We start from the raw sequence: 57,671 nt of genomic DNA, 5'->3' as shown, positions 1-57,671 counted from the left end.
GATGGAGCTTGCCGCGAGCATCCGTAATTTGCAGCTGCCGGGCATCGTTGTCGCTGAGGATAACAAACGGTATTATCCCTATGGTGATCTGGCTGCCCATATTCTGGGCTTCACTGGAATTGACAATCAGGGGATTACCGGGATAGAGAGCATCTACGATAAGCTGCTGCAGGGCAGCGCGGGCAATATCTCGTATCTGTCCGATGCCGGAGGCCGGCTGATGCCCGGGTCCTCAGAGAAGTACACCGAGCCGCAGGACGGACTTAGTCTGGAGCTGACCATCGACAAGCAGATCCAGTCTATTATGGAACGCGAGCTGGATCAGGCCATGGTGAAATATCAGGCACAGGGCGCCTGGTCGATTGCCATGGACCCCCGGAATGGCGAGATTCTGGCGATGGCGAGCCGGCCGGGCTATGAGCCGGGTGCCTACCAGGAATATGATGCCGAAGTTTATAACCGTAATCTTCCGATCTGGATGACTTATGAACCGGGCTCCACGTTCAAGATCATTACCCTGGCTGCGGCATTGCAGGAGGGCAAGGTGGATCTGCAGAATGAGCATTTTTTCGATCCGGGCCATATTGAGGTCGGCGGAGCGAAGCTGCGCTGCTGGAAAAAAGGCGGACACGGAAGCCAAACCTTCCTTGAAGTAGTAGAGAACTCCTGCAACCCCGGATTTGTGGCCTTGGGCCAGCGTCTCGGCAAGGATACACTGTTCAAGTACATCCGTGATTTCGGCTTCGGCAGCAAGACGGGAATTGACCTTAACGGTGAAGCGAACGGGATTCTCTTCAAGCCGGCCCAGGTAGGCCCGGTTGAGCTGGCGACCACCGCCTTTGGTCAAGGGGTATCCGTCACGCCCATCCAGCAGATCGCTGCGGTATCGGCAGCCATCAACGGCGGCAGGCTGTACACTCCGCATGTCGCCAAAGCCTGGATTAATCCGGATACCGGCAATGTTGTCTCCGAGACCGAGCCGGAGGAAGTGCGGCAGGTGATCTCGGAGGAGACCTCGAAGAAAGTGCGGGCTGCCCTTGAGAGCGTGGTTGCCAAAGGCACAGGCCGGCCGGCATTTATTGACGGCTACCGTGTGGGCGGCAAGACAGGGACGGCACAGAAGGTAATCAACGGCCGGTATTCGCCTACGGAGCATATCGTATCCTTCATCGGATTTGCCCCGGCGGATGATCCGCAGCTCGTGGTCTACACCGCAGTTGACAACCCGAAGGGAATCCAGTTCGGGGGTGTGGTAGCTGCTCCAATTGTCCAGAATATTCTTGAGGACTCTCTTCTGTATCTGAAGGTTCCACAGCGCAAGGATCAGCTGCCAAGGACCTATAAATACGGGGAGACTCCAATAGTGACAGTCCCGGATCTTACGGGAGCGACCGTTCAGGATATTTATGAGGATCTGAATATGAATTTCATGCTGGTCCGTTCCGGCTCAGGCAATACGGTGATCAATCAGGCGCCGAAGGCGGGAGCACGAGTGGAGCAGGGGTCAACGATCCGGATTTATATGGGAACCTCAAGTGAAGATTAAGGATTTTATACAGAGTGAGGGATGGGTATGAAAATTAATGAACTTTCTTCTTGTCTGGCGGCTTCCCGTCTATATGGGGAAGGCGACATAGAGATTTCGGATTTGCAGGCAGATTCCCGCAAGGTGGGTCCGGGCGATCTGTTCATCTGTCTGCCCGGGCATACCGTGGACGGACATGATTATGCGGCACAGGCTGCTGCCAAGGGCGCCGTCGCGCTGGTCTGCGAGCGGAAGCTGGAGATTGATCTGCCCCAGATCGTAGTGGATGACTGCCGGTATGCGATGTCTGTACTGTCCAATGCCTTCTTCGGCTCACCCAGCAGCCGGATGAGGATGATCGGGATCACCGGTACCAACGGCAAGACAACCACCACGTATCTGATAGAACGGATTATGCAGGATCATGGAGTGAAGACCGGGCTGATCGGTACGATCCAGATGCGCTATGACGGGCAGAGTTATCCGATGTCCGGGACTACACAGGAATCGCTTGAGCTTCAGCGCAGCTTGAATCAGATGGCGCTTAAGGGTGTGCAGTGCTGTGTAATGGAGGTATCCTCCCATGCGCTTCAGCAGGGGCGGGTGAAAGGGACGGACTACCGTACCGCGATATTCACCAACCTGACCCAGGACCACCTGGATTATCATCATACGATGGAGGAATACCGTGCAGTGAAGGGGCTGTTCTTCTCACGGCTCGGCAACGTGATCTCCCCGTGGAACGAAGAACGCAAATATGCTGTGCTGAACGCAGATGATGAGGCCAGCAGCTATTTTGCCGCCCAGACCGCAGCGGAAGTCATTACATATGGTATAGACCATTCTGCCAATGTACGGGCATCCCAAATCTCGATTACCGCCAAAGGAACCTTTTTCCATGTGGAGACGTTTAAGGGAGAGAGTGACATTTCGCTCCGGATGGTCGGTAAGTTCAATGTCTATAATGCGCTTGCAGCGATTACGGCTGCCCTGCTGGAGGGTGTGCCGCTGGAAGAGATCAAGACCAGCCTGGAGTCGGTAGCCGGCGTGGACGGCCGTGTCGAATCCGTGGATGCCGGGCAGGATTTCGCGGTGATTGTGGATTACGCGCATACACCTGACGGTCTGGAGAATGTTCTGCGGGCTGTATGTGAATTCGCAGCAGGCAAGGTGATCACTGTCTTCGGCTGCGGCGGGGACCGGGATACAACCAAGCGCCCGCTCATGGGCAAGATCGCAGCCAAGTACAGCGGCCATGTTATGGTTACCTCCGATAATCCCCGGACAGAGGACCCTCTGCAGATTCTGAGTGATATTGAGGCAGGTCTGCGCGAGGACGGGGTGCCGCAGGAACAGTACGAGATGATTCCGGACCGGCGTGAAGCCATCACAAAAGCTATTGAAATGGCAAGCCCCGGCGATGTAGTATTGATTGCGGGGAAAGGTCATGAGACCTATCAGCTGATAGGCGGAGTCGTTCACGATTTCGATGACCGCATCGTTGCCAAAGAAGTGATAAGGGGCCGAAGCTATTGATTATAAGAACGCTGTATGATATCGCGGAAATGTGCGGAGGAGAGCTGTCCTCGGCAGAAGATAAGGATATAGAAATTAAGGGCGTCGTCACCGATTCGCGCAAAATTTCGCCCGCCTGCCTGTTTGTCCCGCTGGTTGGAGACCACTTCGACGGCCATCATTATGCAGCCGCTTCTCTGGCAGCGGGGGCAGCCGCTGCCCTCTGGCAGCGGGATAAGGGACCGGCTCCGGCAGGCGGCGGGGTTATTCTGGTAGAGGACACTTTGGCAGCACTGCAGAAGCTGTCCTCCGCCTATTTGGGCGATATCGCTCCCCGGGTGGTTGCCGTAACGGGGAGCAACGGCAAGACGACAACCAAGGATATGATTACCGCTCTCCTTGAAGTGCAGTACAAGGTACACAAAACACAAGGGAATTTCAATAATCACATCGGGCTGCCGCTTACGATTCTCTCTATGGACAGTGATGTTGAGATTGCTGTGCTGGAGATGGGCATGAGCTCACGCGGAGAGATTTCCCTCCTGTCCAGGATTGCCCCGCCTGATGTGGCTGTGATAACCAATGTGGGTGAATCCCATCTGCTGCAGTTAGGCTCCCGCAAGGAGATTGCCCGGGCCAAGCTGGAGATTGTGGACGGACTTAAGCCGGGCGGGCTGCTGATCTATAACGGGGATGAGCCGCTGCTTGCCGAAGTGTTGGCAGAGCCTGATTTCCGTACGCCGGAAGGCCTGCTGACCTTCCGCTTCGGGCAGGCGGCGGACAACGATGATTATCCTACCGGTCTGATGACGCACAGCGCAGGCATGATCTTCACCTCGCAGCTTCATGGGCAGCGCGCCTTTACCCTTCCCCTGCCGGGACAACATAATGTCATTAATGCACTCGCTGCGCTTGCGGTAGCGCGTCATTATGATGTAACTGAGGAGAATATAGCAGCCGGATTAAGCGGCCTCAAGCTAACCGGCATGCGGATTGAAGTCATCGAGACGGAGAGCGGGCTCGTTCTGCTGAATGATGCCTACAATGCCAGTCCCACTTCAATGAGGGCCGCCATAGATGTGCTGCAGTCCATGAAATGCAGCGGCAGCAGAATCGCGGTGCTGGGGGACATGCTGGAACTTGGGCCGGAGGAAATTATGTTCCACCGGCAGATCGGCAGTTACCTTGATCCTAAGCTGACGGATGATGTGTTTACCTTTGGTCCGCTGGCGGCGCATATTGCTGCGGCGGCTTCGGAGCGATTCGAGGCCGGACATCTCTTTGCTTTTACAGATAAAGAAGCCTTGATCACTGCCTTGAATGCGAAGTGCAGCGAGAAGGATGTAGTATTGTTCAAAGCATCCAGAGGGATGCGCCTGGAGGAAGTGCTTCACCGCTTGAAGGATCATTCTGAAGCTAATTTTAACTAAAAGGAGGGGTGTACCCATGGATTATCAATTGCTTCTGCTGACTATTGCTGTGTCCTTTATCCTTGCGGTCATTGCCGCTCCGCTGATCATACCGCTGCTGCGCCGGCTCAAGCTGGGGCAGCAGGTTCGTGACGACGGGCCACAGACTCATTTGAAAAAGGCGGGAACCCCTACGATGGGCGGAGTGATCATCATGGTCGCGTTCACGCTGTCTTTTCTGAAATTCTCGGTCATCAATTCTGATTTCTATGTACTGCTGGTTGCTACGCTGGGTTATGGACTCATCGGATTTCTGGATGATTATATCAAAATTGTCTTCAAACGCTCCCTCGGGCTTACCGCACGCCAAAAGCTGCTGGGTCAGCTGCTGGTAGGAGTTATCCTCTGCGTCCTGCTGATTTCGGCGGGTCATAACACCAATATCAGCGTTCCGGGAACATCCTTCAGCTTGGACTGGGGCCCCTGGTTCTACTATCCGTTCATTGTTCTGATGATGATGGCGGTTACGAATGCCGTTAACTTCACGGACGGAGTGGATGGGCTGCTGTCAGGCGTAAGCGCGATTGCGCTCGCCGCCTTTGCTGTGGTTGCCATGCAGGCCACCTCTATTGCGGCCGGTGTCTGCGCCGCTGCGATGATTGGCGCGGTCCTTGGCTTCCTCGTCTTCAATGCCCATCCCGCCAAGGTGTTCATGGGGGATTTCGGCTCCTTCGGGATTGGGGGCGCGATTGGCGCGATTGCCATTGTTACCAAGACCGAGCTGCTCTTTGTGGTCATCGGGGGGGTATTCGTAGTTGAAATGCTGTCCGTGATTATTCAGGTCGCTTCGTTTAAGACCCGGGGCAAACGGGTATTCAGAATGAGCCCGATTCATCATCACTTTGAACTCGGCGGCTGGTCGGAGTGGCGTGTGGTCGTCTCCTTCTGGGCGGTAAGCCTCGTGCTGGCCGTTGCTGGACTATATCTCATCAAGGGGTTGTAACGAATGAAACATCCGGATCTGTACCGTGATCAAGAAGTGGTCGTCCTGGGGCTCGCCAAAAGCGGCGTCCAGGTGGCCAAGGTGCTGCATGAACACGGCGCTGTTGTGACGGTCAACGATAAAAAGGAAAGAGATCAAAGTCCCGAAGCTTCCGAACTGGAAACTTTGGGAATTTCTGTTATATGTGGCGGACATCCGGAGAGTCTGATCCATGAGGGGGTGGCCCTGGTCGTCAAAAACCCGGGAATTCCCTATTCGGTAGCTCCTGTGCAGCAGGCGCTTGAGCTTGGCATCGAGATTGTAACCGAGGTGGAGGTGGCTTATCATCTCTGTGCCGCCCCTATCATCGGCATTACCGGCTCCAACGGCAAGACCACTACAACGACCTGGGTAGGCCGTATGCTGGAGGCGGCAGCCTTAAGACCCATCATAGCCGGAAATATAGGCACGCCGCTCTGTCAGGCCGCACAGGAGGCTGACGCAGACAACTGGATGGTGGTCGAGCTCAGCAGCTTCCAGCTGAAGGGTACGGAAGCCTTCCGGCCCAAGGTCGCTGCCCTGCTGAATGTTGCCGAGACCCACCTGGACTATCACGGGGGGATGGAGGATTATGTCGCTTCCAAATCCAAGCTGTTCGCCAATCAGGGCCCGGGTGACACCGCTGTGCTGAACTGGGATGATCCGGTCTGCCGCGAGCTGGTTCCTTATCTCAAGGCGGGAATCCTGCCCTTCTCCATGACCGAGGAGCTGGTGCAGGGCATATTTGTCCGCCCTTCCTTCGTGCCGGATACTGAAGATGAGCAGAAGCGTGTCATCATCTACCGGGATAACACGGAGAAGGAGACCGAAATAGCCTCTGTCGACTCTATCGGGCTTCCCGGCCGCTTCAACGTGGAGAATGCGCTGGCTGCCTGCGGCATTGCCATTGCCGCAGGGGCAGACCCGGCGGGACTCGGCGCGGTGCTGGCTTCCTTCCGCGGGGTGGAACACAGACTGGAATATGTAACAGACAAGGCAGGGGCGGCCTATTATAACAATTCCAAGGCGACCAATTCCAAAGCTACCTCTATGGCGCTGGCCTCTTTCCGGAAGCCGGTTATTCTTATTGCAGGCGGCCTGGACCGCGGCTCCGATTACATGGAGCTGCTGCCTGTCCTCGGCGGGAATGTCAAGGCGCTGGTCGCGCTTGGACAGACCCGGGACAAGCTGGCCTCTGTTGCGCAGCTGGCAGGAGTAAAGACAGTGATCTCCGTCGATAATGGGGAGAGCGCCGCCGCCGTGCTGCAGGAGGCTGTGCGGGAGGCTTCCGCGCTTGCGGAAGCCGGAGACATCGTTCTGCTCTCCCCCGCATGTGCCAGCTGGGATATGTTTGCTTCCTATGAGGAGCGCGGGCGTATTTTTAAAGAGGCGGTGCATAACCTTTAAGTAGGGGGGTGGATAAGCCCCTACTACGGATGCAAGAGGTGTGCTCCTGATGAACAAATCCCGTCATGCGCCCGATATCTGGCTGCTGCTTCCGATACTGGCTTTACTGGCTATCGGTATGGTAATGGTATACAGTGCCGGGTCCGTTCTGGGCTTCCGCAATTATGGCGATTCGTTTTATTTTGTCAAAAGACAGATGTTGTTCGCAGGCCTCGGCCTGATCGCGATGTTCATTACTGCGAATACGGCTTATCCGGTGCTGAAGAGGTTTGCCCGGCCTGCGCTGATCGTCTGCTTCATTCTGCTGCTGCTGGTGCTGGTTCCCGGCATCGGGGTCGTTCGCGGGGGCGCGCGCAGCTGGATTGGCATCAGCTCCTTCGGTATTCAGCCCTCTGAATTCATGAAGATGGGGATGATTCTCTTCCTGGCCAAATGGCTAGGAACGGATGAGTATGACATCTCCAGCTTCACGCGCGGGCTGCTTCCGCCGCTGGCGCTGATTGGTTCTGCCTTTGCGCTGATTATGCTGCAGCCGGATCTCGGCACAGGCACGGTCATGTTCGGAGCGGCCCTGATGATGGTCTTTACAGCCGGAGCGCGGATGAAGCATCTGCTTGCCCTTGGTGCGCTGGGGCTGGCCGGCTTCGCCGGGCTCATCGCGGCTGCGCCTTACCGTCTGCAGCGGATCACCGCCTTCCTGGACCCCTGGTCCGACCCGCTCGGGGCCGGCTATCAGATTATCCAGTCGCTGTATGCGGTGGGTCCCGGCGGGCTGGGCGGACTGGGGTTCGGGATGAGCCGGCAAAAGTACAGCTATGTACCGGAGCCGCAGACTGATTTTATTTTCTCTATATTGGCCGAGGAGCTGGGGTTTATCGGGGGGCTGGCCGTCCTGCTGCTGTTCCTGCTGCTGATCTGGCGCGGAATGAAGGTGGCCATGAGTCTGCCGGACCGCTTCGGCAGCTATCTTGCCGTAGGCATCGTATGTATGGTGGCGGTTCAGGTGGTCATCAACATCGGCGTGGTTATCGGCCTCATTCCGGTAACCGGCATTACGCTTCCACTGATCAGCTACGGGGGCTCATCGCTGACCCTGATGCTCACAGCTCTAGGTATTCTGCTTAATTTATCCCGTTATGCGAGGTGAAAGACATGCGTATTGTACTTAGCGGCGGCGGCACGGGAGGACATATCTATCCTGCCGTAGCCGTTGCCAGACAACTGGAATCCGAAGATGCGGATTCCGTCTTCCTGTATATCGGAGGCAAACGAGGTCTGGAGAGCAAGCTGGTTCCCCAGGAGAATCTGCCTTTCCAGGCGATTGATATTACAGGCTTCCGCCGCAAGCTGTCGATGGACAATGTGAAGACGGTGATGCGGTTCCTGAAGGGGGTCAAGGCCTCCAAAGCCATGCTGCGCGAGTTCAAGCCTGATGTTGTTGTCGGTACCGGAGGGTATGTCTGCGGACCTGTGGTGTATGCTGCATCCCGGCTCGGTATCCCGACGCTCATTCATGAACAGAACGCGATCCCGGGACTGACCAACCGTTTTCTCAGCCGGTATGCCGATACGGTCGCCGTCAGCTTTGAAGGCACAGAGCCGGCTTTTCCCGGCGCCAAAAATGTAATCTATACGGGCAATCCACGGGCCACCACGGTCATGACGGCTAACCCGCAGCGCGGTTTCGCTTCGCTGGGCATACCTGAAGGAAGCACGGTTGTGCTGGTAGTCGGAGGAAGCGGGGGAGCCAAGGCGATTAACCGTGCCATGATTGAGATGGCTCCGTTTGTGGGTAAGGGTAATGGTGTTCATTATGTATATGTTACCGGAGAAGCTTATTTCGAGGATACACGCAAGGCGGTGCGCGAGACGCTTGGCAGTTTGCCGAACTGGCTGCATGTCCTCCCGTATGTCCACAATATGCCTGAGGTACTGGCTTGCACCTCGCTTATTGTGAACCGGGCAGGCGCTTCTTTTCTTGCAGAGATTACCGCGCTTGGCATACCCTCTGTACTCATTCCGTCTCCCAATGTTACGAACAACCATCAGGAAGCGAACGCCAGAGCGCTGGAACGTGAAGGTGCAGCAGTCGTGCTGCTTGAGAAGGATCTGAGCGGCGAGGCGATGTTCACAGCGGTGCAGAAGATCGTCCAGGCGGATACCGTACGCAGCAGTATGTCTGAAGCCTCAAGGCGCCTGGGCAAAAGAGATTCCGCCTCACTGGTGGTCGCCGAGCTACGCAGGCTGGCTGCAGGACGGAAGCGTTAGAATCCGGGCTTTCATTGTCACACACACGGGGCTCCTGACATAGGATGATCTTATAATCGTGACAATCACCCAGAGCACCTCTTGGAGTCAGGGATAGGGAGCAGAGTTCTTCGGAGGCCCATCCTGAAAGACAGAAGTGCAGGAAGTGCTTATGGTGGGTGAGCGGTAATCTCGGAGGTGATACATTGGACAAATTGGTGATTGAGGGTGGAAATCCCCTGTCAGGCACCATTCGTATCCATGGAGCAAAAAATGCAGCTCTGCCGATTCTGGCAGCTAGCCTGCTGGCCGAAGGAGTTCACTCACTGCATAATGTGCCTAAGCTGCTTGACATCGAAACGATGCTGGATATTCTGCAGCGGCTGGGCTGCAGGACGGTGCATGAAGAGGAAACGGTAACAATTGATACGTCATTTCTCCTGACCTCTCATGTTCCGGAGGATTTGATGCGGCAGATGAGATCCTCCATTTTTCTGATGGGACCGCTTCTGTCCAGATTCGGTGAGGTGACCATCTATCAGCCGGGAGGCTGCGCCATCGGGGAACGCAAGATTGACCTCCACCTCCAGGGGCTGAAGCAACTTGGGGCAGAGATTGAAGAGACGGGCGGCAGAATATGCTGCCGGGCTGCCAGGCTGAAGGGCTGCGATATTCATCTGGATTACCCCAGCGTAGGGGCTACGGAGAATATCATGATGGCTGCTGCCACGGCTGAGGGAACCACCACCATCTCTGGAGCAGCCAGAGAGCCGGAAATCCAGGATCTGCAGAACTTCCTCAATGCGATGGGTGCGCAGATCATCGGCGCGGGAACGGATACGATCACCATCCAGGGTGTCCGGAAGCTCTATGCGTGCAGCTATGAGGTAATCCCTGACCGAATTGTTGCCGGAACCGTGATGATCGCAGCAGCGGCCACTCGGGGCAATGTGACGCTGACCCATACCAATGCAGGACATTTGACCTCCCTGATCCATATCCTGAGGCGTGCCGGTGTTCAAATTACAGTCTGCAATGATATAATTAATATCAGCTGTATGGGACGACCCCGTGCGGTAGATAGAATTGTAACTTCCCCTTATCCGTCATTTCCTACGGATCTGCAATCTCAGGTAATGGTTCTATTGTCCCTGGCAGACGGATTCAGTGTGATCAAGGAAACTGTATTTGAAGGGCGCTTCAAGCACGTGGAGGAGATGGCCCGCATGGGAGCCGATATTTCCATAGATCTGAACCGGGCGTTCATTCGCGGGGTGCAGAGATTGTATGGAGCAACGGTTGAAGCCACTGACCTGCGCGCAGGAGCAGCCTTAGTGATTGCCGGGCTTGCCGCTCAGGGAACGACCATTGTTGAGCAGGCGCATCATATTGACCGGGGATATGACGGCATTGAGATATTGTTTCAAAAGCTGGGAGCACGCATCAGCCGCAAAGTGCCTGTGCCGGGTCCGATGGATTTGGCCAATTAAAGCTCCCTGTCTCCTTCGGCCCAGCCGCGAAGGAAGGAGACAGGGCCTTATTACGGAGATATGAGAATGCCAAAAACCCGAATACCTCTTCTGAAAGAGGACAAGCCTAGCAAGAGAAAAAACCGTAAAATCATTATTATCCTGGTGCTGCTGTTTACCGCACTGCTGGCTGTAATCTTCTTTCGCTCGTCGATCAGCAAGATTACGGCAATCCATACACAGGGGGATAAATATACATCCCGTGAGAAGCTCCTTGCTGCAAGCGGACTGAAGATCGGCGGACAGTTCTTCGCAGTCTCCGGGGATTCTGTGGGGAAAGCGCTGGAAGCACTGAATACGGTGCAGGAAGCGGAAGTAAGCAAGAAATTCCCTGGTGTAGTTACTATCAGTATCAAAGAGTACCCTGCGGTTGCCTATGAACTGGACCAGGCTGGTGTGCTTGAAGCCATTCTGTCGAGCGGGGCCGCAGTCTCCGTGACCGATACCGGGATTGCGGTAGAGAAGCCCATATTGACCAACTGGAAGGCTGACGATCCCTTTAAGGCCAAGCTGTGCCAGGCGCTCGCCGGAATCCCGAATGAGCTGACCAGCGATATCTCCGAGATTGTCCCTTCCCCGACGCTGTCTTTTCCGGACCGGATCAAGCTGTACACACGTTCACGGTTTGAGGTGATCACGGCAATTTCACTGCTGAAGGATAAAGTAGGCTATCTGAACCAGGTGATCGAGACGGAAGAGCCGGGACTCATTAAGATGCTGGAGGCAGATTCCTATGTGCCGTTTCACAATGAAACGGCGGACACCGGAGAGGATGCAGACGCTGGGGAGTAAATAGTCCCTACTAATAGAGCGGAAAAAATGCTACAATCTGTGTTACGGGCAATAAGCAATATCCCTCTTTTTTCTGCGGATTTTTTGAGATGCAATCATGGATATAGCTGTTATTCTCTTGTAACCCTTCTTTGAGTGTCAGACGTTGATTTCTGGAAGCTGAGGGGCGTCTGCTTGCATGTGAAAACCTTGTCATATTATTCCACTCAAAAAATTTGTTGAAAAAAGAGGGAAAGGATTAGGGATGTTGAATATGTACAGAGATGTTTCCCGCGACCGGGATCAAAGAGTGCTTAATATCTATTTATCTTCACAACTTATTATGATTATAACAGGAGGTGCCATAGGGCTTGAGCAACAATGACATCATTGTTAGTTTGGACATCGGTACATCCAAAGTTCGGGCAATCATCGGGGAAGTTACCAATGGAACCTTTAATATTATTGGCGTTGGATCTGCTGATTCGGAAGGAATACGCAAGGGTGCGATTGTAGACATCGATCAGACTGTGCAATCGATCAAGAGTGCCGTAGAACATGCGGAGCAAATGGTCGGTATTCAAATATCCGAGGTGTATGTCGGGATATCCGGCAATCATATCGGCCTGCAATCCAGCCACGGCGTAGTTGCTGTTCAGAATGAGGACCGTGAGATCGGCGAAGATGATATCGACCGCGTAATCAAGGCTGCAGAGGTTATTGCACTGCCGCCGGAACGCGAGGTTATTGATGTTGTCGCCAAGCAATATATCGTCGATGGACTTGAAGGAATTCAGGATCCGCGCGGAATGATCGGGGTTCGTCTTGAAGTGGAGGCGACGATCATTACCGGGGCCAAGACACCTATACATAATCTGCTACGCTGCGTGGAGAAATCAGGTCTTAAGGTTAAAGATCTTGTCCTCATGTCTCTCGGGGCCGGCGGATTAGCGCTTTCCAAAGATGAGAAATCAATGGGGGCTGTACTGGTTGATATTGGGGCCGGCCAAGCAACGATAGCCGTATATGAAGAAGGTTCTCTTAGTGCAACCTCCACGATTCCGATCGGAGGAGAATTTATAACCAATGACATTGCGTACGGACTGCGCACTCTTACCGATCAGGCTGAGAAGGTGAAGCTGAAATACGGCTGTGCCTGGATAGACGATGCCGCTTCGGATGTTGTGTTCAAGGTTCTGCGTATCGGCAGCAATGTCGAGAAGGAATTCAACCAGGAGGATCTGGCAGCGATTATTGAGCCGAGAGTCCAGGAAATCTTCCATCTGATCCGCCAGGAAGTGAAACGGCTTGGTTATACTGAGCTTCCGGGAGGTTATATACTTACGGGTGGCACCGTTTCGATGCCTGGGGTACTGAAGGTAGCCCAGACTGAACTGGCAGCCTCTGTACGTATTGCCGTACCGGATTATATTGGAGTACGCGACCCCGGCTTCACCGGCGGTGTAGGTATCCTTCATAACGTTGTGCGCAACTTCCGCGGACGAAGCAGCGGCGGGAGCGCCAACAAGAAGACAGTGAACCGCAGCAAACAAAGCGCGGCGCCTGTTCAGGATTCTTCCAAGAAACCTGGTCTGGTGGAACGTCTAAAGAATATGTTTAGCGAGTTCATATAAGTGTAAGTCCAGATACACTTGGACTGGCCATCCAAGCACTACTCGAGGGGGAGATGGAAACAATATGTTGGAATTTGATTTTGAAATGGAGAGCTTGGCTCAAATAAAAGTCATCGGCGTAGGCGGCGGCGGAAGCAACGCCGTGAACCGGATGATTGAAAATGGCGTTCAGGGTGTTGAGTTCATCACAGTTAATACAGATGCCCAAGCGCTGCATATGGCCAAATCGGAGCATAAATTGCAAATCGGGGATAAATTAACGCGCGGACTTGGCGCAGGAGCGAATCCTGAGGTCGGCAAGAAGGCGGCAGAGGAATCCCGCGATCTGATTTCCAATACGCTTAAGGGTGCGGATATGGTCTTCGTAACCGCAGGCATGGGCGGCGGCACCGGAACAGGCGCAGCGCCTGTGATTGCCGAAATCGCCAGAGAATGCGGAGCATTGACGGTAGGCGTCGTGACCCGCCCGTTCACCTTCGAAGGAAGAAAACGTGCCAATCAGGCAGAGCTTGGCATCGAGGCGCTGAAGGAAAAGGTCGATACGCTGATCGTGATTCCCAATGACCGCCTGCTTGAAATTGTGGATAAGAAAACTCCGATGCTGGAGGCATTCCGTGAAGCGGATAATGTACTCCGCCAGGCGGTGCAAGGGATCTCCGACCTTATTCAGGTTCCCGGCCTGATCAACCTTGACTTTGCCGATGTGAAGACCATTATGACGGAGCGCGGTTCAGCGCTGATGGGTATCGGTATCGCCACCGGCGAGAACCGTGCGTCTGAGGCGGCCCGCAAAGCCATTATGAGCCCGCTGCTCGAAACCTCCATTGAAGGGGCGCGCGGCGTAATTATGAACATTACAGGGGGCGCTAACCTCTCCCTGTACGAGGTGAATGAAGCTGCTGAGATCGTGACCTCTGCTTCGGACCCCGAAGTGAATATGATCTTCGGTGCCATTATCGAAGAGAGCATGAAGGACGAGATCAAGGTCACCGTTATTGCGACCGGCTTTGAACACAAGCCATTTCCTGCAGCGCCTGTACGCCGTCCGGCCGCCGGCAGTGAGCCGGCAGTGGAGAAGGACAAGGACAAGAACGCGAATCTTCGTCCGTTCGGCAATCAGACAACCTCTGATCAGCTGGATATTCCAACCTTCCTGCGCAACCGGACACGCGGCAACAATGATTAATAGCAATTCATAGTATAGATCGTTACGGAAGCACCGTATCACGCAGCTTAAGAACTGCGGGGTACGGTGTTTTTTTGTTTTTCAGGCTGTTATAATACTAATAATGGGAGACGATGGAATGGAACTGCTGGACCCCAGGGTGGATTTCGTATTTAAGCGGATATTTGCAAGTGAGAATAACAAGGATGTGCTGCTGGCTTTTTTGAACCGGATATTCATGGATGCGGGTGATCTCCCGCTGGAAGAAGTGGTGCTGCTCAACCCCTATACGGATAAGGATGATCCGCTGGATAAGCAGGCGATATTTGATATCTGGGCGAAATCTGTAGACGGCAAGCTGATTAATATTGAGATGCAGCTGTTCAATAAATATGATATTGAGAAACGGACCTTGTATTACTGGAGCAAAAGGTATGCGGGTCAGCTTCAGGTGAGCGGTAAATATATGGACCTCAAGAAATGTGTGACCATCAATATTCTGAACTATAAGGTGCTGCCTAATGAACATCCCCATAGTGTATTTCACTTGCGGGAGGATGTAAGCGGAGCGCCGCTGTCAGACGATATTGAAATTCACTTCCTGGAGCTGCCCAAGCTGAATCAGCCTGCGATTCCCGGTGAGAGGGGCCTTGTGAACTGGCTGTTATTTCTGAATGGAACCCATTACTCTGATTGGGAGGTGCTGCAGATGAACGAGCCTGATTTGAAGAAAGCGATGGAGACCCTGGAGTTTCTGAGCCAGGATTCGGAAGCACGCCGTAAATACGAAGACCGCCAGAAGTTTCTGCTGGACGAGGCCTCGCAGAGAGACGGTGCGCAAAGAGAAGGGTTCGCTAAAGGCCTGGAGGAAGGCAGAGCTGCAGGTATGGAGGAAGGTAAAGCAAAAGGCATGGAAGCAGGCATATCGGCAGGAAGAGCTGCGGGTGAGCTTGAGGCCAAGCTGGAAATAGCGAAGAATCTTCTGGCTATGGGAATGGACTCTGTATCTGTACAGCAGGCAACCGGACTGACCGAAGAAGAATTGAAATCTATCAATAACTAACTGCTGCGGAAGATCACCTATCCTTATATTTCCCACAGAAACGGTACTGTCCTTACACGGATGGTGCCGTTTCTGCTTGTTTCTCCGCTGTACCCTCTTAGACCCATGACTCGACAAAAAAACCGTAAGAACGCCCCCCATGTTTAGACAGACTTTGAATGCCGGAGTTTCTATACTAATCTTATCGTCTAAAAAGAGAGCCTGCACCCTGGCCTCCGGATAGATATCCGTTTGCAGGCAGGTGAGAGCACTGGTTGTGTATATTGACTTGATTTTTGCCGCCAATCTGCTGATCGACGGAGTCCTGTTATGGCTGACAAGCTGGCTGGTCAAGCAAAAGGTATCCTGGTGGCGGCTGATTCTCTCAGCGCTGGTGGGTGCGCTGTATGTTGTAATGATGTTCGTACCGGAGCTGTCCTTTCTGTACACCTTTCTTATCAAATTCGGATTATCGGTTTTGATGTTATGGATAGCCTTTGGATTCAGAAGTCTGCAAAGCTATCTGCGTGCATTAGGGGCGTTTTATATCATTAATTTTGCGGCGGCGGGAGGGATCATAGGGTTTCATTATTTGCTGCAAAGCTCAGGCGACATCTGGAACGGGATGATCTTTACCTCCTCAGGAGGCCAAGCTTACCGGCTGAAGATCGGGTTCTGGTTCGTGCTTGCCCTGCTTCCGCTGGTCCTGCTCCTCTTCAAGCTGATTCAGTCCTCCCGCAGGTACAGAGAGCAGCTGGATACCTATATCGGCGAAGTGACCGTGGAGATTGACGGAGTGTCGGTCACTTGCCCTGGGCTGCTGGACACCGGGAACCGCCTCAGTGATCCGCTGACGAGGATTCCGGTAATGGTCATGGAAGCCTCGCTGTGGGAGACCCATCTGCCGGCTGCCTGGAAGGGGAGGCTGACCCAGACGGGAGCAGATACACTTGTACTGGAAACGGACGGGCAGTCGTTTGCCTGGCAGGATAGAATACGGCTGGTGCCGTACAGAGGCGTTAACCGCGGGGCATCCTTCATGCTCGCACTGAAGCCGGATAACGTGACGATACAGCTGGGCGGGGATACCTTTTGCAGCAAAAGGGTACTCATCGGGCTGGATGGCGGGACACTGTCGGGAGACGGCGCATACCGGGCGGTCATTCACCCTGACCTGACCCACAAAGAGAGCGCTCCAGAAGCGCCGGCTGACAAGGCGATGGGCCTAAGTAACCTATAGGAGGAACAATAATGGTCAAATTCAAGCTTGTGCTGCAATTGCAGTATTACCGCATGCTGTTTCTGCTCGGACTAAAAAGTCAGGAGATTTATTATATCGGCGGAAGTGAAGCGCTGCCGCCGCCACTCACGCGGGAAGAAGAGGAGTTCCTGCTCCAGCGGCTCTCCAGTGGCGATGCCGCTGTCCGGGCCATGCTGATCGAGCGCAACCTGCGGCTGGTGGTCTATATCGCCCGGAAATTTGAGAACACCGGCATTAACATTGAGGATCTGGTGTCCATTGGGGCGATCGGACTCATCAAGGCAGTCAACACCTTTGATCCGGAGAAAAAAATCAAACTCGCCACCTACGCCTCCCGCTGCATTGAGAATGAAATTCTGATGTACCTGCGGCGCAACAGCAAGACAAGAAGCGAGGTTTCCTTTGACGAACCGCTCAATATTGACTGGGATGGCAACGAGCTGCTGCTCTCGGATGTGCTGGGCACAGAGAACGATACCATTTACCGGAATATCGAGGAGCAGGTGGACCGCAAGCTGCTGCAGAAGGCGCTGGAGAAGCTCAGCGAGCGGGAAAGGCTGATTATGGAGCTGCGCTTCGGACTCCGGGGCGGGGAAGAAAAAACACAAAAGGATGTTGCCGATCTGCTGGGCATCTCCCAATCCTATATTTCACGCCTGGAGAAAAGAATTATCAAGCGGCTGCGCAAGGAGTTCAACAAGATGGTGTAAGTGATGAAAAGCTGAGGAATAAAATGCCGGACCGGGGAGATAATGTACAGTAATGTTTCTCCTTGGGAGGTTAATCATCATGACCCGAAATAAAGTCGAGATTTGCGGTGTGGACACCGCCAAGCTGCCTGTTCTGACGAACGTGGAAATGCGGGCATTGTTCACTTCGCTGCAGCAGCAGGGCGAGCGATCCGCCAGAGAGAAATTGGTAAATGGCAACCTTAGACTTGTGCTAAGCGTAATTCAAAGGTTCAATAATCGTGGAGAGTTCGTGGATGATCTGTTTCAGGTAGGCTGCATCGGACTCATGAAAGCCATCGATAATTTCGATTTATCGCAAAATGTTAAGTTCTCCACCTATGCGGTGCCGATGATCATCGGAGAGATCCGCCGCTACCTGCGTGACAACAACCCGATCCGGGTATCACGCTCCCTGCGGGACATCGCCTATAAGGCGCTGCAGGTCCGTGACAGCCTGACGAATCAGAATTCACGGGAACCGACGATCTTTGAAATTTCCGAAGCGCTTGGTGTCCCGAAAGAGGATGTTGTCTTTGCCCTCGATGCTATCCAGGACCCCGTATCCCTGTTTGAGCCGATCTATCATGACGGCGGGGACCCCATCTATGTGATGGATCAGATCAGTGACGACAAGAACAAGGATGTCTCCTGGATTGAAGAGATTGCCCTCCGGGAGGCCATGCAGCGGCTGGGGCAGCGCGAGAAACGCATTTTATCCATGCGGTTTTTTGAAGGCAAAACCCAAATGGAGGTCGCAGACGAGATTGGAATCTCACAGGCCCAGGTCTCAAGGCTTGAGAAGTCGGCGATCCAGCAAATGCAAAAGCATGTAAAATCCTAACCCCAGCTTATAAATGAGCCGAGGATATCCCGGAAGGCAGCGGTAATGGCTGTCCGGGGTATCCTTTTGTATGTCTGCCGCGTTAAGCCGTCATGGAATGAGACATGTTGCCAAGCCTTAGGGACATATACTGAAATTATAGGTCTGAATGTACAGGGGTGGCAGGATGAACGAGGAGTCCGCAGGTGCGGGTAAAAAAATGAAAATCTCCGATTTTCAAACCAAGGATGTTATCAATATTGTCGACGGTAAGCGGCTTGGACAGATTAGTGATCTGGAGCTGGATGTGCGCAGAGGTGTTATTGACGCCATTATTGTTCCGGGGTATACAAGATTTATGGGACTGTTCGGCGGCGGCGCCGATCTGATCATCCCGTGGCGGAATATCGTTAAGATTGGTGCAGATGTCGTGCTGGTGAAGCTGGAGGAGCCCCGCATCCCGCAGGGACAGGAAGACCGTGAAATGATGTATCTGGAACGGCCGGAACGCAGTGAGCGGCGCACTTATTGATAAGGTGCGTCTTTTTTCTGCGGATGTGGGTAAAGTTTATTCGGGGCCCCCGCAAAGTACTTGAATAGGCATCGGAGAGTTGCGCCACTTTGTGGGGAATGTTTTGTGGTACACTTAAGCGGAGGTGAAGATATGGAACCGTTTATGCAGACTGGCGCAGCGCCAATGCTGCTGCATCTGGAGCCGTGGCGCGGGCAGTATCAGAAGATTACTGCAGGATTCACAGGCAGAGCAGGCGGCAGCGGCACAAAACCGTATGACAGCTTCAATTGTGCTTTTCATGTCGGCGATGATCCGGCGGATGTACTCTCCAACCGGAGGCTGCTGGCCGGGAGTCTGGGCTTCCGGCTTGCAGACTGGACCTGCGGGGAACAGACCCATGGGAAAGAGATCGCTGTCATTACAGAACAGGACCGCGGCAAAGGCAGTCTGGACCGGGCTTCCGCCTTTCAGGCCACAGACGGGCTGCTGACGGATGTGCCGGGAGTGCTGCTGACTTCCTTTTATGCTGACTGTGTACCGCTATTCTTCTATGATCCGCTGCAGGGGGCTGTAGGGCTGGCACATGCAGGCTGGAAGGGGACGGTGGCCGAAATAGCGGCAGCGATGGTGGAGAGAATGGGACAGACGTACGGGAGCCGTCCAGAGGATATAAGGGCTGCTATCGGTCCATCCATTGGTGAATGCTGCTATGAGGTCGATGATTATGTAATGGACCGTGTCCGCCGGCTGGAGGCCGGGCTGAACCCGCAGAATGCGGCGGAAGGGGCGCATGAGTTATATAGACCTTCTGACAAGGACAGCAGCAAAACGATGCTGAACTTGAAAGAATTGAATCAACGCATTATGATAAAAGCAGGAATATTGCCGACTCATATCGAATGTACAACTTGGTGTACAAGCTGTAACAGTGATCTGTTCTTTTCTTATCGCAAGGAGAATGGGGTTACGGGAAGAATGACGAGCTGGATCGGAATAAAGGAGAGTTGAATATTGGCCTCACTACAAGAGAGAATAGCCGAGGTAGAGGAACGTGTCGCACGGGCCTGTGCGGTCAGCGGCCGGGATGTCAGTGAAGTCAAGGTGATTGCTGTCACGAAATATGTATCGCTGAATACGGTTTCCGCATGTCTGGAAGCAGGGCTTGAGGAGATAGCCGAGAGCCGCTGGCAGGATGCGGAGCCTAAATGGAAGTTACTGGGCCATAAGGGGATCTGGCACTTTATCGGGCATTTGCAGACCAATAAGGTGAAGGATGTTATCGGTAAATTTCAATATATACACTCCCTGGACCGGTTATCGCTGGCCCGGGAGCTGCATAAGAAGGCGGATGCCGCCGGACTGGATGTGAAGGTGTTCCTGCAGGTGAACATTTCCGGGGAAGACACCAAGTTCGGCCTGGCACCGGAGGCGGTGCAGGGCTTCCTTAAGGAGATTGCTCCGCTCCACCGTGTCAAGGTCATTGGACTGATGACCATGGCCCCTCACGAAGAGGACCCGGAGCTGACCCGTCCTGTATTCCGGGGCCTCCGCGAGCTGCGCGATGAACTCAATCTGCTGGGGCTGACACCTGAGCCTATCGGGGAGCTGTCGATGGGAATGTCGAATGATTTTGAAGTGGCGATACAGGAAGGAGCCACCCGGGTGCGCCTGGGTACGGTATTAGTAGGTCATGAGGAGGGAGATTGATGGGCGTGATGAACCGTTTTATGAGTTTCTTGGGCTTGCAGGAGGAAGAGGAGATTGTGGAGCGGGAGCAAATTTCCCGTGATGAGGATGAATACGAACCCGCCCCTGTAGAAACGCGCAAAAATCAGAGGGCTAACGTCGTCAGTATCCATTCGCAAAAAAATGTTAAGGTAGTGCTCTATGAGCCGCGTTCGTATGACGAGGCCCAGGAAATTGCCGACCATCTGCGTTCGCACCGCACGGTTGTGATTAACCTGCAGCGGGTGCGCAACGATCAGGCTATGCGGATTATAGATTTTCTGAGCGGAACCGTTTATGCCCTGGGTGGAGGAATATCCAAAATTGGGGGCAATATATTTATGTGCACACCGGACACGGTGGAGATCCAAGGCTCCATTACAGAGATTCTCGGTGATGATCAAGACTACAACAGAATGAGGTGAGCAGGTTTTGAACGAAATATCTTCCATTATCAACATCCTATTCACAATTTACTATTACATGATTATCGTATACATTCTCATGTCCTGGCTGCCGAATCTGCGCGAGAATTTCATCGGTGAACTGCTCGGCAAGCTTGTTGAGCCGTTTCTGACTCCGTTCCGGAAGATCATTCCGCCCCTGTTCGGAACCATTGATATCTCTCCCATTATTGCGATTGTCGTGCTGCGGTTTGCAGTAGGCGGGCTTCATTCCATTGTGGCCCTGATCTTCGGCTGAGTCCCATGAAGAATGAAATATACGGGCATTTCCACCCGGACGAGCGGCAATTTGTGGACAAGGCGTGGGAATGGGTAACGAATGCCGGAGAGTACCATGAGACCAAGCTGACCGAATTTCTTGACCCCCGTCAGGGTTATATCCTGCAGAGCCTGGTGAACCGCCATCCCGATGTTACCGTACGCTGGGAGGGCGGTTCTTCGGATGCCGAGCGGAAGCGGGCTATGGTGGCACCGGATTACCGTGACCTTGCGGATGAGGATATGGAGCTAAGCGTATTATCCATTACTTCGGGGGAGCAGAAATTTCTCTCGCTGGAGCATGGGGATTACATGGGGTCCATCCTGGGGCTGGGGATCAAAAGAGGCAAGATCGGCGATATTCATGTACTGGAGGACGGCTGTCATGTGGTGGTGGCTGCGGATATCGCCGATTATCTGTCCATTCATCTGACCAGTGTGCACCGGATGAATGTCAGTACGGAGATCCTGCCGTTATCCGGCTTACGAAGCAGTCAGGTTAAGCTGGAGACTATGGAATTCACTGTGGCCTCCCTGAGGCTCGATGGAATTGCCGCCGATGTCACCCGCCTAAGCCGGAGCAAGATTCTGGCTCCGATCAAGGCTGGTCGTGTGCGGGTGAATTGGAAGGTGGAGGAAGATCCGTCCTGTGCCTTGAAAGAAGGGGATATGGTTTCTATCCAGGGATTCGGAAGGTTTAAGCTGCTGGAGATCGGCAGTTTGACGAAGAAAGGCCGTTACCGGATTTTGGCAGGCAAATTTGTCTGAAGGCTTAGCAGGATTACAGCAGTGCCTGTCGAAATTGATAGTCTCAAGGGATACAAACATTCAGCAGGCTGGGCGCTGATAACGCCCCTGTGTGCAGAAGGGGCTACCCGCTCAGGGACAACCGATGTCCGAAATTTCTAGGAGGTGCACAGTATGCCATTAACACCGCTCGATATACATAACAAGGAATTCTCCCGGAGAATCCGCGGTTATGACGAAGATGAGGTCAATGAATTTCTGGATCAGGTCATTAAGGACTATGAGAGCGTGATCCGCGAGAACAAGGAACTGCATAACCAGCTATTATCGCTTCAGGAACGCCTGGATCATTTCGTGAATATTGAAGAGAGCCTGTCCAAGACCATTCTGGTGGCCCAGGAGGCTGCCGATGATGTGAAGAACAACTCCAAGAAGGAATCCCAGCTGATCCTCAAGGAAGCGGAGAAGAATGCCGACCGGATTATCAACGAAGCGTTGTCCAAATCCCGCAAGGTGGCTATTGAGACAGAGGAGCTGCGTAAGCAGGCCTCCATCTACCGTACCCGCTTCCGGACGCTGCTGGAGGCTCAGCTGGAGCTGCTGTCTCAGGATGACTGGAACGCGCTGGAGAGCCGTGAGGTCAGCGAGAACGCGCTCTGAGCAGGTAACCACTCAGATCCATACAAAAACTCCTTAGTAGAAGTTAATCTTGTTTGCTTTAGAGCAAATAAGACTTCTACCAAGGAGTTTTTTTGTGTAGCCTTTATACAGGGGCGATTACCTTTCCGGTGATGAGGATAGGGCCTCTTAAGATGATATCTCCTTGAAGATCCTCCAGGTTGGTAGCAAATACCTGAACAGGATAATATCCTTCGGGAAGATCGTTAAGAATCGTCTGGAACATGGTGGTCATCCGCAGCGGTTCATCTTCATCGTTCGAGATGGAGGACTGCTGGGCACTGCCGACGAGAATTCCATCCACAAGGACTTCAAGCAAGAGCTTGGGCTGATCGGGCGGAGTAGCAAATACGTTCGTTACCTCCCAGCCAACGGTAGTAGTGAGTTCTACATAATTGCTTGGAGCAGCAGGAACGGCCATACCAAATTCTAAGATCAAAGTGGCTGTGGAAGGGACTGGAATCATAAGAACTCCAGTACTTAGATTGCTATGGAAACTTCTTGCATATTCAACTAAAGTTTGCGCCATATTTTCACCTCCCATTTATTCATAATTGCATCATATGGTTTTCACGGATGTTATGCTTGGGGGGACATCCTATTCTTTGGAAAATTGGGAGTTTGTAAGGGAGGAATATAGTTGAATATTCTATTTATTACCTCAGGTTTCCGGGCTGTCTATTACTTTTTTGAGCAGAGTATAGTAGAAGCCTTTCAGAAGGCAGGCCACCCCTGTGAATCGTTCAGCCTAAGGAGTGGCTTGGATGCATTAAAGCTTAAGCAGCAATCCCTGCAGCCAGATCTGATTCTGGTCCTGGCTGGCCTCAAAATCACCACACCTATGCTGGAATTTATACAACAAACCAAAGGGAAGTCAGCTATATGGCTGACCGAGGACCCGTATTATATGGATTGGACGGTTTCGCTCGCCCCTTATTTTGATTACATCTTCACCATTGACCAAGCCGCATTGGAACAATACAGACAGCTTGGTCATCCCCATGTCTATCATCTGCCGCTGGGCACAGATCCCGGCCTGTTTCATCCCTCAGAGGTCTCCGAAGAGTATAGAAGTGATATTTGTTTAGTAGGAGTACCCTACAGTAACCGGATAGAGCTTATCGAATTCTTACTACAGAGAACAGATTACCGGCTTCAGATCGTGGGGAGAGGCTGGGGCAGGTATTACAATGAATGGATGAAGCAGCCCGGCCAGACTGTAGCACTGGTAAACGCCTGGGTGAAGCCCGAAACAGCCGTGAATTATTATAATGGCGCTAAGATCGTTCTGAATATCCACCGACTCTCGGATGAGAAATACAATAGAAACCGTGCAGGGATTATCGCGAAGAGCATCAACAACCGTACCTTTGACGCTGCCGGCTGTGAGGCCTTCCAGCTTACGGATTACAAAGCAGAGCTGAACCAGCATTTCGAGGAAGGGTCAGAAATGATTTCCTACCAGAATAAGGAGGAGTTACTTGAGAAGATCCATTACTACATGGTGCATGACGACGAGCGCAGGCAAATAGCGGTGGCAGCCAGGCAACGCGTGGTGACCGCACATACCTTTGGGCACCGGATTGATCATCTGCTGAGGCAGCTCCAGCCCTAAAACCAGGACTTACCGGACTTCATGAAACGTTTAACAGGATAACTGTTAGGCGTTTTTATGCTGCCGACCCGTATATTCCGTGGAAATTACGCTATTCTTCTGAAAAGTTAGTCTTCTAACCTATAACGTTTCGATAAAGAAGACATATGATAGCAAGTAAACAGTGAGGGAGGTATTATATTGCCAAAAGTAACTATAATCATGACCAGCTACAATAAGGCCGCATATATCGCAAAGTCCATTGAATCCATTCTGAACCAGACACTTACAGATTTTGAGTTCTACCTGATGGATGATAACTCGAATGAAGACACCCTTAAAGTGATTGAGCCTTATCTCACGGATAAGCGTATCAAATTCTCCCAGAGCAATATCAGCTCTCTTGAACAAAGAGTGGAGAAGGTCAGATATTCCGCTCTAATCAATGAAGCCTTGCATCAGGCAAAGGGGGAGTATATTTCCTATGCAACGGATGATAACTGTTACCGGAATACTAGACTACAGCAAATGGTGGACTACATGGAGAATCATCCCGAGGTCATGATTGCGTATTCTGCCTCGATGGTCAATTACTTGAATGAGCACAATGAGGTTACCAAAACCCAGCTCAGGCCGGCAAAAAAGATAGTCTCGGTAGCGCCTTGCGTCATTGATCATTGCTCCATTCTGCACAGAAGCTCCATCCTTCCGGTAATCAAAGACAAGTTCGGCTCCTACTGGGATGAGAATCCCGAGTTTTATAGAATTGGCGATGGCCGTTTTTTCTGGCGGCTGAATCAGTTCTGGGAGTTCTACCCGGTCGAGGATGTTCTGGATGATAACTATATCACCGAATTATCCATTCACTATCAATTGGCACATCAGGAGAAAAGTCAGTTTATACAAATGCTGCCCCCGCAAAGAACCTGCAAGGAGCTTAGAGAAGAACTGAAATTAATGCAGCAGAAGAAATAAAGGAGCTGCCAAAACCGGTGCATGAAGAAGGAGGAAACGGATTGTCTATCTATCTGTCTAATTACTGGTCTCTCTATAGTGAATTTCTCAATATAACCAAGGATTTGAAATATAGAAACATCTCGATTGGACTTATGACGAATTTCTATCAGCAGATTAATGATGAGCTTAGAAGCGAGATGGGGAGCCCAGACTTCGGGCTGAAACTGAACCACTCCAGTATTCATGAGCAGAATCAGATTCAACCTTTTTTTGAAATGATGGTCGCGCCGCTCTATCAGCCTATTAAGTCCAATCTAGAAGGAAAGATACTGATTAATCTGGATTATATAAGAATGTCGGAGCAAACGTTCAGCGAACATTTTAACGAAGATCATGCGGTGATTTTGTCCCGTTCCAGAGTCTCTGAGCTATTTGGAATCCCTAATCTATGCAGCCTGAACTATAAAAAAGATACCAGACAAGCATCCGATGAGTTAATGGAGAGAGCCGCTGACCTGTTTGCCGAATACAAGGGACATCCGGCGTTCAGCAATGAATTCTTCACCCAGACCTTCATCCACCGGATTCCTTCCATTACAGATACGATCGAAATGGTTTTTAATCTGTACAATGAAATCCCGGTAGCCGCTGTAATGGTAGGTACGACAGAAGATGTGGCCAGCCGGGCTCTTGCCGTCGTGGCGGGGATCAGAGGAATTCCCAGCGTATGTCTGCAGCATGGCATTCTGATGGGGGAAGAGGCGTTTATCCCTGTTTTCTCCAGCCATGTTGGAATCTACGGGCAATACGAACACGACTGGTATACGAGAAGGGGGCTTGAAGCGGAGCGAATTGTGATTACCGGCCACCCCCGTTATGATGATATCTTTACGGCACAGCAGACCTCCAAAGATTCGTTCCGGGAGACCTATCAGCTTGACCCTCATAAAGTCACCTTATTAATTGCCACCGGCCCCACCCTGGATGAATATAAGATCCGGACCCTGCTCACCCAGCTTGCTACACAAGAGCCATTCCAGTTAATCATCAAGCCCCATCCCTGGGAGCTATCCAAGAAGCTAATATCGCTGTATACCGAGTTTGAAGAGAAATATGAGAATGTCCATGTGGTTACCGACAGAAAGGCAGACACCCGTGATCTGGTTATGAAATCAGACGCTGTAGTTGCGACTCTCTCGACGGTTGCCCTGGAAGGCCTGTTATTTAACAAACCTGTGTTTGTCTATAAATTCATTCAGGCCAACCGTGAATATGATTACTATGACGCTCTTGATCCCTATATTCAAAAGGAGCCGGCTGATCTGACCCGAATGGTGGCCGATTATTTCTCCAGCAATAAAGAGCAATCAAACTACAAGGCTGTGAAGGATAAGTTCCTGCAGCACTCCTATCAGGTTGAGCATTCCGGCCGGGGACTTGCCGAATTAATGGACCGCCTGATCCAGGGAAGACCCAAGCTATGAACAGGGGGGAGGAGGAGATGTTCTTTAGGAACAAAAAAATTCTGGTCATTGGCGGAACCGGCACCATCGGGAAAAGCATTGTGAAGCTGATTGCCGAGCAGGAGCCAGCAGTCATCCGGATTCTCAGCAGAGATGAATATAAACAATTTGAGCTGCAGAATGAACTGAATGGAAATCCAAGGCTGCGCTACCTGATTGGCGATGTTCGTAATTATGACCGTGTGCTGGCGGCGATGGAGGATATAGATTACGTGTTCCATACCGCAGCCATGAAGCATGTTTCCTTCTGTGAATATAACCCGTTCGAGGCGGTACTTACCAATGTGGTTGGCACATATAACGTGATCCGGGCGGCGAAGCAACAGAAGGTACACAAGGTTGTGTTCACAAGTACGGATAAAGCCATTTCACCCACGAATAATTATGGAGCTACCAAGCTATCCGCAGAGAAGCTTATTGCCTCCGCCGTCACTTCGGGGGAACCAGGCAAGACCGTATTCTGTACGGTGCGGTTCGGGAATGTAATGGGCTCCAGAGGTTCGGTCATCCCCTTATTTGTGAAGCAGGTCAGAGCAGGCCAAGCCATCACCGTAACGGATCTATCCATGACCAGATTCATGATGACCCTGGAGCAGGCGACGAAGTTAACCGTCAGTTCCCTGCAGATGGCCAAAGGCGGAGAGACGTTTATTCTGAAGATGCCTGTCATTAAGCTGAAGGATCTGGCTGAGGTTGTAGCCCAGGAGGCACCGAAGAAATACGGCATTTCCCCCGCTTCGGTGGAGATCCTGGAGATTGGCCTGAAGCCTGGTGAAAAGAGATACGAAGAGCTGATGACGCATGAGGAATCCTTAACCGCTTATGAATTACCGGATGTATATATTGTTCCTTCCCCGTTTGCTTCCAAGCAGTCATACCAGGAAGCTAGCAGACCGGAGCCGGGAACCTATAGCTCTGAAGGAGAGATCCCGCTGACGAAGGAGCAGGTAAGGAAGCTGGCGCTTGAACAAAATCTAATCTAGTGGAGGCTAACATGAATATACTCGTAACCGGAGGTACAGGGTTCATTGGCAGATGGGTCGTAGGGCGTTTGTTAAAGGATGGACAAAGTGTCTGGGTGATCGACAATTTGGCGAATTCATCCCTGGATAATTTGCAGGAATATGCCGGCCATGAGCATTTGCAAAGGGTCCAGGTAATGGACCTGAAGGACAGAGAGGCCCTGAAGAAGCTTTTCCGGGAGACAACCTTTGACCTGTGTTATCACCTGGCTGCAAGCATTAATGTCCAGGACAGCATAGATGATCCTGAGACAACGTTTAACAATGACACGCTGGCTACCTTTTATTTACTGGAGGAATGCCGCAAGCAGCAGGTGAAAGTGGTCTTCATGAGTACCTGCATGGTCTATGCCAGAGCAGCGGATGAGCAGGGGATTGACGAGCAATCTCCCATCAAGCCAGCCTCCCCGTATGCCGGTGCCAAAATTGCTGCTGAAAATATGGTGTTATCCTATTTCTACGCGTATGATCTGCCGGTTGTGGTCGTGAGACCATTCAACACGTATGGTCCCTTTCAGAAAACAGGCGGCGAAGGCGGAGTGGTGGCGATCTTCATTCACAACAAATTGAAGGGCGAGCCCCTGAAGATCTACGGGGACGGCACACAATCACGGGATCTGCTGTATGTGGAGGATTGCGCGGATTTCGTGGTTGAAGCGGGCTACAGCGACAAGCTGAACGGAGAGATTGTGAACGCAGGCACAGGAGAGGATATTACAGTTAATCAATTGGCCGAGCTCATTGCAGACGGGCAGGCTCCGGTTCAGCATATCCCCCATATTCACCCGCAGAGCGAGATCCAGAAGCTGTTATGCAATTATCAGAAGGCGGAACAACATCTGTCCTGGACGCCAAAGGTAACCATAGAAGAGGGTATCCGGCAGACGGAGCAATGGATTCTTGAGACGTTTCACCGAGAGGAGCCTTCCCAATCATGAGTAAAAGTAAAAGCAAACTGGCGATCCACGGCGGAAAGCCTGTACGTGCCCACTATTTGCCTTATGGAAAGCAGGTTATTGATGAGGAAGATATACAGTCGGTGCTGAAGGTGCTGCAAAGTGATTTTTTGACGAGCGGCCCTGCCATTGAACAATTTGAAGCAGACCTCGCAGCATTTACAGGAGCGAAGTATGCAGTGGCCTTCTCAAGCGGAACTGCGGCATTACATGGTGCCTGCTATGCGGCCGGGATTAGCGATGGCGATGAGGTAATCACTACACCCATGACCTTTGCCGCGACAGCGAACTGTGTGCTGTATCAGGGGGGCGTGCCAGTGTTCGTGGATATCGACCCGCTGACCTATAACCTCGATCCGGGGCGGATCAGGGAGAGCATTACAGACAGAACGAAGGCGATTATACCGGTCCATTTCACAGGCCAGCCTGCAGAGCTTGATGAGATCCTGCAAATTGCCTATGACCATAACCTGATCGTGATTGAAGATGCCGCACATGCGCTTGGTGCTACCTATAAGGGTAGAAGCATTGGCTCCATCGGGGATATGACCATGTTCAGCTTCCATCCCGTAAAGCATATAACAACGGGAGAAGGCGGAATGATCACCACCAATAACCCGCTGTTTTATGAGAAGCTGCTGCAGTTCCGCACCCATGGCATTACACGGGATGAGCGCAGGCTGAGGGATAATCATGGACCGTGGTATTACGAAATGCAGCTCCTTGGATACAACTACAGAATCACAGACATTCAGACCTCACTCGGCACATCCCAGTTACGCAAAATCGGGAGTTTCATAGAGAAACGCAAGCAGCTGGCGAAATTGTATCTGCAAGAGCTGGGCCCGGTCCAGGAGCTCATTCTCCCGCATCAGCTTGCAAATGTGGAGTCGAGCTGGCATCTGTTCATTGTCAGACTTCAGCTTTCCAAGCTGACAGGCACACGGAAGATGGTCTTTCAGGCTCTGCAAAAAGAAAATATCGGTGTAAACGTCCACTATATTCCTGCCTATCTGCACCCGTACTACGAAAGTCTGGGTTTCCGTAAGGGAATATGCCCGATCGCTGAGAGCTGCTACGAGGAATTCATTACGCTCCCGTTGTATGCGGGCATGGACTCTGAGGATGTGATGGATGTGGTTGCTGCGGTGAAGAAGGTGATCAGTCATTATTCCAATTCTTCAAGAAGGGAGTGACTCCGGTGGCCAAAGTGAAAGTGATTGCCGAGATTGCCAATGCCCCGATCAACTCGGAGCAGGTGAAGGAACCCAAGGTATGCATTGCCGTAATCTGCAGATTGAAATCAACGAGACTCCGGCGCAAGGCTCTCCGTCCTATTCATGGCATTGCGTCCATCGAGAGATGTCTCATGAACTGTCTGGCGGTTCCGGGCGGTTATGAGGTAGTTCTGGCAACCTCTGATCTTCCGGACGACCAGCCCCTTACGCAGTTCACATTGGACAACCGGGTGAAGATCGTCACGGGAGACCCGGATAATGTAGCCGAGCGATTGCTGAAAGCGGCGGAAGCCACCCGGGCGGATATCGTTGTTCGTGTGACCGGCGACAATCCGGCCGTTTCCCCGGAGATGATGGGTTATATGATCGACCAGCACATCAAAACCGGTGCCGACTTCACTTATGCGAAGGAATCGACGATGGGCACAGTAGGGGATGTCTATACAGTAGAAGCGTTAAGAAGGCTTTTGCAATATTCAGCTTCACTTTCACATGCAGAGTATTTGTCCTTTTACTTTTTTAACAACCCGGACCTCTTCAACCTGAATGCGGTGGAGCTTCCCGCGGAGTGGGTGCATCCCGAATGGAGATTAACCATGGACGAGATTCAAGATCTGGAGTTGTTCGAGACCCTATACAAGGCTATGGATATTGGTCCAAGACCGCTTACCTTCGAGGAGTTACAGGCCTTCCTGTTGAAGCACCCTGAGGTGGCTGAGCTGAACAGGGGAATCAAAGTGAAATGGCGGGATGATACCGCACTGGTCCGTGAGCTGAACGAAGCGACTACCTTGAAGAAGAGACTATAGTAAGAAGCACTAAAGAAATTTATGAAAAAGCAAAAAGAAGCGGAGGGGAAATTTGGAACTGTAGGAGCGGTAGCGACCGCCTTTGTCACCGGATTTCAACCGCGAAGAGCGGAATAGATCAAGAAATCTGGGGACAACAGCGGCCGGAAGTCCAAATGTTCACCGCAGTGACGATGAAGCTTCAAGTTCAAATCTTTAGTGCATCTTATAAATGACTAATTAGCGAGGCATCGGAATATGACAAATAGAGCGAGACTTGTGCTGGGTACTGCCCAGTTAAACGGGAATTATGGGATTGCGAATGCAGCAGGCCATCCGTCCGTGCAACAGAGCTGCCAATTGCTCCAGGCTGCCGTCTCCGCGGGGATTGGTTATTTGGACACCGCACCGGGATATGGGAACAGTGAGAGCCTGATTGGAGATTGTCTGCAGCAGGTAGAGCCGCAGAGCAGGCCTGAGATTGTGACCAAGCTGCCTTCGGTACAGCGGTTAGGGCTTCAGACAGAAGAAGCACGGAGGAAGTTCGTAACTTCTTCCGTCCTGTCTTCCCTGAACAAGCTGAAGCGGTCCGCGCTGGATACCCTTCTCTTGCATGATCCGCTGGATATGACCTATCGGAACGGCGAAATCCTACACCTGCTGAAGGAGCTGAAGCAGCAGCAGATGATCCGGAGCATTGGGGTTTCGGTCTATGATCCGCAGGAGGCCGAGACTTTTTTGAGCCTGGATGGAGTGACCAGTATTCAGCTTCCGCTTAATGTATTTGACCAAAGATGGATCAGAAATGGCATGCTGGAGCGGCTCGCGGGCCAAGGAACAGAAGTGTTGGTCCGCAGTGTCTATCTGCAAGGATTATTGCTTATGGCACCGGAGAAGCTTCCTGCCAAGCTGAAGCAAGCCGAGCGGCCATTGAAGTCATTCATAGCGTACAGCAAGGAGATCGGGATACCTGTAAAAGAGCTGTGCTTCCTGTATGTAAGGGATCTCCCTGGAGTATCGGGGATCGTTATCGGATGTGAGACGGTAGAGCAGGTTCAGGAGAATGTCAGCATGATGGCCCTGCCCCCGTTAACCCGGAAGATACGGCAAGAGCTCGGTGATTATTTTACGGATATTCCCGTGCAGATTATGGACCCCAGGAGGTGGAATGAACAGGATGCGGACCATTCATGAACTCTTTAATCTACAAGGTCAAACCGCGGTCGTGACCGGCGGAGCAGGTTATCTGGGCACGGCGATCTCGGAGGGCCTTGCTGAGGCCGGCGCCACGGTATACATTGTAAGCTCGAATGAGCGGAAATGTCAGGAGCTGGCGGAACAGATTACCCGCAAGACTGCGGCTCCATGCTTTGGCAAATCTATGGATATTAGACAAGAACAATCCATCCAAACCTGTTTCCGCGACATTTCTGAAGCCGCCGGGAGTATAGATATTCTAGTGAATAATGCTGCCTTCAGCTCACCGGGCAAGCTGCCCGCCATGAGTGAAGAGGCGTGGCTGACAGGGATGGACGGGACGATTAATGGAACCTTCAGATGCGTGAAGGCTGTCTTGCCCTACATGGTTGAACAAAAGAAAGGTTCCATCATTAACGTATCCTCTATGTATGGCCGGGTCTCTCCTAACCCCGAGGTCTACGGAGACAGCGGGATGGATAATCCCGCCAATTACGGGGCAGGAAAGGCGGCGATTAATCAATTCACCCGTTACATCGCCTGCCACTTCGGACGACACGGAGTTAGAGCCAATACCGTATCACCGGGCCCTTTTCCCCAACCCTCGGTTCAGGCGAATCCCGAGTTCATCAAGCAGCTGGAAGGGAAGAATCCGTTAGGCCGGATCGGCAATCCTGAAGATTTGAAAGGGGTTATGGTGTATCTCGCCTCCGCCGCTGCAAATTATGTTACCGGTGAGAATATTTCGGTAGATGGCGGGTGGACCGCATGGTAACAGATGCATATCCCCAAGTGAACCTGTGCTTCCGGGTAGATTCCTCCCATTCCATGGGTACAGGCCATGTCATGCGCTGCCTTACACTGGCCAATGAGCTTGCACGAAGAGGGGCGAAGGTCTCGTTCATCTGCCGTGATCTGCCCGGAAATCTGGCACCCTATGTGATGGAACAGGGCCATCAGGTGTTCATGCTGCCTGGGCCGGACGATCGGGCTTATGCACAAACCTGGCTCCAAGTGGACTGGAGAACGGATGCGCTGCAAACAGCAGAGCTGCTTCGGGAGGCGGGTCCGGTGGATGGGCTGATTATCGACCAATACGGGATTGATCAACAATGGGAGACTTTAGCCGGAGAGCACGTGGGAAAGATAGTTGTGATTGATGATTTGGCGGACCGGCCGCATCAATGTGATATGCTGCTGGACCCTAATCTATCCGCTGACGGGCATCGCTATCAGGGGCTGGTTCCGAATCATTGTATGCAATTGCTGGGCACCAGTTATACCCTGCTCCGGCCTGAATTTCGTGCCGTCAAGCCGCAGTTGGCTGAACGTGACGGAAGTATAAACAGAATTCTTATGTTTTTTGGCGGCACAGATCCGACCCGTGAGACTATAAAAACCTTACACGCCTTACAGAGTTCCGCCTTTGCCAATTTACACCTTGATGTGGTAGCGGGCGGAATGAACCGCAACAAGGATGACATTGCAGCATTATGCCGCACGATGCCGAAGGCCAGCTTTCACTGTCAGATTGATTATATGGCTGAACTGATGCAGAGGGCGGACCTCTCCATCGGAGCAGGCGGAAGCACAACCTGGGAGCGGTGTTACCTGGGCTTACCTTCACTATCCATTATAACGGCGGATAATCAACGGGAAATTACCACCCTGGTTCATGAGCAAGGTGCCACCCGCTGCTTAGGGAGCAGTGCTGACGTAACGCCGCTGAGGATTGAGCAGGAGCTTAAGGGCCTGCTTGCCGATCCGTCCCTGGTCAAAGGTATGTCTGAGCAGGCCCTTCAGATTATGGGCGAGGATAAAGGAAACGAGGTTATCGACAGGATCATGGGAGGCGACTATGGCAGACATTCACGACTATACGCTTAAGGAGCTGAGCCGGGAACATAGCACACTGATTTGGGAGTGGCGCAATGCCGCTCATGTCCGGCCTTTTATGAATCATGACGGGCTCATTCCGCTTGAGGAGCATCATAAATGGCTGAATTCCATAGCGAAGGATGCAAGCAGGCTGGTCAGAATCTGTTATTATCAAGCCAAACCGATCGGCTTCGTGCAGTTCTCACAGATCAATCTTGAGCACCAAACCTGTGAATGGGGCTTCTATATTGGGAATCAGGACTGCCCCCGCAGGTCTGGAACGATCATGGGAATTCTGGCGCTGGAGCTGATCTTCCAGGAGCGGCAGATGAGAAAAGTGTGCGCTGAAATCCTGGACTTCAATCAGAAGAGCTTATCGTATCACCGCAAATTAGGATTTGTGGAGGAAGGCAGGTTAGTCAGGCAAAGGCTAAGGAATCATCAGCCGGTGGACGTTGTATTAATGGGTCTGTTCCGGGAGCAATGGAAGAAACAAAGAGTACGGCTCAAAGAGGAGGTTGCAAATGCCAATGAAGGAAATAACCATCGGTAACCGGCGCATCGGAAGCGGTCATCCCCCTTTTGTCATCGCGGAGATGTCCGGTAACCACAATAAGTCACTGGACCGCGCACTCGAACTGGTCAAGGCCGCAGCCAGGGCCGGGGCACATGCGTTCAAAATTCAAACCTATACCCCGGAAACGATGACGCTTAATCTGCAGAGCAAGGATTTCATGGTCGCTGAATCGAATGCGCTCTGGAAAGGGAAGTCGCTGTTTGAGCTTTATCAGGAGGCCTATACGCCCTGGGAATGGCATGAGCAGATTTTTGATGCTTGCAGGGCCCTCGGGATGATTCCGTTCAGCACACCGTTCGATGAGACCTCGCTCGAATTTCTGGAGTCGCTGGGGGTAGACTGCTACAAAATCGCCTCCTTTGAAAACAATGATATCCCCTTATTGCGAAAGGTAGCCTCCAAAGGAAAGCCGATGATCATTTCGACCGGGATGGCTTCGCTGGGCGAGATTGAACAGGCCGTCCAGACCATCACCGGGGCAGGCTGCAAGGAGTACATTTTGCTGAAATGCACCAGCAGTTATCCGGCTTCGCCCGAACATTCCAATCTCAATACCATTCCGTATCTGCGGGACGTCTTTCATTGCCAGGTGGGGTTATCCGACCATACCCTGGGCGTAGGGGCTGCTGTGGCAAGTGTCGCGCTGGGCAGTACAGTCATTGAAAAGCATTTTACCCTGAACCGTGAGGAGGGCGGAGTGGATTCTGCATTTTCCCTGGAGCCTGCGGAGTTTGCTTCTCTGGTTCAGGAGACAGATACAGCCTGGAAGGCCCTCGGCGGAGTATCCATCGGTCCCTCGAAGGAAGAAGAGAAGTCCCTTCAATTCCGGCGGTCCCTCTATATCGCCAAGGATATCAAGGCCGGGGAAGTGCTCACTAGGGATAATATGAAGGTGGTTCGTCCAGGCTATGGCTTAGCTCCCGGGTACTACGATCTGCTGCTCGGAAAACAGATGAAAACCAATCTGCCCATGGGCACCCCCCTGAGCTGGGAGCTGCTGCTGTAATCCATCTTGACAATTACTGCAAAAACGTCTATAACTAGAACATATCTGTATCCATTGAAACGAAATTCGATGACGGGACAAGTACGATAAGGTAACGTTCTCCAGAGAGTCGGTGATTGCTGCGAGCCGATTGTTCAAGCCTTGCCGGAAGATCCTCCCCTAGAAGCTAAGCTGAAGCGTATACGTGTATACGTGTGTAGGCTCCGCCGTCTGCCGGACGTTATCCCGGACCCGTGTGGCTGTCTATGGCCTGCGGACTGAGATTGTACTGAATCCACTCCCCTAAGGAAGTGCGTGAAGTGCAAATTAGGGTGGTATCGCGAGCGCTGTCTCGCCCCTTTGGGGGGCGGGATGGCTTTTTTTTATCCCCCTAAATCCCCCTTCCAAGGGGGACCCCAAGGGCTGTCCGCCCTCTGGACACCTGCAACAAGTGCGTTGTGCATGGAGAGGTGTCCGCGGACGGGGAAGGATTTGTTCGAGCGGGGAGCGGCCCTTCTTAGGCTGCCCTGACGGGTACGCCTGCGGGGCCTCAACTGCGCCCCGGGCGAAGCCCGGCCAAAGTTGCCCTCCGGGTTCGCGGCCGGGAAGGGCCAAAGATCAACGGAGTGGACCCCGGGCACAGCCCGGCCAGTGCTGTCCTCCGGGTTCGCAGGCCGGGAAGGACCAAGGATCAACGGCATGGACCCCGGGCACAGCCCGGCCAGAGCTGCCCTCCGGGTTCGCGGCCGGGAAGGACCAAGGATCAACGGCAAGGACCCGGGCGGAGCCTGATGCCCCTAGCGCGGGTAAGGCCCCGCAGGCGTACCCGATAGGGCAGCCTAAGAAGGGCCGAGGACTCCGCCGAAGTAATCCTTCCCGTCCACTGACCCTGCTCCTCGCACGATGCACTTCTTTCGGGTGTCCAGAGGGCAGAGCCCTTGGGGCCCTCCCTTGGCGAAGGGAGGGTTTGGGAGGGATCGAAAAGCCTTGCAAGGTTACGGTTTGAATAAAAGAAGGCTCGGATGACATCCGAATAAAGTTTAAGACTAAACGAAGGGATTGACCATCATGCATAAAGTAGACGTCAAAGAAAAAGCCCGGGCCAGAGATGTCCGGATATTGAAAAAATGGAGCGACGAGAAAACCTTCCGCAGATCCATGGAGAACCGGGAGGGGCGCCCGAACTACGTGTTCTATGAAGGACCTCCGACCGCGAACGGCGTGCCGCATATCGGGCATGTGCTGGGCCGGGTCATCAAGGACTTCGTCGGCCGCTATCAGACGATGAAGGGTTTCCGCGTCATCCGCAAAGCAGGCTGGGATACCCACGGTCTGCCGGTGGAGCTCGGCGTGCAGAAGAAGCTGGGCATCTCCGGCAAGCAGGATATCGAAGAATACGGCGTGGAGAAATTTATCAAGGAATGCAAAGCCAGTGTATTTGGCTATGAGAAGCAGTGGCGCGAGTTCACGGAGGCTATCGGCTATTGGACGGATCTGGATAACCCTTACGTTACGCTGGATAATACGTACATCGAGAGTGTGTGGAATATCCTCGCTACAGTACATGACAAAGGCCTGATGTACCGCGGACACCGCGTTAGTCCGTATTGCCCTAGCTGTCAGACGACCCTTAGCTCCCATGAGGTGGCGCAGGGCTACAAGACGGTCAAGGATCTCAGTGCGACAGCCAAGTTCAAGCTGGACGGCAGCGGTGATTATGTGCTGGCCTGGACGACGACCCCTTGGACGCTTCCGGCTCACATGGCATTGGCGATGAACCCGAATATGGAATATGTGCGTGCGCAACAGGAAGACGGCGTATATGTGCTGGCCAAGAACCTGGTGGACGAAGTGCTGAAGGGCGACTACACGATCCTGTCTACCCACACGGGCGCTGATTTTATCGGCCAGACCTACACGCCGCCGTTCGGTTACATCAAGGCAGAGAAGCACAATGTCATCGTCGGGGCAGCCTTTGTTACGGATTCCAGCGGTACCGGGATCGTACATATGGCTCCGGCGCACGGGGAAGATGACTATAAGAGCTGCCGCGAGAATGGCATCAGCTTCGTGAACGTGGTGGATGTCTCCGGTAAATACACCAGTGTGGTGAGCGATTTTGCCGGACGGTTCGTGAAGGATTGCGACCTCGATATCGTGAAGCTGCTGTCTGAGCAGGGACTGCTCTACCATAAAGAGAAATACGAGCACAGCTATCCGTTCTGCTGGCGCTGCGATACCCCGCTGCTCTATTATGCAACAGACAGCTGGTTCATCCAGACGACAGCCATCAAAGATCAGCTGATCGCGAACAACAACAGTGTGAACTGGTACCCGGAACACGTGCGGGAAGGCCGCTTCGGCAAGTTCCTGGAGGAGCTGGTAGACTGGAACATCAGCCGCAACCGCTACTGGGGCACACCGCTGAATGTGTGGGTCTGTCAGGACACCGGCAAGGAATTCGCACCGCACAGTATCGCCGAGCTGAGATCCATGGCCATCGGTGAAGTGGCGGAGGATATCGAGCTGCATAAGCCGTATGTGGACAACATCAAGCTGCGGAGTCCGTTCAGTGAAGGCGGCGTAATGGTCCGCACCCCGGAAGTTATCGACGTCTGGTTCGACAGCGGTTCGATGCCGTTCGCGCAGAGCCATTATCCGTTTGAGAATGAAGAACAGTTCGCAGACCAGTATCCGGCGGATATGATCTGCGAAGGGATCGACCAGACCCGCGGCTGGTTCTACAGCCTGCTGGCGGTATCGACGCTGTTCACGGGCAAAGCACCTTACAAGGCGGTTATCGCCCACGGTCACATTTTTGATGAGAACGGCCAGAAGATGTCCAAATCCAAAGGCAATGTCATTGATCCTTGGGAGATCATCAACGAATATGGCACGGATGCCTTCCGCTGGGCGATTCTGTCCGACAGTGCGCCGTGGAACAACAAGCGGTTCTCACGCGGTCTGGTGGGAGAGACGAAGTCCAAAGTGGTCGATACGCTGGTGAACACCCATGCGTTCCTGACACTGTATGCCGGTATCGACGGCTACGATCCTGCGGATCACCCGTTCAAGCTGTCTGAGCATAAGCTCGACCGCTGGATTCTGTCCCGCCTGAACAGCCTGATCCTGCTGGTAGACAAGGGGCTGGCGGTGAACGATTTCGTCAACACCTCCAAAGCCATTGAGAACTTCGTGGATGAGCTGAGCAACTGGTACATCCGCCGTTCCCGCGACCGGTTCTGGGGCAGCGGGCTGGGTGAAGAGAAGCTGGACGCTTACCGCACACTTACGCATGTCCTGTTGACCACAGCCAAGCTGATGGCTCCATTCACACCGATGCTGTCCGAGGATATCTTCACGAACCTGGGCGGCGGTGAAAGTGTGCATCTTGCAGATTATCCGGCAGCGGATGAGAAGCTGATCGACCTCGCGCTGGAACAGGATATGGAGAGTGCCAGAGGCATCGTAGAGCTGGCCCGTAACGTGCGCAACGAGAGCGGCATCAAGACCCGCCAGCCGTTGTCCGAGCTGATTGCTTCCACCCCTGATAACTTCAATGTGGCGGATTATGAAGAGCTGATCAAAGACGAGATCAACGTCAAGCATATCGTAATCGAGCACAGCGACAGCGGCTTCGTAGACTTCACCCTGAAGCTGAACCTGAAGGTGGCAGGCAAGAAATACGGCAAGAATGTCGGCTTCCTGCAAGGCTTCCTGAAGGCTATGGACAGCGACGCTACCCGCAAAGCGGTTCAAGACGGCGTAATTGCCATTGTGTCCCCGGACGGGGAAGAGCTGCAGATCACTTCTGAGGAGCTGCTGGTGGAGAAGCGGGCCAAACCGGGTTTTGCCTCAGCTTCCGGCTACGGGCTGACGGTGGCGCTGAACACTGAAATTACACCGCAGCTTGTTCAAGAAGGCTGGGTGCGCGAAGTGGTGCGTGCCGTGCAGGATTACCGTAAACGTCTGGATCTGCCGATTGACAAGCGGATTGCCCTGACGCTGCATGTCGATGACGAGCTGAAGGCGGCCGTTACCGCATTTGAGCAGGTGCTGCGTGAGAATGTACTCGTGACTACCGTTGATTTTGACGGAGACTATACCTATGAAACTGTAGATGCCGGCGGTAAGAGCATCGGTATTCATATCGGCGCTTAACAGGTACGTATCTCTGCATTACTTGTCCCTCTATGGCATATACTAACCGCAAAGACAGAGTTTCTATGGGTTAGAATGCAAAATGACGAGCCCTGTGCTTGAAGAGAGAATCTCTCTTTAACCGGGGCTCGTTTGCTTTGCGGCTTATAGAGAACCAGGAGGTAGGAGTCATGGGCGGACGGAAAGACGGGGATCACCAGGGGAAGCAGCCGCAGAGGCCGGAAGGGCCGGGCAGAATTACAATTCATACCTCAGGCGGAAATAGCAGCAGGGAACAGGTACCGGAGGAGACGCCGAAATACATGCATTCCGGGGAGCCGATACAAGCACCGTTGTCCTCGCAAAAGTCTGCTGCTGCGGGCTCAACAGCCGCTGATCCGGCAGATCTTCCGCAGGAGGAGAAGATAAACGCCCTGTACCGGATGACTACGAGTCTGGCCCAGCAGATGGAGAAGGCACGTATCTCGGAATATACGGAGCTGCTGCATTCCCCGTTCCGGCTGATCTGGCTGAATATTCTCTCCGGGGCGGCCAGGGGGCTGGGGATTGCGCTCGGGTTTACTTTTTTTGCAGCGACGATTATCTATGTGCTTCAGGTACTAGGGGCGCTGAATCTGCCGATAATCGGTGATTATATCGCTGACATTGTGCGGATCGTCCAGCACCAGCTGGAGCTGAAGACGTTCTGATCCCGGTGAACTCCGGTGAACGCCGAATAACCCCACATCGTGGGGCATTAAGCTTGTAGTAAAATGCTATTTCCGTTCTTTTCTCGTCGGGTCCAGCAGATAGTCGCCTTCTTCATCGTCCATGTAGTGGCGGTAGCTGTTGCCTTTGACAATCGTCAGATGGTTGCCGGTAATATCGGTAGCCACGAAGTTCTCCCAGGGCTCCACGAAGCCTTCGGTTTCGTCCGCCTCGATCTCCATATCATTGTAGGAGCTGATGTTGTTCCCTTCAGCCATGGCAGGGGAATCCGAATTGCCCCAGCTCTCGACAATCTGCCAGGCATCCTCGCCGTCGAAGCCGTTCTGATCGTCCCGCTCATCCAGGCTGGTACGTCCAAAGGGCGGAGTAAGCAGCTCCTCCTCGGCCGGCCGGGTGAACGGAGCGCTCTGGCGGGGGGCGTGCTCCTTGGTGAAGCGGGTGGAGGGGAGGGCGGCCAGGCGCTCATAGGGAATTGGCTCACCGCTGGCACTGCAGATCCCGTAGGTGCCTTCATCCATCGCACGCAGAGCGGATTCGATATCGTCCAGCTCATGCTCGTCCCGCTCCAGCAGGGAAATATCCATGGAACGGTTATACAGCTCAGTGGCGGCATCGCCGGGATGGTTGTCGATCTCGGACAGCTCTCCCGTGTTGTCCCGCATTGCCTCCTGCAATCCATATTGCTCGCTATTGCTCAGCCTGTGCTTGATCTCCTCTTGCTGCTGCAGGAGCTGGGTGCGCAGCCCGGAGAGCTGCTGTGGTGTCAGATGGCTCATTACTGTGGGCTCCTTTCGGTTCTTCTTACGGATAGCTTGGCCTCCGGGGCCCTTTTTTAGCGATGGAAAATAGTGCCCTGACTTTACAGATCCACATCTTCATGCAATGGACGGTATCTTGAGCGCTGTGCTACAATATACAAGTCTTTATACAGTATTCGTACCGCAGTCTTGCGGGAAAAATAAGAACGGAGTGACAACTTCTGTGGTGTACTTTCTGATTGCGCTAATTGTATTTTTGATTGACCAGGGTACCAAATATCTGATTGCCACCCGGCTGGAGCTCGCAGAGCAGATTCCGGTGATTAAGGATTTCTTCCTTATTACATCCCACCGCAATCGTGGAGCCGCTTTTGGAATTCTGGAAGGACAGCAATGGTTCTTCATTGTCATTACAGTAATCGTTGTGGCCGGTATCGTCTGGTACCTGAACAAGGCCCGCAAGACCCGCAAATTGCTGCCAACCGCACTTGCGCTGGTGCTTGGCGGGGCGATCGGCAACTTCCTGGACCGGATTCTGAACGGTGAAGTCGTAGACTTCCTGATGTTCAATTTCGGAAGCTATACGTTCCCGATCTTCAACGTGGCCGATTCCTGCATCGTGGTCGGGGTAGGCCTGATTATTCTGGATACGCTGCTGGAAGTGAAGGGCGAACAGGAAGTCACCGAGGTGAAGGAATCACAGGAAGTCAAAGAAGGGAATGAATGATTTGAACAAAGACGTCAATGAGCTGGCGGATTCTGGCGCCCTCGAAGAAGAAAGAGACGTCACCGAATGGATCGTTGCCGCCGGCAACGCGCGGGAACGGATTGATAAATACATTACGGAGACCTGGGAGGACGAGATCTCACGCTCTCAGGTCCAGCTATGGATCAGCGGCGGGTATGTTAAGGTGAACGGCGCTCCGGTCAAAGCGAACTATAAGCTATATGAAGGTGACAAGGTAGCGGTTACTGTACCTGAACCCGAGGTTACGGACCTGATTGCACAGGATATTCCGCTGGAAGTGGCCTATGAGGACAGCGACGTTATTGTGGTGAACAAGGCGCGCGGCATGGTCGTGCATCCTGCAGTGGGACATCCCTCCGGCACTCTGGTCAATGCGCTGATGTATCACTGCAAGGATCTGTCCGGCATTAACGGCGAGATTCGTCCAGGCATCGTGCACCGGATCGACAAGGACACCTCCGGTCTGATTATGGCTGCCAAGAATGACGCCAGTCATGCTTCGCTGTCCGCCCAGCTTAAGGAACACAGTGTGACCCGCCGCTATATCGCAGTGGTGCACGGGAATCTGTCCCATGACAAGGGAACGGTGGATGCACCCATCGGCCGTGATCCGCATGACCGTAAGCTGTATATGGTAACCGAGAAGAATAGCAAACGATCAGTGACACACTTCACGGTGCTGGAGCGGTTCGGTGACTGCACACTGCTGGAGCTGCAGCTTGAGACGGGACGGACGCATCAGATCCGGGTCCATATGAAGTTCATCGGTCATCCGCTGGTCGGAGATCCGATCTACGGGCGCAGCAAGGGAACGGCCATGAACGGACAAGCGCTCCATGCTGCGGTCCTTGGATTTGTACACCCTTCTACGGGCGAATACAAGGAGTTCAGTGCGCCAATCCCTGCGGATATGGAAGATTTGCTCTTTACGCTGCGCAGCAGATAAGTACAAATCAATAGATTATAAATCCATGGTACACGGGCTGAATTTGCGTCATATTTAGAGCATAACAGAGTGAACTTAAGAAGCTAACCTGCTGCTTTCTTAAGTTCAGCTTCTATAGCTTCACAACATAGCCCGGGAGATGAGAAGAAGATTATGAGTATTGAACACTATCAGGATACTTTCATTCAGACTAACTTTGCAGAACGTATCGGCGGCGAAGGGTATGGCAAAGACACCTCGATCTACAAATTCGAGAAAATCAAACGCGCCAAAGCATCGGCGAAGCAGGATTTTCCTGACATTGAACTGATCGACATGGGCGTCGGCGAGCCGGACGAAATGGCCGATGAAGGCATTGTGGCCAGACTTGCGCTGGAAGCAGCCAAGGAAGAGAACCGGGGATACTCCGATAACGGGATTCCTGAATTCAAAGCCGCAGCCGCAGTGTACCTTAAGGAAGTTTTTCAGGTAGACGGCATTGACCCTGTAACTGAAATTGTGCATTCCATTGGCTCGAAGCCGGCGCTGGCGATGCTGCCCTCCGTGTTCATTAATCCGGGCGATATCACCATTATGACCATCCCGGGTTATCCGGTGCTTGGCACCCATACCAAATATCTGGGCGGACAAGTGTACTCCGTTGAATTGAAGAAGGAGAACAACTTCCTGCCTGACCTGAATGCTATTCCGGAAGACGTAGCCCGCAAGGCGAAGCTGCTCTATCTCAACTATCCGAACAACCCTACCGGTGCAAGCGCAACTCCTGAATTCTTCAGCGAGGTAGTGGCCTGGGCGAAGAAATATGATGTGGTCGTGATCCATGACGCCCCTTATGCTGCACTGACTTATGACGGTGTGAAGCCGCTGAGCTTCCTGTCCGTGCCTGGTGCGAAGGATGTCGGTGTAGAGCTGCATTCCCTGTCCAAGTCCTACAACATGACCGGCTGGAGAATCGGCTTCGTGGCCGGCAACCCGCTGATCGTGAAGGCGTTCAGTGATGTGAAGGACAATAATGATTCCGGCCAGTTCATCGCGATTCAAAAAGCTGCCGCTTATGGCCTCTCCCACCCGGAGATTACCGAAGCGATTGCCGCCAAGTACTCCCGCCGCCACGACATGCTGGTGGATGCGCTGAACAGCCTGGGCTTCCAGGCAGAGAAGCCGAAGGGTTCCTTCTTCTTGTATGTAGCCGCTCCAAAAGGCGTGAAGGGCGGACGCCGCTTCGAATCCGGCGAAGATTTCTCGCAGTTCCTGATCCGCGAGAAGCTGATCTCCACCGTGCCTTGGGATGATGCCGGCGCGTTCGTGCGTTTCTCCGTTACCTTCGTCGCCAAGGGCGAAGAGGATGAGAAACGTGTAATCTCCGAAATTCAAAGACGCCTGAGCGACGTTGAATTTGAATTTTAATAGGTTTATGGGCCGCCGTAGAGGAATCTGCGGCGGCTTTTGTTGATTAACAAACTGCTCTGCACTGAAATTTGGCGCAACGGGAAACAGTTGGATTTTCTCCACTTGCTGCTGAACCAATAGACGATGCTAAACCAAGAGTTGGATAAACAACACTTAAATTCTCTCCTTTCACCCAAAGTAGCTTAAGTAACCCGTATTAGATGCTGTTTATCCACTTGCTAACGGGGATCTTCCGGAAATCGGAGAATTAGGATACATTAATCCACTTGCTTGTTGCAAGGAAGTCGTATCCTCCTGTTCTTGTTGCAGGGAAGTCTACCCTCTCGTTGCTTATTGCAAGGAAGTCGTATCCTCCCTGCTGAAAACCCGCCATCCGTATACCCGCTTCTCCTTATCCCCGCCCCATGTATCAGCCTTTCCGGTATGCCACCTTATGAAAAGCATTGATGTAGCGGAAGAGCGCTTCGCCGTCTTCCGGCACATTCGCGCTCTGATCCAGCGGCAGCAGCATCGCCTGATACGGCTCCGGCACCATCCTATATTGATGGACATAGGAGGTTAGGACGAACCCGTTGCGCTCCCAGAAGTGAATGCGTTCCTTATGCGATTCCGTAGCTCCAGATTCAGCCTCGATGATGATGCCCCGGATGTTATGCTCCTGTACCGCCCAAGCTCTAATCTGCTCCAGCATCCAGGTTCCCGTCCCTGTTCCGCGCAATTGGTGATCGACTGCCAGGTAATCAATAATCAGCACCTTATCCGCAGCTTGTCCCGCCAAACCGGTAACTGCCATGGCAACAACCTGGCCCTTGTCTAATCCTGCATGTAAATATGCGATCTTCCTGTCCAGCATACTGCGGAGGATGCTTGTAGTCTTCGCGCCGCTCGGGAAGGCTTCATGATAGATCGGTTCCATCCCTGCCCACAGTGCTTCATCCCATGTATCTATAGTAATAAATTCCAATTCATTCATTTAAATTCGCCTCCAGCAGTATCATAACAAACCCCGGGCAGGAACGAAAATAGGTGGGGAAAAGCACCGCCGCTAGTAAGTTGTAAAGTCTCTCAGCCTCAAGGCCTTCGTTTTCCCCTAAGTTGTCCTGTCTCCCAAATCAGCTAAGATGTCGTATGCTTTCGCAGTCCGCGTTGTCGCACTTTGCTCTTCGCACTTCGCAGTGTTGCCCCTCCGCACGATCAGCACAGCGCTATAGTGCGGTTCTTCCTGCCCCACCCCCCTTGGGGTGGAGGAGGGTCCCTTACACCGTTTAGGTGGAAGCGGCGGAGGGGATTTTGGAACTGTAGGAGCGGTAGCGTCCGCCTTTATGTTTGGATTTCTACCGCGGCTGCGGTAATAATCAGGAAATCCAAACATAACAGCGGCCGGAAGTCCAAAATCACCGCAGCCGCGCACTTCACCTAAACACTACCGCCCCTTGCCGCCCCCTTTACCTAAACTCCTCCCATTGATCCGCCCAGAAAATTTGACACCACCCCGTTCATCTGTCATAATTCCCTATAGTTGAATATGCGCCTTTAATTCAGTCCCGTGAGGCTGGCAAGGTAACGTGAATCGAGGTTCGCGGTCGTCGAGAAGGAATCCGTATGAGTACGGAGTGCCTCTTTATGCGCGCGGACACGCCATCTTTTTGAATCTGCGGATTTCACTCCTTGCCTGCTTCGGGCAAGGAGTTTTTTGTTTACCGGGAACTTGAGCAGGCGATCAAGCAGGAGGATGGCACGAGGATGGTTACTGAAAAAAATGTCATTATGGACGAAACGGCGATTCGCCGGGCACTGTCACGCATTGCACATGAGATTTTGGAGAAAAACAAGGGTATCGAGAATTGTCTGCTGGTTGGCATCCGTACCCGGGGGATATATCTGGCCCGGCGGATCGCGGAGCGCATCAAGGAGATCGAGGGTGTGGATATTCCTTACGGTGAGCTGGACATTACGCATTACCGGGATGACCGCGAAGGCGGCGGGGACAACCGGGAGCAGACGGACAAGGCAGTGGTGAACAGTTACCTGACCCTGCCTCCGGGCAGCACCGGCACCCGCGACAAGAAAGTGATTCTGTTCGACGATGTGCTGTACACCGGAAGAACGATCCGGGCAGCGATGGATGCGCTGATGGATTGCGGGCGTCCGCGCATGATCCAGCTTGCAGTACTGGCTGACCGCGGGCACCGGGAATTACCCATCCGTCCCGATTATATCGGCAAGAACGTACCCACCTCCAGGCATGAGCAGATTGAAGTGTCCCTGAGCGAATTCGACGGCAAGGACGAAGTGTACATTATTTCAAACCGGGAGGAACGATAACAATGATGACGGCAACCAAAGTGAAGGAACGCAGTCTGCTGGGGATTAAGGAACTGGACGCTTCGGAAATCAGCCAGCTGCTGGGCAGAACGGCTTACTGGGACAATCAGAGCGAGAAGCTTACGCCGGTACTGAGAGCGCATTTTGTTGCCAACATGTTTTTTGAGAACAGCACGCGTACCCGGTTCTCCTTCGAGATGGCCGAGAAACGCCTGGGCGTTCAAGTACTGAACTTCACGGCTGCGGCCTCCAGTGTGGAGAAAGGCGAGTCGATCTATGATACCGTGCGCACTTTGGAATCCATGGGGATCGACGCAGGGGTGGTACGTCTGAAGCCTGCCGGGGTACTGCAGCAGCTTGCCGGGAAGGTGAACATCCCGCTGATCAATGCGGGGGACGGCAACAACGAGCATCCGACACAGGCACTGCTGGATCTGTATACGATGCGTAAGCATTTTGGCGAGCTGAAGGGCCTGAAGGTGTCGATTATCGGGGACATTATGCATAGCCGGGTAGCCCGGTCCAATCTGTGGGCGCTAACGAAGATGGGGGCAAGCGTGCAGTTCTGCGCCCCGGCCAATATGCAGGCTCCTGAGCTTGCCGCCTACGCTCCATACGTTTCTATGGAAGAAGCGCTGAAGGCAGATGTGGTCATGATGCTGAGAGTGCAGCTGGAGCGGCATGCTTCCGGGATTATTTTATCGGCTGAGCAGTACCGGGAGCAATTCGGGCTTACCGAAGAACGGGCGGCCAAGCTGGACGCTGCGACAATCATTATGCATCCGGCGCCGGTCAACCGCAATGTGGAGATCGACGACGCGGTGGTGGAGAGCAGCCAGTCCCGGATTTTCCCGCAGATGGCGAACGGGGTGCCGGTACGGATGGCGGTCATGGAGCGGGCGCTACAGTAGCACGTTCAAGCACGACAGAAAAAACCTCACATAAGTGCATTAATAAATATACACAAATATGAATCTTTATTATATAATAACTACAGAGCTTACGGCTGCGGCCGGTGGGCACAAAAGGAGAATCCTAACCGTGATCATCAAAAATGCCAGTGTACTGAACCAAGAAGGCGTACTGGAGCGCAAGCATATTGTTGTGCAGGATGGACTTATCTCGAAGATTCAGGATGCCGCTGAAGCGGTGGAGGAAGCCGGGGAGATCATTGAGGCGGAAGGCAAGCTGCTGATTCCGGGGCTGATTGATATGCATGTGCACCTGCGTGAACCGGGGTTCGAGCATAAAGAAACGATTGAGACCGGCGCACGTTCGGCAGCCAAAGGCGGATTCACAACGATTGCCTGCATGCCGAATACACGCCCGGTAACAGACAGTGCAGAGATCGTACAGCTGGTCAAGGATAAGGCGCGTGAAGCGGGACTTGTGAAGGTGCTGCCCTATGCGGCCATTACCAAGAACGAGCTGGGACGCGAGCTGACGGACTTCGCAGCACTGAAGGCGGCGGGGGCGATTGGCTTCACCGATGACGGTGTAGGCGTGCAAAGTGCACAGATGATGAAGGATGCGATGAAGCTGGCGAAGGGACTGGATATGCCGGTGATTGCCCACTGTGAGGATAACTCGCTGGTGGAAGGAGCGCCGGTAGCGGAGGGCACTTTTGCTGACAAGCATGGTCTGAAGGGAATTCCGAATGAGTCGGAAGCCATTCATGTAGGCCGTGACATTCTGCTGTCTGAAGCGACTGGGGTCCACTACCATGTGTGCCATGTCAGCACCGAGCAATCGGTACGGCTGATCCGCCAGGCGAAGCAGATCGGCATCAAGGTGACCGCTGAGGTATGCCCGCATCATCTGCTGCTCTCGGAGGAAGACATTCCGGGAATGGACGCTAACTGGAAAATGAACCCGCCGCTGCGCTCGCGCCGCGACGTTGAGGCTTGCATTGAAGGATTGCTGGACGGCACGCTGGATATCATCGTGACCGACCATGCGCCGCACAGCGAGGAAGAGAAGGCCAAAGGCATGCAGCTTGCACCGTTTGGCATCGTCGGCTTTGAGACGGCCTTCCCGCTGCTGTATACCGCTTTTGTAGCCACAGGCAAATGGGATCTGTCCCTGCTGGTCCAGCGGATGACCGCTGATCCGGCCCGGGTGTTCAGACTAAGCACAGGCAGCCTTACAGTAGGGGCGCCTGCCGATCTGACACTGATTGACCTGAATGAAGAGAAGGCAGTAGATCCTGCAACATTTGCGAGCAAGGGTCGCAATACACCTTTTACCGGATGGAAGCTTAAGGGCTGGCCGGTGAAGACTTGGGTAGACGGCAGAGCCGTATGGAGTGAAGTTTAAGCGGAGCAAGAATGAATATATGCAGCCGGGCTGCATGGCTGTGACATAAGAGTCAGACTACAGAAACTAGAAGGAGTGGAAGGGCATGCAGGCGAGATTGCTGCTTCAGGACGGAACACTGTTTACAGGCACCGCATTTGGCGCGGAAGGCGAAAAGACGGGCGAGGTTGTATTTAACACAGGAATTACGGGGTATCAGGAGGTATTGTCGGACCCTTCTTACTGCGGTCAGATTGTTACGATGACCTATCCGCTGATCGGAAATTACGGCATTACCCGTGATGACTTTGAATCCGTGCGTCCTTTTGTACACGGCTTTGTAGTGCGGCGCCACGAATCGGTACCCAGCAACTGGCGTGCTGAATACAGTGTAGACGATCTGCTGAAGGAATATGACATTCCCGGCATCAGCGAGATTGATACCCGTATGCTCACCCGCATTATCCGCCATTACGGCACGATGAAGGCCATCCTCACCACTTCTAATAAGCGTGTGGAAGAGCTGATGGAAATGATGGGCGATACCACCATTGAACAGCTGCGCAACCAGGTAGCCCGTACCTCCACAACTACGACTTACAGCAGCCCGGGCCACAAGGAACGTATTGTACTAGTGGATTACGGCGCGAAGACAGGCATTCTGCGCGAGCTGAACAGCCGCGGCTGTGATGTGGTTGTGGTGCCTCACGATGTGACTGCAGATGAGATCCGCCGCCTGAACCCGGACGGGATTCAGCTCTCGAACGGTCCTGGGGACCCGAAGGATGTTCCTTACGCTGTACAGACTATCTCCGAGCTGCTCGGTGAATACCCGATCTTCGGGATCTGCCTGGGTCATCAGCTGTTCGCCCTGGCTTGCGGCGCAGATACAGAGAAGCTCAAATTCGGCCATCGCGGCGGGAACCATCCGGTCAAGGAGCTGGAGAGCGGACGCTGCTTCATCACTTCCCAGAACCATGGTTACACCGTGAATGAGGAATCCGTAGTGAACACGGATCTTGAAGTGACACACATCAATAACAACGATAAGACTGTTGAAGGACTGAAGCATACCCGCTACCCCGCATTTTCGGTGCAGTATCATCCCGAAGCGGCGCCGGGACCGCATGACAGCAGTTACTTGTTCGACCGTTTCCTGGAGCTGATCGCAGAACACAAGGCGAATCAGCCGGCAGGCTCACGCCAGGCGCAGCTTGCGGCCAATGCCAGAATCACGGCACCGAAACCATCTGCACCACAGCTTGAAGCCGTGAAAGGAGCTCTATAACATGCCTAAGAACGATAAACTCAAAAAAATACTGGTTATCGGCTCCGGACCGATCGTCATCGGTCAAGCCGCTGAGTTCGACTATGCAGGCACACAGGCCTGCCAGGCGCTCAAAGAAGAAGGCGTGGAGGTTGTCCTGATCAACAGCAACCCTGCGACGATTATGACCGATACCAATATGGCGGATAAAGTATACATTGAACCGATTACGCTTGAATTCGTGACCGCCATTATCCGCCAGGAACGCCCGGACGGACTGCTGCCGACACTCGGCGGACAGACCGGGCTGAACATGGCCGTAGAACTGGCCCGTGCCGGAGTCTTGAAGTCCGAGAACGTGAAGCTGCTGGGTACCCAGCTCGAATCCATCGAGAAGGCAGAGGACCGTGACTTGTTCCGCGAGCTGATGCGCGAGCTGGATCAGCCGGTGCCGGAGAGTGCGATTATTACAAGCGTGGAAGAAGCCATGGGCTTCGCTTCCGGGATCGGCTATCCGCTGATCGTACGTCCTGCCTACACGCTGGGCGGAACCGGGGGCGGGATCTGCGACAACGAAGAAGAGCTGCGCGAGACCGTCAAGGCCGGTATCCGTTACAGCCCGATCGGCCAATGTCTGGTGGAGAAGAGCATCGCCGGCATGAAGGAAGTCGAATATGAAGTCATGCGTGATGCGAACGACAACTGTATCGTAGTCTGCAATATGGAGAACTTCGATCCGGTGGGCGTACATACTGGCGACAGTATCGTAGTAGCTCCAAGCCAGACGTTGTCTGACCGTGAATATCAGATGCTGCGCAGTGCTTCCCTGAAGATCATCCGCGCGCTGAATATTGAAGGCGGCTGTAACGTACAGTTCGCATTAGACCCGCAGAGCTATCAGTACTATGTGATTGAAGTGAATCCGCGCGTAAGCCGCTCCTCGGCGCTGGCGTCGAAGGCGACCGGGTATCCGATTGCCAAGATGGCCGCCAAGATTGCTCTGGGCTACACGCTGGATGAGATCGTCAATCCGGTGACCGGCCAGACTTACGCCTGCTTCGAGCCTACACTGGATTATATCGTCAGCAAAATCCCGCGCTGGCCGTTCGACAAGTTCATCTCTGCGAACCGCAAGCTCGGTACCCAGATGAAGGCGACCGGTGAAGTAATGGCGATCGGCCGGACCTTCGAAGAGTCAATTCATAAGGCGATCCGCTCGCTGGAGATCGGTGTCCACCGTTTCCGCTTGCCGGGAGCGGAGCTGCTTGAAGAGAGTGTGCTGCGCTATAGACTTGCCAAGCCGGATGATGAGCGCCTGTTCCTGATCGCCGAAGCCTTCCGCCGCGGCTATGAGCTGCAGGAGATTCAGGATATTACGAATGTGGACTGGTGGTTCCTCTCCAAGATCGAAGGACTCGTGAGCTTCGAGGAAGAGATCCGCGGGGAAGAGACTCTGTCTGCAGAGATTCTCTATCAGGCCAAACGCAAAGGCTTCACCGACCGGGCGATTGCCGAGATCCGTGCCGAAGGCCGTCCGGGCGGGGCATTCACCAAGGAATCCGAGGTGCGTGTGATGCGTCTGCAGCAAGGACTCGTTCCGGTATTCAAAATGGTGGATACCTGCGCCGCAGAATTTGAAGCTTCGACGCCATATTACTATTCGACCTATGAGACGGAGAATGAGGTCATTCATTCCGATAAGCAGAAGGTGATCGTGCTGGGCTCCGGTCCGATCCGCATCGGCCAGGGGATTGAGTTCGACTACTCCACTGTCCATGCGGTATGGGCTATCCAGAAGGCCGGCTATGAAGCCGTCATTATCAATAACAATCCAGAGACGGTGTCAACGGATTTCAATACCTCGGACCGCCTGTACTTTGAACCGCTGTTCTTCGAGGATGTCATGAACGTGATTGCCCAGGAGAACCCAATCGGGGTTATCGTACAGTTCGGCGGACAGACTGCCATTAACCTGGCTGCGCCGCTTGCGGCAGCAGGTGTGAATATTCTGGGCACTAGCCTGGAGAGCATTGATGAAGCGGAGAACCGCAAGAAGTTCGAAGCGCTGCTGGCCCGTCTGGATATCGCACAGCCCAAAGGCAAGACGGTGATCAATATTGACGAAGCCGTCGAAACGGCGCAGGCGCTCGGTTATCCGGTGCTGGTTCGTCCCTCTTATGTCCTGGGCGGCCGTGCGATGGAGATTGTCTACAACGATACAGAGCTGCTGAGCTATATGGTTGAAGCGGTAAAAGTGAATCCCGAGCATCCGGTGCTGATTGACCGTTATATGCTGGGCAAAGAGGTTGAGGTCGATGCGATCTGCGATGGCGAGACGGTAGTCATCCCGGGGATTATGGAGCATGTGGAACGCGCAGGGGTTCACTCCGGCGACTCCATTGCAGTCTATCCGCCGCAATATCTGGATGAAGGCCTGAAGCAGAAGATCTCCGAGATCACCATCAAGATCGCCAAGGAACTGAAGACCATTGGACTGGTCAACATCCAGTTCGTTATTTATCAGAATGAAGTGTATGTCATTGAGGTTAACCCGCGCTCCTCGCGTACGGTTCCGTTCCTGAGCAAGGTGACCGGCATCCCGATGGCGAATCTGGCAACCAAGATCATCCTCGGCGGCAAGCTGAAGGAAGATGGGTATACGGAAGGCTTGTGGCCGGAGAGCGATTATGTGTCGGTAAAAGTTCCGGTGTTCTCTTTTGCCAAGCTGCGCAGAGTAGAACCGACTCTTGGACCGGAGATGAAATCCACCGGCGAGGTGATGGGCCGCGACAAGCTGTACGCCAAAGCGCTCTACAAAGGCCTGATCGGCGCAGGAATGAAGATTCCGGCGACCGGCGCAATCATCGTTACTGTAGCTGACAAAGACAAGGCAGAAGCGGTTGAGCTGATGAAGGGCTTCCATGCCATGGGCTACAAAATCATCGCTACCGGAGGTACAGCAGCGGCGCTGGAGCAGGCCGGGCTGAACGTGATGAACGTCAACAAGCTGGATGAAGGCGAGCCGACCATTCTGGATCTGATCCGCGGCGGTCAAGCGAACTTCGTCTTCAATACACTGACCAAAGGCAAGACTCCTGAACGTGACGGGTTCCGTATCCGCCGTGAAGCAGTAGAGAACGGCGTTGTATGTATGACCTCGCTCGATACGGTAACGGCGCTGCTGATAATGCTGCAGACGATTAACTTCTCGTCCGAGTCGATGCCTGCTTTTGTCGGACAATAATATATAGTGCGGGGCAGCCATAATAGGCTGCTACAAGGACGGTTTGCGTTAGCGCAGACCGTTCACCTATGCCCGGGACCTTGAACGTTGCATAATCACAGGTGGAAAGAAGGTTGGCAAATGGAGCGGAACGCAGCACAGCAGCAACATGAACATGAGAACGTCGGACAAGTAGAAAAGCGTAATGAAATGGCCGGACGGCTGATGGTAGCCCTGGACTACCCGGATGCGGGGCAGGCAAGGCTGTTACTCGACCAGCTGGAGGGAATCCCCTGCTATATGAAGGTGGGCATGCAGTTGTTCTACGCTGCCGGGCCTGACTTCATCCGCGAGCTGAAGGAACGGGGGTACTCCGTATTCCTTGATGTCAAAATGCATGATATTCCGAACACGGTGCGGGGCGGAGCGGAGAGCCTGACCCTGCTCGGGGTCGATATGTTCAATGTTCATGCTGCCGGGGGAGCCGCCATGATGGCTGCTGCACTGGAAGGGGCGGCGAAGGCAGTCAGCCTGCATCCGTCGCTGCATATCCCGCTTATTATCGCGGTAACCCAGCTTACCAGCACCAGCCAGGAAGTGATGAACAGCGAAATCGGTATTGCCGGTTCAGTGACGGATACGGTTGTACGTTACGCCAAGCTTGCAGCAGAAGCCGGCTTGCATGGTGTGGTAGCATCGCCGCAGGAATCAGCGGTAATTGCCGCTGCCTGCGGCCCGGATTTCCGTACAGTGACCCCTGGCATCCGGCCTGCCGGTGCTTCGCTGGACGACCAGTCCCGGGTCATGACCCCCGGACAGGCTATCCGGCAAGGCAGCCACTATCTGGTAGTGGGCCGGCCGATTACGGCGGCGGCAGATCCGCGCGCCGCAGCACTAACCATTATTGAGGAGATGAGCGAAGTATGAGCCCATTAGAGAATAAAAGTGAACAAGTTGCACGTTACCTGCTGGAGATCGGAGCGGTAGCCTTGCGGCCGCAGGAACCTTTCACCTGGACGTCCGGCATTAAATCGCCGATCTATTGCGATAACCGCCTGACCTTGTCTTTCCCGGTTGTCCGTAACTATATTGCCGATGCCTTCGCAGAGCTGATCAGAGCCAGCTATCCGGACGCTGAGGTGATTGCGGGGACTGCAACCGCCGGCATCCCGCACGCGGCCTGGGTGGCCGATAAGCTCGGTCTGCCGATGGCTTATATCCGTGACAAGGCCAAAGGCCACGGTAAGCAGAATCAGATCGAGGGACTGATCGCTCCCGGCCAGAAGGTCATTGTCATCGAGGATCTGATCTCCACAGGCGGCAGCTCGATCAAGGCCGCGCAGGCTGTGCAGGAAGCAGGCGGCGTCCCGCTGGCCGTTCTGGCTATCTTCAGCTACGAGCTGGACCGCGCGGTTGAAGCCTTCGCGGCTGCGGATATCCCGCTGCAGAGCCTGTCCAACTACAGCACCCTCATCGGCGTTGCGCTGGATCAAGGTAAGATCGCTGAGAGCGATGTAGCGCTGCTGCAATCCTGGCGCAAAGATCCCGCCGCGTTCGGCGTATAATACAGGCTGGTCTTGAAGCCGCAGCCTGAACGGGAATACAGCAAGAAGCCCAGTGCCTTTACAGGCGGCTGGGCTTCTTTGGTTGCCATAGGTTGAGAGGGGCGCTGCTGCCCCTCAATCACCCGACTTCACCAGCTATTCTCCGGTTCCCAGCCCTTCAAGCTTTATCTTCCGTTCCTTACGGAGGTTCTTTAAGACGCCGGAAGTACTTTATTCATCGCAGTAACGACTCACCTTCAAGTGCAAATTATTCTTAAGGATGTCCTATATAAGCAAGTGGAAAAACGTCATCTAATTATGCGAAATCTCAGCATGGAGGAAGCTAGTTGGAAAAACAGCATTTGTTTACGCCCGAAATGGTGATTCCCAGAATAGTAGCAGAATTAGATGACAAAAATCCACTTAGCTCCACTGAAACGACAATATCAGGATACTTAAGTGTACAAAATCCAACTGTTCCCGATGAGCAGGCTTCGCTCCAAGGTTATCACCTGCCAACCTGCGGAATATGGCGCACGGTGCAAGAATTTGCCAACCCCTCAGCAGAGTAGTTGTCCAGTTTTTATTGCAAAACTGGGCATGATAAATAACACAAAGGCATATATTAATGCGAAAAAGGAGAAGAGGGTATCATGAATTGGATCTACTTCGCTAAGCTGTTCAGGACAAGATTTCAAGCAGGCTGCCTCGCCAAAAGACTGGAGCAGGACGGCTGGATCTATGGTTATCATGATCCGCGGTTTGTAGAAATTTACCGTTCCCGCAAGGGCCGTTATGGTGTGCGCTTTCTGCCATGAATTAAATAACCAAAATCATCCTTGACTTTATCCATGTCTATATTGTATATTATCTATTGTCGCTGTTTGAATATGTTTACTGACGCGGGGTGGAGCAGCCCGGTAGCTCGTCGGGCTCATAACCCGAAGGCCGCAGGTTCAAATCCTGCCCCCGCAACCAATCTTATTACACCTGACAGCACTTGTATAATACGGATATCCTAGTCCGGGCCCTTAGCTCAGTTGGTTAGAGCGGTCGGCTCATAACCGATTGGTCACAGGTTCGAGTCCTGTAGGGCCCACTTCACTAAAACCCTTACTTTGTAAGGGTTTTTTGCTGTTTTCATAGTTGCAGGGGATAATCAAAGGGACGAATTTTTTAGGCGAAGGACTTTTAACACTTTGGAGGCAGTATGAGAAAGTATTGCAGAGTATTAAATGGATGGCCTGATAAATTTGCTACACAAAAACTTGTTCAATTCCGTGTCAACGCTCCGGGCTCCACTGCCCAGCCATATCAAATGTCCCCATGAGTCAAGAAGGCATAGTCTGGATTCGGGGATATGGTGATAAGCTGACAATGCATGCTCCGGTAAAACAGCCTTATCATTTTTACTGTGGATAATCAGGGTCGGACACATAATTTTCTGTAGTTTGGAGGGTGTGAAGGCCGCACTCTGTTCAAGATCAAGCATAAACCCATGGCCGGAGCGCTGGCGCTGATTCATGGCGACAAATTGTTCAATATCCTCTTGGCTGAACTGTTGCAAGACCTCAGGTACGGGAAGGGTACTGAATGAAGGTACCATCTGTTTTAGAATGAAATTTGGAAAGGTACGGCTGAAGAAGGAAACAAGCTTCCATGTATATTTTTCTGTGGCCGGAAGAAATAATAATTTGGCCATTCTATAAATAGCGTCTTTAGGAGTATGCCATTCCTTGGATACGGCAGATTGAAGGACAAGACTGCTGACGCGCTCTGGATAGAGGGAAGCGAAGGTTATACCGGTGGGTCCGCCAGCTGATATAGCAATGACATGAACCGTACATACATTAAGGTGATTGATCAATTGCAGATAAGCCTCACAAGCCGTATTTAACGAAAGTCCAAGTTTTTTGCTTGTTGAGCCGTAACCGGCCCGCGAAGGAGTAATGATCGAATAGCCCTGCTCCAACAGATTTTTGTATCCAAACTCTTCATTACAATTAGAGTGCCCGCCATGAAAAAGTAAAATGGGCGTCCCTGTTCCGGCAATTGTATATTCAAGGAATGTCCCATTTTCTAGCTCTAATGTCCGGGTACTTCTGAGCATATCTCTCTACTCCCATTCAATTCAAGGGTTTAGTCTGATTCTAACATATTCCCGGGGGAGATGGGGTACGCTAATGGGGACCGGATCATTGAGGCTTTCGGTACGGAAACTAAATTCTTCAACGGAAAAGCTGCTGGTTTGCGGAACTGCCGTATTAGGAGTTATTAACTTATCCATTTTCCAGCCAAGTAGTAACATAGCGGCGAACAGGGAAATGCAGCATATTATTTTACGTATTAACATGAGGAATTCCTCCTTTTCACACAGGCTCCCCTGATGCTTCCCGGATTATTCACCGCAAATGGCCTTTACTTTCTCCTTCGGTGACTATATAATTGCAATAATTGTATACGGAGTGAACCGGAGGAGCCTGCCAACAGCGGGCTCTTTTTGTGTTTTTTTACTGGAACAAATTTACTGCTGTGGAGGGTTTGAAATGGAAATGAACAATGAGAGCATCATGGTGTGTGTACATTACGGGCCGCACGGGCAGCGGTTAATACAGCGCGGAGGACAATTGGCAAGATTGCTCAATGCCCCGCTGATGGTACTCACTGTAGATGCATCCGGAGACAATGAATATAACAGGGAGAAGCAGCAGTACCTGTCCGGCTGGGAGAATCAGACCAAGGAGGCTGGCGGACAATTTGTGATCCGCAAATGTAATGGCAAAAAAACGGCTGATGTGATTGTGGAGACTGCAAAGGATCACAAAATCACACAAATTGTACTCGGACAGTCAAGCCAAACGCTGTGGCAGGAGATTACACGGGGAAGCTTTATCAATGATCTGCTGGAGCGGATGGGTCCGATTGATCTTCATATCGTTGCCGTACAGCGGTATCCGGAGCTGCTGGAGCAGTCCCATGAGCAAGGATTCTCTGCTTATCTGGTCCAAGAGGGCGACCGCCATATCCTTATGGATGAACCGGATGGGAATGAAGCCATGAAGGGGGTTTTCTTTCGTGAGCTCGATACAGATTTCAATACCGGCTTGT

At 52.9% G+C, this 57,671-nt stretch carries 54 protein-coding genes and 2 tRNA genes (2 of these 56 running past the window's edge); 52 read left to right on the top strand and 4 right to left on the bottom strand.

The genetic code is table 11. The features are described from left to right. The 22 genes from HQN87_RS04140 to HQN87_RS04035 form a co-directional block, all read left to right on the top strand. Nucleotides 1–1,546, top strand: the 3' portion of a protein-coding gene (locus HQN87_RS04140) for a stage V sporulation protein D (RefSeq protein WP_173128225.1). The gene continues 383 nt to the left of window position 1, outside the view; 1,546 of the gene's 1,929 nt are visible here — the last part of the coding sequence; its start codon lies off the left edge, out of view; its stop codon occupies nucleotides 1,544–1,546. Nucleotides 1,547–1,573: 27 nt separating this feature from the next. After that, nucleotides 1,574–3,061: a UDP-N-acetylmuramoyl-L-alanyl-D-glutamate--2,6-diaminopimelate ligase gene (locus HQN87_RS04135; protein ID WP_173128222.1), complete on the top strand. Its 1,488-nt coding sequence runs from the start codon at nucleotides 1,574–1,576 to the stop codon at nucleotides 3,059–3,061. Next, nucleotides 3,061–4,470, top strand: coding sequence for a UDP-N-acetylmuramoyl-tripeptide--D-alanyl-D-alanine ligase (locus tag HQN87_RS04130; RefSeq protein ID WP_343222054.1), 1,410 nt, complete (start codon nucleotides 3,061–3,063; stop codon nucleotides 4,468–4,470). Before HQN87_RS04135 ends, HQN87_RS04130 begins: the two co-directional genes overlap by 1 nt. Nucleotides 4,471–4,486: 16 nt before the next feature. Beyond that, nucleotides 4,487–5,452: a phospho-N-acetylmuramoyl-pentapeptide-transferase gene (gene mraY / locus HQN87_RS04125; protein WP_173128217.1), complete on the top strand. Its 966-nt coding sequence runs from the start codon at nucleotides 4,487–4,489 to the stop codon at nucleotides 5,450–5,452. 3 nt (nucleotides 5,453–5,455) lie between these two features. Further along, nucleotides 5,456–6,877 (top strand): UDP-N-acetylmuramoyl-L-alanine--D-glutamate ligase, encoded by a 1,422-nt coding sequence (gene murD, locus HQN87_RS04120; protein ID WP_173128214.1) that lies wholly within the window; start codon nucleotides 5,456–5,458, stop codon nucleotides 6,875–6,877. 49 nt (nucleotides 6,878–6,926) lie between these two features. Further along, nucleotides 6,927–8,024 (top strand): stage V sporulation protein E, encoded by a 1,098-nt coding sequence (gene spoVE / locus HQN87_RS04115; protein ID WP_173128211.1) that lies wholly within the window; start codon nucleotides 6,927–6,929, stop codon nucleotides 8,022–8,024. A 5-nt stretch (nucleotides 8,025–8,029) separates the two neighbouring features. Then, nucleotides 8,030–9,145 carry an undecaprenyldiphospho-muramoylpentapeptide beta-N-acetylglucosaminyltransferase gene (gene murG / locus HQN87_RS04110; RefSeq protein WP_173128208.1) on the top strand — a complete coding sequence of 372 codons (1,116 nt, stop codon included), beginning with the start codon at nucleotides 8,030–8,032 and terminating at the stop codon, nucleotides 9,143–9,145. A gap of 185 nt (nucleotides 9,146–9,330) precedes the next feature. After that, on the top strand, nucleotides 9,331–10,614 hold the full coding sequence (murA, locus tag HQN87_RS04105) for a UDP-N-acetylglucosamine 1-carboxyvinyltransferase (protein ID WP_173128205.1): 1,284 nt from the start codon (nucleotides 9,331–9,333) through the stop codon (nucleotides 10,612–10,614). Nucleotides 10,615–10,680: 66 nt separating this feature from the next. Then, complete coding sequence (locus tag HQN87_RS04100; RefSeq protein ID WP_173128201.1) at nucleotides 10,681–11,445, top strand: cell division protein FtsQ/DivIB; 765 nt, start codon at nucleotides 10,681–10,683, stop codon at nucleotides 11,443–11,445. A gap of 350 nt (nucleotides 11,446–11,795) precedes the next feature. After that, entirely contained in the window at nucleotides 11,796–13,058 is a 1,263-nt protein-coding gene (ftsA, locus tag HQN87_RS04095) for a cell division protein FtsA (protein WP_173128198.1), read from the top strand. A 64-nt stretch (nucleotides 13,059–13,122) separates the two neighbouring features. After that, a complete protein-coding gene (ftsZ, locus tag HQN87_RS04090; RefSeq protein ID WP_173128194.1) occupies nucleotides 13,123–14,244 on the top strand; it encodes a cell division protein FtsZ in 1,122 nt (373 codons plus the stop codon). Nucleotides 14,245–14,362: 118 nt separating this feature from the next. After that, nucleotides 14,363–15,286, top strand: a complete 924-nt coding sequence (locus tag HQN87_RS04085; RefSeq protein WP_173128191.1) for an Rpn family recombination-promoting nuclease/putative transposase — start codon at nucleotides 14,363–14,365, stop codon at nucleotides 15,284–15,286. A 250-nt stretch (nucleotides 15,287–15,536) separates the two neighbouring features. Further along, nucleotides 15,537–16,505, top strand: coding sequence for a sigma-E processing peptidase SpoIIGA (gene spoIIGA, locus HQN87_RS04080; RefSeq protein ID WP_173128874.1), 969 nt, complete (start codon nucleotides 15,537–15,539; stop codon nucleotides 16,503–16,505). Between the two features lie 8 nt (nucleotides 16,506–16,513). Then, on the top strand, nucleotides 16,514–17,236 hold the full coding sequence (gene sigE / locus HQN87_RS04075; protein WP_036690190.1) for an RNA polymerase sporulation sigma factor SigE: 723 nt from the start codon (nucleotides 16,514–16,516) through the stop codon (nucleotides 17,234–17,236). A 79-nt stretch (nucleotides 17,237–17,315) separates the two neighbouring features. Then, a complete protein-coding gene (gene sigG / locus HQN87_RS04070; RefSeq protein WP_036690188.1) occupies nucleotides 17,316–18,098 on the top strand; it encodes an RNA polymerase sporulation sigma factor SigG in 783 nt (260 codons plus the stop codon). A gap of 166 nt (nucleotides 18,099–18,264) precedes the next feature. Beyond that, nucleotides 18,265–18,609, top strand: coding sequence for a YlmC/YmxH family sporulation protein (locus HQN87_RS04065; RefSeq protein WP_173128188.1), 345 nt, complete (start codon nucleotides 18,265–18,267; stop codon nucleotides 18,607–18,609). A gap of 132 nt (nucleotides 18,610–18,741) precedes the next feature. After that, complete coding sequence (pgeF, locus tag HQN87_RS04060) at nucleotides 18,742–19,599, top strand: peptidoglycan editing factor PgeF (protein WP_173128185.1); 858 nt, start codon at nucleotides 18,742–18,744, stop codon at nucleotides 19,597–19,599. A 3-nt stretch (nucleotides 19,600–19,602) separates the two neighbouring features. Beyond that, the gene (locus tag HQN87_RS04055) at nucleotides 19,603–20,298 is read left to right on the top strand and encodes a YggS family pyridoxal phosphate-dependent enzyme (RefSeq protein ID WP_173128182.1); all 696 of its coding nucleotides are present in this window, start codon (nucleotides 19,603–19,605) and stop codon (nucleotides 20,296–20,298) included. Then, on the top strand, nucleotides 20,298–20,741 hold the full coding sequence (locus HQN87_RS04050; RefSeq protein WP_042216684.1) for a cell division protein SepF: 444 nt from the start codon (nucleotides 20,298–20,300) through the stop codon (nucleotides 20,739–20,741). Before HQN87_RS04055 ends, HQN87_RS04050 begins: the two co-directional genes overlap by 1 nt. A gap of 7 nt (nucleotides 20,742–20,748) precedes the next feature. Then, the gene (locus HQN87_RS04045; RefSeq protein WP_216857137.1) at nucleotides 20,749–21,018 is read left to right on the top strand and encodes a YggT family protein; all 270 of its coding nucleotides are present in this window, start codon (nucleotides 20,749–20,751) and stop codon (nucleotides 21,016–21,018) included. A gap of 5 nt (nucleotides 21,019–21,023) precedes the next feature. Next, nucleotides 21,024–21,806 (top strand): YlmH family RNA-binding protein, encoded by a 783-nt coding sequence (locus HQN87_RS04040; RefSeq protein WP_173128179.1) that lies wholly within the window; start codon nucleotides 21,024–21,026, stop codon nucleotides 21,804–21,806. Nucleotides 21,807–21,959: 153 nt separating this feature from the next. Next, nucleotides 21,960–22,445 (top strand): DivIVA domain-containing protein, encoded by a 486-nt coding sequence (locus HQN87_RS04035; protein ID WP_173128176.1) that lies wholly within the window; start codon nucleotides 21,960–21,962, stop codon nucleotides 22,443–22,445. A gap of 103 nt (nucleotides 22,446–22,548) precedes the next feature. On the opposite strand, the gene HQN87_RS04030 is transcribed toward HQN87_RS04035, so the two are convergent. Then, nucleotides 22,549–22,992 carry a hypothetical protein gene (locus HQN87_RS04030; RefSeq protein WP_173128173.1) on the bottom strand — a complete coding sequence of 148 codons (444 nt, stop codon included), beginning with the start codon at nucleotides 22,990–22,992 and terminating at the stop codon, nucleotides 22,549–22,551. Nucleotides 22,993–23,103: 111 nt separating this feature from the next. Here HQN87_RS04030 and HQN87_RS04025 point away from each other — a divergent pair, with 111 nt between their 5' ends. The 15 genes from HQN87_RS04025 (at nucleotide 23,104) to HQN87_RS03955 (ending at nucleotide 40,028) form a co-directional block, all read left to right on the top strand. Then, nucleotides 23,104–24,078 carry a CgeB family protein gene (locus HQN87_RS04025; protein WP_173128170.1) on the top strand — a complete coding sequence of 325 codons (975 nt, stop codon included), beginning with the start codon at nucleotides 23,104–23,106 and terminating at the stop codon, nucleotides 24,076–24,078. 180 nt (nucleotides 24,079–24,258) lie between these two features. After that, entirely contained in the window at nucleotides 24,259–25,032 is a 774-nt protein-coding gene (locus HQN87_RS04020) for a glycosyltransferase family 2 protein (RefSeq protein ID WP_173128167.1), read from the top strand. A gap of 41 nt (nucleotides 25,033–25,073) precedes the next feature. Then, complete coding sequence (locus HQN87_RS04015; protein ID WP_173128164.1) at nucleotides 25,074–26,498, top strand: CDP-glycerol glycerophosphotransferase family protein; 1,425 nt, start codon at nucleotides 25,074–25,076, stop codon at nucleotides 26,496–26,498. 17 nt (nucleotides 26,499–26,515) lie between these two features. Next, on the top strand, nucleotides 26,516–27,520 hold the full coding sequence (locus tag HQN87_RS04010) for an SDR family NAD(P)-dependent oxidoreductase (protein ID WP_173128161.1): 1,005 nt from the start codon (nucleotides 26,516–26,518) through the stop codon (nucleotides 27,518–27,520). Between the two features lie 11 nt (nucleotides 27,521–27,531). After that, on the top strand, nucleotides 27,532–28,497 hold the full coding sequence (locus HQN87_RS04005) for an NAD-dependent epimerase/dehydratase family protein (protein ID WP_173128159.1): 966 nt from the start codon (nucleotides 27,532–27,534) through the stop codon (nucleotides 28,495–28,497). Further along, nucleotides 28,494–29,711 (top strand): UDP-4-amino-4,6-dideoxy-N-acetyl-beta-L-altrosamine transaminase, encoded by a 1,218-nt coding sequence (gene pseC, locus HQN87_RS04000; RefSeq protein WP_173128157.1) that lies wholly within the window; start codon nucleotides 28,494–28,496, stop codon nucleotides 29,709–29,711. Before HQN87_RS04005 ends, pseC begins: the two co-directional genes overlap by 4 nt. 5 nt (nucleotides 29,712–29,716) lie before the next feature. Beyond that, nucleotides 29,717–30,562, top strand: a complete 846-nt coding sequence (locus tag HQN87_RS03995) for a cytidylyltransferase domain-containing protein (protein ID WP_173128155.1) — start codon at nucleotides 29,717–29,719, stop codon at nucleotides 30,560–30,562. Nucleotides 30,563–30,799: 237 nt separating this feature from the next. Beyond that, nucleotides 30,800–31,735, top strand: coding sequence for an aldo/keto reductase (locus HQN87_RS03990; RefSeq protein ID WP_173128153.1), 936 nt, complete (start codon nucleotides 30,800–30,802; stop codon nucleotides 31,733–31,735). Beyond that, on the top strand, nucleotides 31,710–32,513 hold the full coding sequence (locus tag HQN87_RS03985) for an SDR family NAD(P)-dependent oxidoreductase (RefSeq protein ID WP_173128151.1): 804 nt from the start codon (nucleotides 31,710–31,712) through the stop codon (nucleotides 32,511–32,513). Before HQN87_RS03990 ends, HQN87_RS03985 begins: the two co-directional genes overlap by 26 nt. Then, nucleotides 32,507–33,625: a UDP-2,4-diacetamido-2,4,6-trideoxy-beta-L-altropyranose hydrolase gene (gene pseG / locus HQN87_RS03980; protein ID WP_173128149.1), complete on the top strand. Its 1,119-nt coding sequence runs from the start codon at nucleotides 32,507–32,509 to the stop codon at nucleotides 33,623–33,625. Before HQN87_RS03985 ends, pseG begins: the two co-directional genes overlap by 7 nt. After that, nucleotides 33,597–34,169, top strand: a complete 573-nt coding sequence (gene pseH / locus HQN87_RS03975; RefSeq protein ID WP_173128146.1) for a UDP-4-amino-4,6-dideoxy-N-acetyl-beta-L-altrosamine N-acetyltransferase — start codon at nucleotides 33,597–33,599, stop codon at nucleotides 34,167–34,169. The genes pseG and pseH overlap by 29 nt, the downstream gene beginning before the upstream one ends. Next, nucleotides 34,147–35,199, top strand: coding sequence for a pseudaminic acid synthase (gene pseI / locus HQN87_RS03970; protein WP_173128143.1), 1,053 nt, complete (start codon nucleotides 34,147–34,149; stop codon nucleotides 35,197–35,199). Before pseH ends, pseI begins: the two co-directional genes overlap by 23 nt. Nucleotides 35,200–35,760: 561 nt before the next feature. Next, a complete protein-coding gene (locus HQN87_RS03965; RefSeq protein ID WP_173128140.1) occupies nucleotides 35,761–35,970 on the top strand; it encodes a hypothetical protein in 210 nt (69 codons plus the stop codon). A gap of 276 nt (nucleotides 35,971–36,246) precedes the next feature. Beyond that, nucleotides 36,247–39,339, top strand: coding sequence for an isoleucine--tRNA ligase (gene ileS / locus HQN87_RS03960; RefSeq protein WP_173128137.1), 3,093 nt, complete (start codon nucleotides 36,247–36,249; stop codon nucleotides 39,337–39,339). Nucleotides 39,340–39,641: 302 nt separating this feature from the next. Next, the gene (locus HQN87_RS03955) at nucleotides 39,642–40,028 is read left to right on the top strand and encodes a DUF5665 domain-containing protein (protein ID WP_436836453.1); all 387 of its coding nucleotides are present in this window, start codon (nucleotides 39,642–39,644) and stop codon (nucleotides 40,026–40,028) included. Nucleotides 40,029–40,094: 66 nt separating this feature from the next. On the opposite strand, the gene HQN87_RS03950 is transcribed toward HQN87_RS03955, so the two are convergent. Next, nucleotides 40,095–40,823: a TraR/DksA C4-type zinc finger protein gene (locus HQN87_RS03950; protein WP_173128134.1), complete on the bottom strand. Its 729-nt coding sequence runs from the start codon at nucleotides 40,821–40,823 to the stop codon at nucleotides 40,095–40,097. A 205-nt stretch (nucleotides 40,824–41,028) separates the two neighbouring features. Here HQN87_RS03950 and lspA point away from each other — a divergent pair, with 205 nt between their 5' ends. The 3 genes from lspA (at nucleotide 41,029) to HQN87_RS03935 (ending at nucleotide 43,906) form a co-directional block, all read left to right on the top strand. Beyond that, nucleotides 41,029–41,532, top strand: coding sequence for a signal peptidase II (gene lspA, locus HQN87_RS03945; protein ID WP_173128866.1), 504 nt, complete (start codon nucleotides 41,029–41,031; stop codon nucleotides 41,530–41,532). Further along, nucleotides 41,525–42,499: an RluA family pseudouridine synthase gene (locus HQN87_RS03940; RefSeq protein WP_173128131.1), complete on the top strand. Its 975-nt coding sequence runs from the start codon at nucleotides 41,525–41,527 to the stop codon at nucleotides 42,497–42,499. The genes lspA and HQN87_RS03940 overlap by 8 nt, the downstream gene beginning before the upstream one ends. 153 nt (nucleotides 42,500–42,652) lie before the next feature. Next, nucleotides 42,653–43,906, top strand: a complete 1,254-nt coding sequence (locus HQN87_RS03935; RefSeq protein ID WP_173128128.1) for an LL-diaminopimelate aminotransferase — start codon at nucleotides 42,653–42,655, stop codon at nucleotides 43,904–43,906. Between the two features lie 412 nt (nucleotides 43,907–44,318). Here the strand turns inward: HQN87_RS03935 and HQN87_RS03930 are convergent, their stop codons facing one another. Further along, on the bottom strand, nucleotides 44,319–44,882 hold the full coding sequence (locus tag HQN87_RS03930; RefSeq protein WP_173128125.1) for a GNAT family N-acetyltransferase: 564 nt from the start codon (nucleotides 44,880–44,882) through the stop codon (nucleotides 44,319–44,321). A 770-nt stretch (nucleotides 44,883–45,652) separates the two neighbouring features. Here HQN87_RS03930 and pyrR point away from each other — a divergent pair. The 11 genes from pyrR (at nucleotide 45,653) to HQN87_RS03875 (ending at nucleotide 55,662) form a co-directional block, all read left to right on the top strand. Further along, complete coding sequence (gene pyrR, locus HQN87_RS03925; protein WP_173128122.1) at nucleotides 45,653–46,234, top strand: bifunctional pyr operon transcriptional regulator/uracil phosphoribosyltransferase PyrR; 582 nt, start codon at nucleotides 45,653–45,655, stop codon at nucleotides 46,232–46,234. Nucleotides 46,235–46,236: 2 nt separating this feature from the next. Next, complete coding sequence (locus tag HQN87_RS03920) at nucleotides 46,237–47,145, top strand: aspartate carbamoyltransferase catalytic subunit (RefSeq protein ID WP_173128119.1); 909 nt, start codon at nucleotides 46,237–46,239, stop codon at nucleotides 47,143–47,145. Between the two features lie 130 nt (nucleotides 47,146–47,275). Continuing rightward, entirely contained in the window at nucleotides 47,276–48,550 is a 1,275-nt protein-coding gene (gene pyrC / locus HQN87_RS03915) for a dihydroorotase (protein ID WP_425516967.1), read from the top strand. A gap of 85 nt (nucleotides 48,551–48,635) precedes the next feature. Continuing rightward, on the top strand, nucleotides 48,636–49,817 hold the full coding sequence (carA, locus tag HQN87_RS03910) for a glutamine-hydrolyzing carbamoyl-phosphate synthase small subunit (protein ID WP_173128115.1): 1,182 nt from the start codon (nucleotides 48,636–48,638) through the stop codon (nucleotides 49,815–49,817). A gap of 1 nt (nucleotide 49,818) precedes the next feature. Then, nucleotides 49,819–53,040, top strand: coding sequence for a carbamoyl-phosphate synthase large subunit (carB, locus tag HQN87_RS03905; RefSeq protein WP_173128111.1), 3,222 nt, complete (start codon nucleotides 49,819–49,821; stop codon nucleotides 53,038–53,040). 189 nt (nucleotides 53,041–53,229) lie between these two features. After that, the gene (gene pyrF, locus HQN87_RS03900) at nucleotides 53,230–53,946 is read left to right on the top strand and encodes an orotidine-5'-phosphate decarboxylase (RefSeq protein WP_246553781.1); all 717 of its coding nucleotides are present in this window, start codon (nucleotides 53,230–53,232) and stop codon (nucleotides 53,944–53,946) included. Continuing rightward, entirely contained in the window at nucleotides 53,943–54,584 is a 642-nt protein-coding gene (pyrE, locus tag HQN87_RS03895; protein WP_173128105.1) for an orotate phosphoribosyltransferase, read from the top strand. Before pyrF ends, pyrE begins: the two co-directional genes overlap by 4 nt. Nucleotides 54,585–54,910: 326 nt before the next feature. Next, complete coding sequence (locus tag HQN87_RS03890) at nucleotides 54,911–55,135, top strand: hypothetical protein (RefSeq protein WP_173128102.1); 225 nt, start codon at nucleotides 54,911–54,913, stop codon at nucleotides 55,133–55,135. Between the two features lie 81 nt (nucleotides 55,136–55,216). Further along, nucleotides 55,217–55,381, top strand: a complete 165-nt coding sequence (locus tag HQN87_RS03885) for a hypothetical protein (protein ID WP_019909365.1) — start codon at nucleotides 55,217–55,219, stop codon at nucleotides 55,379–55,381. 83 nt (nucleotides 55,382–55,464) lie between these two features. Then, nucleotides 55,465–55,541 (top strand) — tRNA-Met (locus tag HQN87_RS03880). Between the two features lie 47 nt (nucleotides 55,542–55,588). Then, nucleotides 55,589–55,662: transfer RNA gene (locus HQN87_RS03875), tRNA-Ile, on the top strand. A gap of 132 nt (nucleotides 55,663–55,794) precedes the next feature. Here the strand turns inward: HQN87_RS03875 and HQN87_RS03870 are convergent. After that, the gene (locus HQN87_RS03870; RefSeq protein ID WP_173128099.1) at nucleotides 55,795–56,673 is read right to left on the bottom strand and encodes an alpha/beta fold hydrolase; all 879 of its coding nucleotides are present in this window, start codon (nucleotides 56,671–56,673) and stop codon (nucleotides 55,795–55,797) included. Nucleotides 56,674–57,109: 436 nt separating this feature from the next. Between HQN87_RS03870 and HQN87_RS03865 the strand changes: the two genes are divergently transcribed. Then, a protein-coding gene (locus HQN87_RS03865; protein ID WP_173128097.1) for a universal stress protein crosses the window boundary here: on the top strand, nucleotides 57,110–57,671 show its 5' portion. Its footprint extends 71 nt past the window's final position; the window shows 562 of its 633 coding nt (coding positions 1–562); its start codon is at nucleotides 57,110–57,112; its stop codon lies beyond the right edge, outside the window.

Source organism: Paenibacillus tritici (genome assembly GCF_013204885.1).
Taxonomy (GTDB): Bacteria; Bacillota; Bacilli; order Paenibacillales; family Paenibacillaceae; genus Paenibacillus_AQ; species Paenibacillus_AQ tritici.
The sequence above is the reverse complement of the archived record's forward strand: the minus strand, read 5'-3'. Positions and strand labels throughout refer to the sequence as shown.

Excerpts from the sequence above, each read along its gene's own strand:
- HQN87_RS04135 (WP_173128222.1), top strand. The coding sequence starts at position 1,574 with ATGAAAATTAATGAACTTTCTTCTTGTCTGGCGGCTTCCCGTCTATAT.
- mraY (WP_173128217.1), top strand. The coding sequence starts at position 4,487 with ATGGATTATCAATTGCTTCTGCTGACTATTGCTGTGTCCTTTATCCTT.
- murD (WP_173128214.1), top strand. The coding sequence starts at position 5,456 with ATGAAACATCCGGATCTGTACCGTGATCAAGAAGTGGTCGTCCTGGGG.
- spoVE (WP_173128211.1), top strand. The coding sequence starts at position 6,927 with ATGAACAAATCCCGTCATGCGCCCGATATCTGGCTGCTGCTTCCGATA.
- murG (WP_173128208.1), top strand. The coding sequence starts at position 8,030 with ATGCGTATTGTACTTAGCGGCGGCGGCACGGGAGGACATATCTATCCT.
- HQN87_RS04100 (WP_173128201.1), top strand. The coding sequence starts at position 10,681 with ATGCCAAAAACCCGAATACCTCTTCTGAAAGAGGACAAGCCTAGCAAG.
- ftsZ (WP_173128194.1), top strand. The coding sequence starts at position 13,123 with ATGTTGGAATTTGATTTTGAAATGGAGAGCTTGGCTCAAATAAAAGTC.
- HQN87_RS04085 (WP_173128191.1), top strand. The coding sequence starts at position 14,363 with ATGGAACTGCTGGACCCCAGGGTGGATTTCGTATTTAAGCGGATATTT.
- sigG (WP_036690188.1), top strand. The coding sequence starts at position 17,316 with ATGACCCGAAATAAAGTCGAGATTTGCGGTGTGGACACCGCCAAGCTG.
- HQN87_RS04065 (WP_173128188.1), top strand. The coding sequence starts at position 18,265 with ATGAACGAGGAGTCCGCAGGTGCGGGTAAAAAAATGAAAATCTCCGAT.
- pgeF (WP_173128185.1), top strand. The coding sequence starts at position 18,742 with ATGGAACCGTTTATGCAGACTGGCGCAGCGCCAATGCTGCTGCATCTG.
- HQN87_RS04050 (WP_042216684.1), top strand. The coding sequence starts at position 20,298 with ATGGGCGTGATGAACCGTTTTATGAGTTTCTTGGGCTTGCAGGAGGAA.
- HQN87_RS04040 (WP_173128179.1), top strand. The coding sequence starts at position 21,024 with ATGAAGAATGAAATATACGGGCATTTCCACCCGGACGAGCGGCAATTT.
- HQN87_RS04035 (WP_173128176.1), top strand. The coding sequence starts at position 21,960 with ATGCCATTAACACCGCTCGATATACATAACAAGGAATTCTCCCGGAGA.
- HQN87_RS04030 (WP_173128173.1), bottom strand. The coding sequence starts at position 22,992 with ATGGCGCAAACTTTAGTTGAATATGCAAGAAGTTTCCATAGCAATCTA.
- HQN87_RS04010 (WP_173128161.1), top strand. The coding sequence starts at position 26,516 with ATGTTCTTTAGGAACAAAAAAATTCTGGTCATTGGCGGAACCGGCACC.
- HQN87_RS04005 (WP_173128159.1), top strand. The coding sequence starts at position 27,532 with ATGAATATACTCGTAACCGGAGGTACAGGGTTCATTGGCAGATGGGTC.
- pseC (WP_173128157.1), top strand. The coding sequence starts at position 28,494 with ATGAGTAAAAGTAAAAGCAAACTGGCGATCCACGGCGGAAAGCCTGTA.
- HQN87_RS03990 (WP_173128153.1), top strand. The coding sequence starts at position 30,800 with ATGACAAATAGAGCGAGACTTGTGCTGGGTACTGCCCAGTTAAACGGG.
- HQN87_RS03985 (WP_173128151.1), top strand. The coding sequence starts at position 31,710 with ATGAACAGGATGCGGACCATTCATGAACTCTTTAATCTACAAGGTCAA.
- pseG (WP_173128149.1), top strand. The coding sequence starts at position 32,507 with ATGGTAACAGATGCATATCCCCAAGTGAACCTGTGCTTCCGGGTAGAT.
- pseH (WP_173128146.1), top strand. The coding sequence starts at position 33,597 with ATGGCAGACATTCACGACTATACGCTTAAGGAGCTGAGCCGGGAACAT.
- pseI (WP_173128143.1), top strand. The coding sequence starts at position 34,147 with ATGAAGGAAATAACCATCGGTAACCGGCGCATCGGAAGCGGTCATCCC.
- ileS (WP_173128137.1), top strand. The coding sequence starts at position 36,247 with ATGCATAAAGTAGACGTCAAAGAAAAAGCCCGGGCCAGAGATGTCCGG.
- HQN87_RS03955 (WP_436836453.1), top strand. The coding sequence starts at position 39,642 with ATGCATTCCGGGGAGCCGATACAAGCACCGTTGTCCTCGCAAAAGTCT.
- HQN87_RS03950 (WP_173128134.1), bottom strand. The coding sequence starts at position 40,823 with ATGAGCCATCTGACACCACAGCAGCTCTCCGGGCTGCGCACCCAGCTC.
- HQN87_RS03940 (WP_173128131.1), top strand. The coding sequence starts at position 41,525 with ATGAATGATTTGAACAAAGACGTCAATGAGCTGGCGGATTCTGGCGCC.
- HQN87_RS03935 (WP_173128128.1), top strand. The coding sequence starts at position 42,653 with ATGAGTATTGAACACTATCAGGATACTTTCATTCAGACTAACTTTGCA.
- HQN87_RS03930 (WP_173128125.1), bottom strand. The coding sequence starts at position 44,882 with ATGAATGAATTGGAATTTATTACTATAGATACATGGGATGAAGCACTG.
- pyrR (WP_173128122.1), top strand. The coding sequence starts at position 45,653 with ATGGTTACTGAAAAAAATGTCATTATGGACGAAACGGCGATTCGCCGG.
- HQN87_RS03920 (WP_173128119.1), top strand. The coding sequence starts at position 46,237 with ATGATGACGGCAACCAAAGTGAAGGAACGCAGTCTGCTGGGGATTAAG.
- carA (WP_173128115.1), top strand. The coding sequence starts at position 48,636 with ATGCAGGCGAGATTGCTGCTTCAGGACGGAACACTGTTTACAGGCACC.
- carB (WP_173128111.1), top strand. The coding sequence starts at position 49,819 with ATGCCTAAGAACGATAAACTCAAAAAAATACTGGTTATCGGCTCCGGA.
- pyrF (WP_246553781.1), top strand. The coding sequence starts at position 53,230 with ATGGCCGGACGGCTGATGGTAGCCCTGGACTACCCGGATGCGGGGCAG.
- pyrE (WP_173128105.1), top strand. The coding sequence starts at position 53,943 with ATGAGCCCATTAGAGAATAAAAGTGAACAAGTTGCACGTTACCTGCTG.
- HQN87_RS03885 (WP_019909365.1), top strand. The coding sequence starts at position 55,217 with ATGAATTGGATCTACTTCGCTAAGCTGTTCAGGACAAGATTTCAAGCA.
- HQN87_RS03870 (WP_173128099.1), bottom strand. The coding sequence starts at position 56,673 with ATGCTCAGAAGTACCCGGACATTAGAGCTAGAAAATGGGACATTCCTT.